The sequence below is a fragment of the Seohaeicola zhoushanensis genome, assembly GCF_014656415.1.
Taxonomy (GTDB): domain Bacteria; phylum Pseudomonadota; class Alphaproteobacteria; order Rhodobacterales; family Rhodobacteraceae; genus Seohaeicola_A; species Seohaeicola_A zhoushanensis.
Window position 1 is genome coordinate 102264 of record NZ_BNCJ01000003.1, and the last position, 56800, is coordinate 159063.

51 protein-coding genes (2 of these 51 only partly in view) are annotated in these 56800 nt (G+C 67.9%); 27 read left to right on the top strand and 24 right to left on the bottom strand.

The genetic code is table 11. The annotated features are described in order from the left end of the window. The 7 genes from IE266_RS08185 to IE266_RS08215 all read left to right on the top strand — a co-directional run. Positions 1-743, top strand: partial view of an amino acid ABC transporter ATP-binding protein gene (locus IE266_RS08185; protein ID WP_189679581.1) — the 3' portion only. It extends 28 nt beyond the left edge of the window; 743 of the gene's 771 nt are visible here — the last part of the coding sequence; its start codon lies off the left edge, out of view; the stop codon is at positions 741-743. 5 nt (positions 744-748) lie between these two features. Continuing rightward, positions 749-2086, top strand: coding sequence for an aminotransferase family protein (locus IE266_RS08190; RefSeq protein WP_189679582.1), 1338 nt, complete (start codon positions 749-751; stop codon positions 2084-2086). Beyond that, positions 2083-2778: a CoA transferase subunit A gene (locus IE266_RS08195; RefSeq protein ID WP_229863943.1), complete on the top strand. Its 696-nt coding sequence runs from the start codon at positions 2083-2085 to the stop codon at positions 2776-2778. Before IE266_RS08190 ends, IE266_RS08195 begins: the two co-directional genes overlap by 4 nt. Then, entirely contained in the window at positions 2762-3415 is a 654-nt protein-coding gene (locus tag IE266_RS08200) for a 3-oxoacid CoA-transferase subunit B (protein WP_229863944.1), read from the top strand. The genes IE266_RS08195 and IE266_RS08200 overlap by 17 nt, the downstream gene beginning before the upstream one ends. Positions 3416-3424: 9 nt before the next feature. Continuing rightward, entirely contained in the window at positions 3425-4717 is a 1293-nt protein-coding gene (locus IE266_RS08205) for an ArgE/DapE family deacylase (RefSeq protein WP_189679583.1), read from the top strand. 199 nt (positions 4718-4916) lie between these two features. Then, a complete protein-coding gene (locus IE266_RS08210; protein WP_189679584.1) occupies positions 4917-5864 on the top strand; it encodes a TAXI family TRAP transporter solute-binding subunit in 948 nt (315 codons plus the stop codon). A 49-nt stretch (positions 5865-5913) separates the two neighbouring features. Further along, positions 5914-7698: a TRAP transporter permease gene (locus IE266_RS08215; protein ID WP_189679585.1), complete on the top strand. Its 1785-nt coding sequence runs from the start codon at positions 5914-5916 to the stop codon at positions 7696-7698. 88 nt (positions 7699-7786) lie between these two features. Here IE266_RS08215 and IE266_RS08220 read toward each other — a convergent pair whose 3' ends face one another. Next, complete coding sequence (locus tag IE266_RS08220; RefSeq protein WP_189679586.1) at positions 7787-10111, bottom strand: thiamine pyrophosphate-binding protein; 2325 nt, start codon at positions 10109-10111, stop codon at positions 7787-7789. A 137-nt stretch (positions 10112-10248) separates the two neighbouring features. On the opposite strand from IE266_RS08220, the gene IE266_RS08225 reads away from it, so the two are divergent. After that, entirely contained in the window at positions 10249-10701 is a 453-nt protein-coding gene (locus IE266_RS08225; RefSeq protein ID WP_189679587.1) for an Lrp/AsnC family transcriptional regulator, read from the top strand. A gap of 55 nt (positions 10702-10756) precedes the next feature. Here the strand turns inward: IE266_RS08225 and IE266_RS08230 are convergent, their stop codons facing one another. Next, positions 10757-11353 carry a TetR/AcrR family transcriptional regulator gene (locus IE266_RS08230; protein ID WP_189679588.1) on the bottom strand — a complete coding sequence of 199 codons (597 nt, stop codon included), beginning with the start codon at positions 11351-11353 and terminating at the stop codon, positions 10757-10759. A gap of 135 nt (positions 11354-11488) precedes the next feature. On the opposite strand from IE266_RS08230, the gene IE266_RS08235 reads away from it, so the two are divergent. Further along, entirely contained in the window at positions 11489-12298 is an 810-nt protein-coding gene (locus IE266_RS08235) for an enoyl-CoA hydratase/isomerase family protein (protein WP_268249750.1), read from the top strand. A 7-nt stretch (positions 12299-12305) separates the two neighbouring features. Here the strand turns inward: IE266_RS08235 and IE266_RS08240 are convergent, their stop codons facing one another. The 5 genes from IE266_RS08240 to IE266_RS08260 are packed head-to-tail and all read right to left on the bottom strand — an operon-like array spanning position 12306 to position 18694. After that, positions 12306-13565: a thiolase family protein gene (locus IE266_RS08240; protein ID WP_189679590.1), complete on the bottom strand. Its 1260-nt coding sequence runs from the start codon at positions 13563-13565 to the stop codon at positions 12306-12308. Position 13566: 1 nt separating this feature from the next. After that, positions 13567-14553: a zinc-dependent alcohol dehydrogenase family protein gene (locus IE266_RS08245; RefSeq protein WP_189679591.1), complete on the bottom strand. Its 987-nt coding sequence runs from the start codon at positions 14551-14553 to the stop codon at positions 13567-13569. Next, entirely contained in the window at positions 14550-16247 is a 1698-nt protein-coding gene (locus tag IE266_RS08250) for an AMP-binding protein (RefSeq protein ID WP_189679592.1), read from the bottom strand. Before IE266_RS08250 ends, IE266_RS08245 begins: the two co-directional genes overlap by 4 nt. Then, positions 16244-17428 carry a thiolase family protein gene (locus IE266_RS08255; protein ID WP_189679593.1) on the bottom strand — a complete coding sequence of 395 codons (1185 nt, stop codon included), beginning with the start codon at positions 17426-17428 and terminating at the stop codon, positions 16244-16246. The genes IE266_RS08250 and IE266_RS08255 overlap by 4 nt, the downstream gene beginning before the upstream one ends. Before the next feature lie 27 nt (positions 17429-17455). Next, positions 17456-18694, bottom strand: coding sequence for a cytochrome P450 (locus IE266_RS08260; RefSeq protein ID WP_229863946.1), 1239 nt, complete (start codon positions 18692-18694; stop codon positions 17456-17458). Between the two features lie 157 nt (positions 18695-18851). Between IE266_RS08260 and IE266_RS08265 the strand changes: the two genes are divergently transcribed. Together IE266_RS08265 and IE266_RS08270 are read left to right on the top strand one after the other, a co-directional pair. Beyond that, positions 18852-20423 carry a class I adenylate-forming enzyme family protein gene (locus IE266_RS08265; protein ID WP_189679594.1) on the top strand — a complete coding sequence of 524 codons (1572 nt, stop codon included), beginning with the start codon at positions 18852-18854 and terminating at the stop codon, positions 20421-20423. Then, positions 20420-21358, top strand: coding sequence for a ketopantoate reductase family protein (locus IE266_RS08270; RefSeq protein ID WP_189679595.1), 939 nt, complete (start codon positions 20420-20422; stop codon positions 21356-21358). Before IE266_RS08265 ends, IE266_RS08270 begins: the two co-directional genes overlap by 4 nt. A gap of 21 nt (positions 21359-21379) precedes the next feature. Here the strand turns inward: IE266_RS08270 and IE266_RS08275 are convergent, their stop codons facing one another. Then, on the bottom strand, positions 21380-22153 hold the full coding sequence (locus IE266_RS08275) for a class II aldolase/adducin family protein (protein WP_189679596.1): 774 nt from the start codon (positions 22151-22153) through the stop codon (positions 21380-21382). A 214-nt stretch (positions 22154-22367) separates the two neighbouring features. On the opposite strand from IE266_RS08275, the gene IE266_RS08280 reads away from it, so the two are divergent. Genes IE266_RS08280 through IE266_RS08290 form a run of 3 tightly spaced genes read left to right on the top strand, consistent with a single transcriptional unit; the run spans position 22368 to position 25661 of the window. After that, the gene (locus tag IE266_RS08280) at positions 22368-23474 is read left to right on the top strand and encodes a TRAP transporter substrate-binding protein (RefSeq protein ID WP_189679597.1); all 1107 of its coding nucleotides are present in this window, start codon (positions 22368-22370) and stop codon (positions 23472-23474) included. A gap of 60 nt (positions 23475-23534) precedes the next feature. Next, positions 23535-24077, top strand: a complete 543-nt coding sequence (locus IE266_RS08285) for a TRAP transporter small permease subunit (RefSeq protein WP_189679598.1) — start codon at positions 23535-23537, stop codon at positions 24075-24077. Positions 24078-24080: 3 nt separating this feature from the next. Further along, positions 24081-25661, top strand: a complete 1581-nt coding sequence (locus IE266_RS08290; RefSeq protein WP_189679599.1) for a TRAP transporter large permease — start codon at positions 24081-24083, stop codon at positions 25659-25661. A gap of 80 nt (positions 25662-25741) precedes the next feature. Here IE266_RS08290 and IE266_RS08295 read toward each other — a convergent pair whose 3' ends face one another. The 6 genes from IE266_RS08295 to IE266_RS08320 form a co-directional block, all read right to left on the bottom strand. Continuing rightward, on the bottom strand, positions 25742-26512 hold the full coding sequence (locus IE266_RS08295; protein ID WP_373310547.1) for an amino acid ABC transporter ATP-binding protein: 771 nt from the start codon (positions 26510-26512) through the stop codon (positions 25742-25744). A 22-nt stretch (positions 26513-26534) separates the two neighbouring features. Continuing rightward, complete coding sequence (locus tag IE266_RS08300; protein ID WP_189679600.1) at positions 26535-27794, bottom strand: pyridoxal phosphate-dependent decarboxylase family protein; 1260 nt, start codon at positions 27792-27794, stop codon at positions 26535-26537. Between the two features lie 61 nt (positions 27795-27855). After that, the gene (locus IE266_RS08305; RefSeq protein ID WP_189679601.1) at positions 27856-28557 is read right to left on the bottom strand and encodes a GntR family transcriptional regulator; all 702 of its coding nucleotides are present in this window, start codon (positions 28555-28557) and stop codon (positions 27856-27858) included. Positions 28558-28583: 26 nt separating this feature from the next. Next, positions 28584-29669, bottom strand: coding sequence for an amino acid ABC transporter permease (locus tag IE266_RS08310; protein ID WP_189679602.1), 1086 nt, complete (start codon positions 29667-29669; stop codon positions 28584-28586). Further along, positions 29666-30847 carry an amino acid ABC transporter permease gene (locus IE266_RS08315; protein ID WP_189679603.1) on the bottom strand — a complete coding sequence of 394 codons (1182 nt, stop codon included), beginning with the start codon at positions 30845-30847 and terminating at the stop codon, positions 29666-29668. Before IE266_RS08315 ends, IE266_RS08310 begins: the two co-directional genes overlap by 4 nt. Further along, positions 30847-31863 (bottom strand): amino acid ABC transporter substrate-binding protein, encoded by a 1017-nt coding sequence (locus IE266_RS08320; protein WP_189679604.1) that lies wholly within the window; start codon positions 31861-31863, stop codon positions 30847-30849. Before IE266_RS08320 ends, IE266_RS08315 begins: the two co-directional genes overlap by 1 nt. A gap of 616 nt (positions 31864-32479) precedes the next feature. Between IE266_RS08320 and IE266_RS08325 the strand changes: the two genes are divergently transcribed. The 4 genes from IE266_RS08325 to IE266_RS08340 are packed head-to-tail and all read left to right on the top strand — an operon-like array spanning position 32480 to position 36102. Next, positions 32480-33628 carry a sulfate ABC transporter substrate-binding protein gene (locus IE266_RS08325; RefSeq protein WP_189679605.1) on the top strand — a complete coding sequence of 383 codons (1149 nt, stop codon included), beginning with the start codon at positions 32480-32482 and terminating at the stop codon, positions 33626-33628. Positions 33629-33631: 3 nt separating this feature from the next. Then, positions 33632-34471, top strand: coding sequence for a sulfate ABC transporter permease subunit CysT (gene cysT, locus IE266_RS08330; protein WP_189679606.1), 840 nt, complete (start codon positions 33632-33634; stop codon positions 34469-34471). A gap of 46 nt (positions 34472-34517) precedes the next feature. After that, a complete protein-coding gene (gene cysW, locus IE266_RS08335) occupies positions 34518-35381 on the top strand; it encodes a sulfate ABC transporter permease subunit CysW (protein WP_189679607.1) in 864 nt (287 codons plus the stop codon). 13 nt (positions 35382-35394) lie between these two features. Further along, entirely contained in the window at positions 35395-36102 is a 708-nt protein-coding gene (locus IE266_RS08340; RefSeq protein WP_189679608.1) for a sulfate/molybdate ABC transporter ATP-binding protein, read from the top strand. A 104-nt stretch (positions 36103-36206) separates the two neighbouring features. On the opposite strand, the gene IE266_RS08345 is transcribed toward IE266_RS08340, so the two are convergent. Beyond that, on the bottom strand, positions 36207-36956 hold the full coding sequence (locus IE266_RS08345; RefSeq protein WP_189679609.1) for a sulfite exporter TauE/SafE family protein: 750 nt from the start codon (positions 36954-36956) through the stop codon (positions 36207-36209). Between the two features lie 86 nt (positions 36957-37042). Between IE266_RS08345 and IE266_RS08350 the strand changes: the two genes are divergently transcribed. Beyond that, positions 37043-37738, top strand: a complete 696-nt coding sequence (locus IE266_RS08350; protein WP_189679610.1) for a FadR/GntR family transcriptional regulator — start codon at positions 37043-37045, stop codon at positions 37736-37738. Between the two features lie 392 nt (positions 37739-38130). Here the strand turns inward: IE266_RS08350 and rnk are convergent, their stop codons facing one another. Together rnk and IE266_RS08360 are read right to left on the bottom strand one after the other, a co-directional pair. Continuing rightward, complete coding sequence (gene rnk / locus IE266_RS08355) at positions 38131-38568, bottom strand: nucleoside diphosphate kinase regulator (protein ID WP_189679611.1); 438 nt, start codon at positions 38566-38568, stop codon at positions 38131-38133. Positions 38569-38626: 58 nt separating this feature from the next. Further along, a complete protein-coding gene (locus IE266_RS08360) occupies positions 38627-39091 on the bottom strand; it encodes a GreA/GreB family elongation factor (protein WP_189679612.1) in 465 nt (154 codons plus the stop codon). 359 nt (positions 39092-39450) lie between these two features. Here IE266_RS08360 and IE266_RS08365 point away from each other — a divergent pair, with 359 nt between their 5' ends. Continuing rightward, the gene (locus IE266_RS08365) at positions 39451-40500 is read left to right on the top strand and encodes a homocysteine S-methyltransferase family protein (protein ID WP_189679613.1); all 1050 of its coding nucleotides are present in this window, start codon (positions 39451-39453) and stop codon (positions 40498-40500) included. After that, complete coding sequence (gene metH, locus IE266_RS08370; protein WP_229863947.1) at positions 40451-43210, top strand: methionine synthase; 2760 nt, start codon at positions 40451-40453, stop codon at positions 43208-43210. The genes IE266_RS08365 and metH overlap by 50 nt, the downstream gene beginning before the upstream one ends. A gap of 34 nt (positions 43211-43244) precedes the next feature. Here the strand turns inward: metH and IE266_RS08375 are convergent, their stop codons facing one another. From IE266_RS08375 to IE266_RS08405, 7 genes are all read right to left on the bottom strand, one after another. Beyond that, positions 43245-45827 carry an AAA family ATPase gene (locus IE266_RS08375; RefSeq protein ID WP_189679615.1) on the bottom strand — a complete coding sequence of 861 codons (2583 nt, stop codon included), beginning with the start codon at positions 45825-45827 and terminating at the stop codon, positions 43245-43247. A 50-nt stretch (positions 45828-45877) separates the two neighbouring features. Further along, entirely contained in the window at positions 45878-46990 is a 1113-nt protein-coding gene (locus IE266_RS08380; RefSeq protein ID WP_189679616.1) for a metallophosphoesterase family protein, read from the bottom strand. A gap of 263 nt (positions 46991-47253) precedes the next feature. Continuing rightward, the gene (locus tag IE266_RS08385) at positions 47254-48156 is read right to left on the bottom strand and encodes a calcium-binding protein (RefSeq protein WP_189679617.1); all 903 of its coding nucleotides are present in this window, start codon (positions 48154-48156) and stop codon (positions 47254-47256) included. Positions 48157-48387: 231 nt separating this feature from the next. Next, positions 48388-49167 carry a heme ABC transporter ATP-binding protein gene (locus tag IE266_RS08390; RefSeq protein WP_189679618.1) on the bottom strand — a complete coding sequence of 260 codons (780 nt, stop codon included), beginning with the start codon at positions 49165-49167 and terminating at the stop codon, positions 48388-48390. Beyond that, on the bottom strand, positions 49167-50225 hold the full coding sequence (locus IE266_RS08395) for a FecCD family ABC transporter permease (protein WP_189679619.1): 1059 nt from the start codon (positions 50223-50225) through the stop codon (positions 49167-49169). The genes IE266_RS08390 and IE266_RS08395 overlap by 1 nt, the downstream gene beginning before the upstream one ends. Before the next feature lie 3 nt (positions 50226-50228). Beyond that, positions 50229-51074, bottom strand: a complete 846-nt coding sequence (locus tag IE266_RS08400; RefSeq protein ID WP_189679620.1) for a heme/hemin ABC transporter substrate-binding protein — start codon at positions 51072-51074, stop codon at positions 50229-50231. Continuing rightward, positions 51071-52126, bottom strand: coding sequence for a hemin-degrading factor (locus tag IE266_RS08405; RefSeq protein ID WP_229863948.1), 1056 nt, complete (start codon positions 52124-52126; stop codon positions 51071-51073). The genes IE266_RS08400 and IE266_RS08405 overlap by 4 nt, the downstream gene beginning before the upstream one ends. A gap of 222 nt (positions 52127-52348) precedes the next feature. Between IE266_RS08405 and IE266_RS08410 the strand changes: the two genes are divergently transcribed. The 6 genes in view from IE266_RS08410 to IE266_RS08435 are tightly spaced (at most 10 nt apart) and all read left to right on the top strand, a layout consistent with a single transcriptional unit that may run on beyond the window. After that, positions 52349-54373, top strand: a complete 2025-nt coding sequence (locus IE266_RS08410) for a TonB-dependent receptor domain-containing protein (protein WP_189679621.1) — start codon at positions 52349-52351, stop codon at positions 54371-54373. Between the two features lie 10 nt (positions 54374-54383). Beyond that, on the top strand, positions 54384-54800 hold the full coding sequence (locus IE266_RS08415) for a hypothetical protein (RefSeq protein ID WP_189679622.1): 417 nt from the start codon (positions 54384-54386) through the stop codon (positions 54798-54800). Then, positions 54797-55450, top strand: coding sequence for a MotA/TolQ/ExbB proton channel family protein (locus tag IE266_RS08420; protein ID WP_189679623.1), 654 nt, complete (start codon positions 54797-54799; stop codon positions 55448-55450). Before IE266_RS08415 ends, IE266_RS08420 begins: the two co-directional genes overlap by 4 nt. After that, positions 55440-55814 (top strand): ExbD/TolR family protein, encoded by a 375-nt coding sequence (locus tag IE266_RS08425; RefSeq protein ID WP_229863950.1) that lies wholly within the window; start codon positions 55440-55442, stop codon positions 55812-55814. The genes IE266_RS08420 and IE266_RS08425 overlap by 11 nt, the downstream gene beginning before the upstream one ends. After that, on the top strand, positions 55811-56197 hold the full coding sequence (locus IE266_RS08430; RefSeq protein ID WP_189679624.1) for an ExbD/TolR family protein: 387 nt from the start codon (positions 55811-55813) through the stop codon (positions 56195-56197). Before IE266_RS08425 ends, IE266_RS08430 begins: the two co-directional genes overlap by 4 nt. After that, positions 56194-56800 carry the 5' portion of a TonB family protein gene (locus tag IE266_RS08435; RefSeq protein ID WP_189679625.1) on the top strand. Its footprint extends 326 nt past the window's final position, so 607 of the gene's 933 nt are visible here — the first part of the coding sequence; its start codon is at positions 56194-56196; the stop codon falls past the right edge of the window. Before IE266_RS08430 ends, IE266_RS08435 begins: the two co-directional genes overlap by 4 nt.

Genomic DNA, 56800 nt, shown 5'->3' on the forward strand with positions numbered 1-56800 from the left:
GCCACGCCCAGAAGAGCTTCGGCTCGCTGGAAGTGCTGAAGGACATCAACCTGCAGGTGAGCCGCGGCCAGATCGTCGCCATCATCGGCCCCTCGGGGTCGGGCAAGAGCACCCTGCTGCGCGCCATCAACGACCTTGACCCGCTGACCGGCGGCGAGGTCTGGCTGGAGGACACGCAGGTCAACAAGAAGCTGCCGCACCGCCAGTACGAGAAGCACATCAACCAGGTGCGCCAGGACATCGGCATGGTGTTCCAGCACTTCAACCTGTTCCCGCACCTGACCGTGCGCGAGAACATCAAGCTGGCGCCGAAGATGCTCAAGGGCCTGTCTGATGCCGAGGCCGACAAGCTGGCCGAGGAGCAGCTCGACAAGGTGGGGATGCTGGAGCGCATCGACTATTACCCCTCGCAGCTGTCCGGCGGGCAGAAGCAGCGCGTGGCGATTGCCCGCGCGCTGGCGATGAAGCCCAAGGTGATGCTGTTCGACGAGGCGACCTCGGCGCTCGACCCCGAACTGGTCGAGGAGGTGAACCTGGTGATGAAGAAGCTCGCCGAGGAGCACATGACCATGATCATCGTCACCCACGAGATGGGCTTTGCCGAGAGCGTCTGCGACCGCGTCCTGTTCATGGACCAGGGCGTGGTCGTCGAGGAAGGCCCGCCCGATGTGATCTTCCGCAACCCGACCAACGAACGCACCCGCAACTTCCTGCGCAAGCATCTCGCCAACGCCAACAAGTGACCCCCATGTCGCATCTTTTCTACCAGACCAGTTCCTTCCGGCCCTTCCTCGAACGGGGAGAGGGCGTCTACATGTATGGCCAGGACGGCAAGCGCTATCTCGACGGCTCGTCCGGCGCGATGGTGTCCAACATCGGCCATTCCAACCCCGCCGTGCTGGCCGCGATGCGGGCGCAGATGGAGAAGTCGACCTTCGGCTATCGCTTGCATTTCCAGACCGAGGCCTCGGAAACGCTGGCCGCCCGCACCGCCGCGCTCTGCCCGCCGGGGCTGGACCGGGTGTTTTTCGTCTCGGGCGGGTCCGAGGCGACCGAGAGCACCATCAAGCTGGCGCGCCAGTACAAGATCGCCATCGGGCAAGGCAGCCGCTGGAAGGTGATCTCGCGGATGCCGTCCTATCACGGCTCGACCCTCGGGGCGCTCGCGATCACCGGGTATGACCCGCTGACCGGGCCCTTCCGCCCGATGATGCGCGAAATGCCCAAGATCCCGGCCCCGCGCGCCTATCTGGACGGGATGAACCCCGACGACCCGGCGACAGGGCTGCATTATGCCGACATGCTGGAGGCGAAGATCCTGGAGGAAGGCCCCGAGACGGTGCTGGCCTTTATCGTCGAGCCGATCGGCGGCGCCTCGACCGGGGCCCTGGTGCCGCCGGCGGGCTACATGCAGCGGATCCGCGAGATCTGCACCGCCTACGACATCTTGCTGATCCACGACGAGGTGATGACCGGCGGCGGCCGCACCGGCAAGTTCTGGGGCGCCGACCACTGGGGCACCGCGCCCGACATCATCGCCATCTCGAAGGGCTTCGGCGGCGGCTATGTCCCGCTGGGCGCGATGATCGCGCGCAGCGACATGGTCGATGCGGTGATGGCCGACGGCGGTTTCCAGCATGGCCATACCTATGCCGGCAACCCGCTGGCCTGCGCCGCCGGCCTCGCGGTGCTGGACGAGATCGACCGGCACGGGCTGATCGACAATGCCGCGCGCATGGGCGCTCTGCTGAAATCGCGTCTGACCGGGCTGATGAACCGCTATCCCTTCATCGGCGACGTGCGCGGCCAGGGCCTGCTGCTCGCCTTCGAACTGGTCGCCGACCGCGCCACGATGGAGCCGCTGCCGCCCGCGATGAAGGCGTTCCAGCGGCTGGTGGATATCGCCTATGACATGGGGCTCATCATCTACTCGCGGCGCACCCGGGGCGGGACGTCGGGCGATCACTTCCTGGTCTGCCCGCCGATGATCGTGACAGAAGACCAGATCGACGAGATCATGGTGAAGCTGACCGCCGCGCTTGACGCCTTTGCCGCCGAGACGCGCCTGGCGGAGCCGGCGGCGTGAAGCTGCCCGACAAGACCACGGCGATGGCCGAAGCCGTCGCCCGCATCCCTTCGGGGGCAACGGTGATGCTCTCGGGCTTCGGCGTGCCGGGCACGCCCTTCGCGCTGATCCAGGAGCTGCTCCGGCAGGGACAGGACAACCTGACCATCATCAAGAACGATGCCAACGAGACCGGCATGGGGGTCGATCACTTGCTGGCGCAGGGGCGCATCCGGCGGCTGATAACCACTCATATCGGGCTGAACCCGCGCGCCGTGGCGATGATGAACGCGGGCGAGATCGAGGTGGAATTCTGCGCGCAGGGCATCCTGGCCGAGCGCATCCGCGCCGGTGGGGCGGGCCTCAAGGCCATCGTCACCGACATCGGCCGCGACACCGAGTTGACGCGGGGCAAGCCGCGGCTGGAGATCGGCGGCGACAGCGCCGTGGTCGAACTGGCGCTGCGCTGCGACGTGGCGCTGATCCATGCTGCCCGCGCCGATACCTTCGGCAACCTCGCCTTTGCCGCCACGGCGCGCAACTTCGCGCCGCTTATAGCGATGGCCGCCGACATGGTGATCGCCGAGGCGGAAGAGATCGTGCCGCTGGGCGCCCTGCCCCCGGACCATGTCCACACCCCCGGCCCCTTCGTCGACCATGTCGTCGCGCTGGAGGCCCTGAGCGAGGAGTATGGCGTTGTCCGGCGCGCATGACCGCATGATCGCCCGCGCCGCGCGCGAGATCGCTCCCGGCATGGTGGTGAACCTCGGGATCGGCCTGCCGACCCGCGTGATCGGCCATATCCCGGCCGATTTCCCGGTCTGCCTGCACACCGAGAACGGCCTATCCGGGATCGGCCCCACGCTACCCTACGAGGCGGCGGACCGCAACCTGATCGACGCCGGCGGCGCCTATGTCTCGACCATTCCCGGCAGCGCCTTCTTCGACAGCGCCACCTCCTTCGCGCTGGTGCGCACCGGGCGGCTCGACCTGACCATGCTGGGCGCCTTCGAGGTGGCCGCGAATGGCGACCTGGCCAACTGGAAGATCCCCGGCCGGTTCACCCCCGGCGCGGGCGGCGGTATCGAGCTGGCCCAGAAGGCGCGCCGTGTCATCGTGCTGACCACCCATACCGACCGCGCCGGCAACCCCAAGCTGGTCTCGCGCTGCACGCTGCCCCTCACGGCGGCGGGCTGCGTCGCCCGCGTCCTCACCGAAATGGCGGTGATCGACGTGACACCGCAGGGCTTTGCCCTGCGCGAGATCGCCGAGGGGCTGGACCCGGCCACCGTCGCCGCCGCCACCGGCGCGCCCCTGTCCTTGCCCGAGGGCGAGATCCCGACTTTCTGAAGGCCCTACATGAACAGCGAAACACAGACCCGCCTCCGCCACGCCGTCGACGACCTGTTCGAGCGGCAGACCGAGTTCCTCTCGGAACTCGTCGCCTTTCCCTCGACACGGGGGCAGGAACAGGCCGCGCAGGACTTCATGGCGCGGGCCTTCGAGGAGCGCGGCCTCGCAACCGACCACTGGACCATCGACATCGACGACATCCGGGGGATGCCGGGCTTCTCGCCGGTAGTCGGCGACTACGAGGACGCGGTGAACGTGGTCGGCGCGCATCGGGCACGCAGCGGCAAGGGCCGCTCGCTGATCCTCAACGGCCACATGGACGTCGTACCCGAAGGCCCGCACGACATGTGGGACACGCCGCCCTATGAGCCGCGCCTCGACGATGGCTGGATGTACGGCCGCGGCGCGGGCGACATGAAGGCCGGGCTGGCCTCGAACCTCTTCGCGCTCGACGCGTTGCGGGCCTGCGGCCTTGCGCCAGCGGCAGATGTCTTCGTGCAGTCGGTGGTCGAGGAGGAATGCACCGGCAACGGCGCGCTGGCCTGCCTGCAGCGCGGCTACCGCGCCGATGCAGCGCTGATCCCCGAACCCTTCGCCGAGTCGCTGGTGATGGCGCAGGTCGGCGTGATGTGGTTCCAGGTGCACCTGCGCGGCCTGCCCACCCATGTCGCCTATGCCGGCTCGGGCTCGAACGCCATCGAGGCCGCCCTGCCGCTGATCGCCGCGCTGCACGAGATGGAGGCGCGCTGGAACGCCGACCAGGCCAAGCCCGCGCATTATGACCACGTGCACCACCCGCTGAACCTGAACGTCGGCAAGATCCAGGGCGGCGACTGGACCAGTTCGGTTCCGGCCTGGTGCGTCTTCGACGTGCGCATGGGCCTCTACCCCGGCCAGGACATGGCCGCCGCCCGCGCCGATATCGAGGCGACGCTGAACAATGCCGCGCGGCAAAGCGACTTCCTTCGCAACAACATGCCCGAGATCACCTACAACGGCTTCATGGCCGAAGGTTATGCGCTGGCCGACGACACCGGCGAGACCGCGCGGCAAGCGATTGCCACGCTGGAACAGGCGCATGGCGCGATCACCGGCCAGGCGCTCGACAAGGTGGCAATCACCGCCACCACCGACGCCCGCTTCTTCGGCCTCTACGCCGACACGCCGGCACTGGTCTACGGCCCGCGCGCCGAAGCCATCCACGGTTTCAACGAGCGCGTCGACCTGGAGAGCATGCGGCGCGTGACCCAGGCGACGGCACTGTTCATCGCGAACTGGTGCGGGGTCGAGCCGGTCTGACGCCGGCGATCGGACCGAAGATACACCGGGGCGGCCTGCGCCCTGCCCCGGCACCTCCCGAACGGAAGTCCGGGCATTCGCCAATAGGTGGAAAATTCGAGGCGATGCCGGTCGCGGGTCGACAATCCCGTCATGCGACCGCAGTATCCCCGCCAATGGGAAGGCGGCCCGAGTGCCGCCCAGGAGTGGAGGAAACCCAATGAAATTCGTTGCATTCAGCTGTGCGCTCGCCTTGGCGTTTGGCGCGACCTCGGCCGGGGCCGAGACGCGTGTCACTTACAAGTCGGCCAAGAGCGGGTCGTCCTATTACCAGATGGGCGTGGAACTGGCCGAGGCGATCAAGGCCGGCACCGATGGCAATGTCTCGGTTACCATCGAGGAGAGCCAGGGCTCGGTCCAGAACGTGATGGAGGTCCGCGCGCGGGGTGGTGACTATGTCTTTACCACGCCGCCCTCGCTGGTCAGCGCCGCGCAGGGCGCGACCGGGCCGTTCGACGGCAAGGGCGACCCGAAATTCGCCGAGATCCGCGCACTGTTCCCGATCCCCTCGCTGACCATGCATTTCGTCATGGCGAAGTCGGCGGACAACGGCTTTGCCAGCCTCGCCGACAAGACAATCCTGCTGGGCAAAGGCTCTTTCGGCGCGAAGGAAGGCGAGAAATACCTCACGCTCTTCGGGTTGGACGGCAAGGTCAAGATCGCCGACGCCGAGCTGTCGAACGCGGTCAACGCGCTCAAGAACGGCCAGATCGACGGGTTCGTGACCGCCGGTTCCTTCCCCGCACCGAACGTGGTCGAGGCGGCGGCCTCGACCCCTGTCACCATCCTGTCGATGACCGAGGATGAGGTCGCCCAGACCAAGAGCACCCGCGTGGTCATTCCGGCCGGCACCTATGCCGGGCAGGAGAGCGACGTCGTGACCACCTCACTGCCGGTGGCAGCCTATACCACTACCCAGATGGATGATGACACCGCCTATACGCTGACAAAGACCTTCTGGGAGCAGAAGGCCGAGATGGCCGGCATCTCGCCCTGGTGGAACGGCGTGACCCCGGACCTGATGCAGAGCGTCAAGGCCGAGTTCCACCCCGGCGCGCTGCGCTATTACGCCGAGGCCGGTATCGCCGTTCCGGCGGCCAGCAAGTAACCACCCGCGCGGCGCGGCGCCCCGGCGCCGCGCCCGAACGGACCCGACAATGCCCTCATCCCCCTTCGAACGCGTCCGAACCGGCGCCTGGATCGCCTTCGCGCTGCTGCTGGTCGCGTTTCACCTCGGCCTGGTCTTCTCCGGGCTGGTGGCGAACCTGGTCAGCCGGCCGCTGCACATGGCGCTGATCCTGCCCTTTGCGCTGGTCTACAGCGCCAAGCCTGGCTGGCAGCGATGGACCGGCGCCGTCATTGCGGCAGTCGGCATCGCGGCGGCGCTCTGGGTGGCGCTGAACAACCAGCGGCTTGGGGATCAATACGGCTTCCTCGAAGGACCGGCGCAGATCGCCATCGCCGTCGCCCTGCTGGGCGTGGTGCTCGAGACCGCGCGCCGGGCGATCGGCTGGCCGCTGCCGCTGGTGGCCTTCGCCGCACTGCTCTACGGGCTGTTCGGCCAGTATATTCCGGGCGAGTTCGGCCATTCCGGCACGCCGCTGGCAAGCTTCCTCGGCACGCTGACCATTGCCGAGGGCGGCATCTGGGGTAGCCTGACCGGCGTGTCGGTCAATGTCGTCGCCGTTTTCGTGATTTTCGGTGCGGTGCTGAACGCCGGCGAAGCCGGGCTCGGCTTCATGAACCTCGCCTCGGCGGCGGCGGGCCGGCTCAAGGGCGGCGCGGCGAAGGTCTCGGTGCTCTCCTCGGCGCTCTTCGGGTCGATCTCGGGCTCGGCCTCGGCCAATGTCGCCTCGACCGGGGCGGTGACGCTGCCGGCGATGACGCGGCTTGGCTATCCCAAGCGGCTGGCCGCGGCGGTCGAGGCGGTGGCCTCGTCGGGCGGGCAGATCATGCCGCCGCTGATGGGGGCCGGCGCCTTTGTCATGGTCGAGTTGACCGGCGTCCCCTATTCCGACATCGTCGCCGCCGCGCTGCTGCCGGCGCTGCTGTATTTCCTGGCCGTCTGGCTGGGGATCAACGCCTATGCCCGGCGGTTCGAGCTGAGGGGCATAGAGGCCGCCGACCGCCCCCGCAGCCGCGACGTGATCGTCACCTCGATGTTCTTCCTGGTGCCCTTCGCCATCCTGCTGGGCGCCATGTTCGGCATCGGGTTCACCCCGGAGTATGCCGCGGCGCTGGCGATCCTGGCGGCGGCGGTGCTGCTGCTGTTCAACGCCGAGTTCACCTTTGCCCCGGCGCAGATTGCCAGCCGGGTCGGTTCGGCGCTGCTGAACGCCGCCGCGCAGGTGGCGATGATCGCCTCGATCATCCTCTGCGCCTCGATCGTCGTGGGGGTGCTGTCGATCACCGGGCTGGGGGTGAAGATCACCTCGCTGATCCTCGAAGGCTCGGGCGGCTATCTCTGGCCCTCGCTGCTGCTGACCGCGCTGGCCTGCCTGGTGCTGGGCATGGAGGTGCCGACCACCGCCGCATACGTGATCTGCGTCTCGGTCGCGGGGCCTGCCCTGATGAAGCTGGGGCTGGAACCCTTGCAGGCGCATCTCTTCGTGTTCTGGTATGCGATCCTGTCGACGATCACCCCGCCGGTCTGCGGCGCGGTCTTCATCGCCGCCGGGATGATAGGCGAGAACTGGCTGAAGGTCGCGCTGACGGCGATGGCGCTGGGGGTCGGGCTCTACGTGATCCCGCTTGGTATGATCGCCAACCCGGCGCTGATCGAACTGTCGAGCGAGCCGCTCGCCGCACTCTGGGCCGCGCTCAGGATCGCCGTGGGACTGGGGTTCCTGTCCTGGGGGCTGATCGCGGTGCGGCGGCCGGTTCCGACCGCCCTGGCCTGCCTGGCCGGGCTGGCGGTGATCTTCGCCGGAGCCTGGTTCTGACCCGTCTCAGGGGGAGGCGCCGCGCGGTCCGGTGATCGACCTCCCGTCCCGCGCATGGCCCTGCGCGGGACGGCAACGGCCACCGGTTCTACGCCGACCGCAGGCGACGGCCCGGTGTCAGTTGCTCCACCGCCTGCCAGATCGCGTCACGGTCGATGCGGAAATGGCGGTAGAGATCCTGGATGGTGCCGGTCTGACCGAAGGCCGCCACGCCAAGCGGGATCACCCGGTGCCCCGAGACCGACCCCAGCCAGGACAGCGCCAGCGGATGTCCGTCGAGCGCGGTGACCAGAGCGCAGTCGCGTGGCACCCCGGCCAGCAGCCGCTCCACCGGCGAAAGCTGCTGCGCCCCGCCCCTGGCCCGCTCGACCAGCGCAGAGGACCATTGCGCGTGTAGCCGGTCGGCCGAGGTCACCGCCAGCACCCCGATATCCCGGCGGGCATCGGCGAGGAAGCCGGCGGCCGCGATGACCTCGGGCGCGACGGTGCCCTGGTAGACCAACACCACCTCGCAATTCGGCCCCGGCGGACGAAGCCAGTAGGCGCCATCCAGCACGCCCTGACGGAAGCCCTCGTCCGAGCGCGGCCCGATCTGCTCGATCGGGTTGGTCGAGAGCCGCAGATAGACGGACCCGCCCTCCTCGGCCTGGAGATGCTCAAAGGCCCATTCCATGATGACCGACAGCTCGTCGGCGAAGGCCGGTTCGAAGGAGGTCAGCCCCGGCTGTGAAATGCCCACCAGCGGCGTCCCGATCGACTGGTGCGCCCCGCCCTCGGGGGCCAGCGTCACCCCCGAGGGCGTGCCCACGATAAGGAAACGCGCGTCCTGGTAGCAGGCATAGTTCAAGGCGTCGTGCCCCCGTGCAACGAAGGGGTCGTAGACTGTCCCGATGGGCAGCAGGCGCTCCCCGAACAGCGAATGCGACAGCCCCGCCGCGGCGAGCGCGAGGAAGAGGTTCATCTCGGCGATGCCGAGTTCGAGGTGCTGCCCGTCCGGTGCAAAGTCCCATTTCGCGGTCGAGGGGATCTGCGCCTTGCGGAAGAGGTCTTCCTGCGGGCTGCGCGCGAAGAGCTTGCGCCGGTTCACCCAGGGTCCGAGGCTGGTGGTGCCGGTCACGTCGGGCGAAGTGGTGATGATGCGCTCGGCCAGCGGCCCGTCCGAGCGGGCGATGCCATCGAGGATCTTGCCGAAGGCCATCTGGGTGGAGATTTCACGATCCTTCGGGGCCGCAAGCGCCGGCACGGCGACCGGAGCGCTGGCGTGGCGGCGTGCGCCCTGGCGGAAGAAGGGCACCTGGTCGAGGAAGGCGCGGAAGGCCGGCACGTCAGGGACCGTTTCGAACAGATCCCACTCGGCCCCCTCCGCGACCCCCATATGGCGCTGCCATTCGGCCATTTGCGCCTTGGTCATCAGGCCACCGTGGTTGTCCTTGTGCCCGGCGATCGGCGTACCCCAGCCCTTGATCGTATAGGCCAGGAAGCAGGTGGGCCGGTCGTGGTCGATGGCGGCGAAGGCCTCGGCCATGGTGTCGACGCAGTTGCCGCCGAGGTTCTCCATCAGCGCCGCCAGTTCATCGTCGCTGCGCCGCTCGATCAGGGCGCTCACCTCGCCCTGGTCGCCGAGGTCGTCCATCAGCCGCTTGCGCCATACCTTGCCGCCCTGGAAGGTCAGCGCCGAGTAGAGCTGGTTCGGACAGGCATCGATCCAGTCGCGCAGGGCCGCGCCGCCGGGTTCGGCAAAGGCGGCGCGCTGCAGGCGACCGTATTTCAGGCGCACGACCTCCCAGCCGAAGGCGTCGAAGATCTTCTCGATCCGGCCCCAAAGCCCCTCACGCACCACCCCGTCCAGCGACTGGCGGTTATAGTCGATGATCCACCAGCAGTTGCGCAGGTCGTTCTTCCAGCCTTCCTGTAGGCATTCGTAGACATTGCCCTCGTCCATCTCGGCATCGCCGACCAGCGCGACCATGCGCCCCTCGGGCACCGCCGCACCCCAGGTCTTGGCGCGGACATAGTCCTGCATGATCGAGGCAAAGGCGGTCATCGCGACGCCGAGGCCGACCGAGCCGGTCGAGAAATCCACGTCGTCGACGTCCTTGGTGCGGCTCGGGTAGGACTGGGCGCCGCCATAGCCGCGAAAGGCCTCGAGCTTGTCGCGAGTCTGGTTGCCCATGAGATACTGCATCGCATGAAACACCGGCGAGGCATGGGGTTTGACCGCGACCCTGTCCTGCGGCCGCAGCGCCGAGAAGTAGAGCGCCGTCATGATCGACACCATCGAGGCCGAGGAGGCCTGGTGCCCGCCGACCTTGATGCCGTCGGGGTTGGGGCGGATGTGGTTGGCGTGGTGGATCATCCAGTGCGAAAGCCACAGCAGGCGGCGTTCGACGGTCTTGAGATGCGAAACGGACATGCGCTGCAGCCTCCTTGCAGTCGTTTCCGCGGTTTTCGCTCAGATCGGGGAGTGAAACCTTGCGTTTTGCGCCTGAATTGGGAGAGATATAGCCATATCAACTAGAGATTCCGTACTTCTTGGAGATATCAGACAGCATGGACGAACTCGATGGCCGAATCCTGCGGGCATTGCGGCAGGATGGGCGGATCTCGATCACCGACCTGGCCGCGAAGGTCGGGCTGAGTGCCACGCCCGTTGCCCGCCGCGTCCGGCAGTTGGAGGAGGACGGCGTCATCACCGGCTATTCGGCCGAGATCGACGAGGCGAAGGTCGGCAGCGGGTTCTCGGTCTTCGTCTCGGTCAAGCTGGACCGGCAGATCGACGAGGCCCTTGCCACCTTCGAGAAAGCGATCGGCGAGTTTCCCGAAGTGGTCGACTGCTGGCTGATGACGGGCAATCGCGATTACCTGATGCGCGTCGCCACCGCCGATCTGGTCGCATTCGAGCGGTTTCTCATCAACCGGCTGACGCGCGTGCCCTGCGTGGCCTCGATCGAATCCTCGATCCCGCTGCGCCGGGTCAAGTCGGGGCAGTCGCTCCCGGCCTGAACCGCAGATTGCGTGTTTGCTACGATCACGGCAGGCAGGACCCGCCGCTGCACCGTCATGCCAGCGGCGCGCAGCCCTGCCGCAGGTTGCGAACGAACTGCCGGGCGACATCGGTCGCCGTCAACCCGCCGCCTTCGCGGAACCAGAAGGGCGCGAAGTTGAGCGACCCGAGCACCTGCAGCCGCAGCACGTTCGGCTGGACGTCGGGCCGCAGGTCGAGGCCGGCGAAGAGGTCGCGGAAGACGTCCTCGTAGCGGCTGCGCTGTTCTTTGATCTGCTCGTTGATCGCGCCACGCTCTTCCGGGAAGTTCGGCGAGATGATGTTGACGAGGTTGCGGCTTTCGATCAGCCCCTCGAAATGCGCGACAGCAGCGTTTTCCAGCTTTTCCCACGGCGTCTTGCCGGCCTCGATGGCCTCGACCACGCGGTCATACATCCGGTCCACCACGCGCTGGTGGATCTCAATGAGCATGTCCTCCTTGGACTTGAAATGGTGGTAGAGCGAGCCGGGCAGGATGTTGACCGCCGCCGCGATATCCCGCATCGACGTGCCCTCGAAGCCCTTCTGGGCGATCAGGTCGGCTGCCTTGCGCAGCAGTTCCTCGCGGCGGCTCTCGCTTTTCGAGCCCTTGCCGTCCTGCCGGGGCTTCACGTTCGGGTTTCCCACTGGCTGTGACCTCGCTGCTGCTCGACCTGTCGGGTCGCTGGACTGCCAACTTATCAAATGTTTGTTTGTTATTCCATAGCGGATGTGCTGTGATTGTCCAAACAGTCAGGAAAGCGAACTTTGCCCCAAGGTAGCGTCAAATTAAGGTCGGATGGCGACATTTCTCACCTGTCCTTCAGCAACCCCGACGATGGGCTGATGGATGAGGCCATGGAGCGCGAATTTCTCGCCGCCATCGAGACGGTCATCGCCAGTCAGACCCCCGCCTGCGTCCTCTCCGGCGAGACGCCCGGTTACTTCGTCCGCCACTACGATCTCAAGGTCCTCGAGCGGCGCGCCGAGTGGATGGCGCGGAAAGGCCTTCAGTTCAGCGCCGACAGGCCGGTGCCCGAGGCCCCCATCCACACCGCCACGCGCCTGATGGAAACTTCCGGCACGGTCTTCTTCGCGGCGTTGAACGGCACGGCAATGGGCGGCGGCTTCGAGATCGCGCTGGCCTGCGATTTCCGCCTTGTGCAACAGGGGCCATTTGTCTTCGGGCTGCCCGAGATCAACCTCGGGCTGCTGCCGGGGGCCGGCGGAACCCAGCGTTTGCCAGAATTGGTCGGGCCGGCGCGCGCGCTGGAGATCGCCCTGCTGGGCGAAACGCTCGACCCCGCCGCGCTGGTCGCCGCCGGGCTGGCCACGGGCCCGCTGCGCGAGGATGCGGTAGCGGCGGCGACGGAGCTGGCGCGTCGGATCGCCAAGCAACCCACCCCCGCCCCCGCGCATATCAAGTCGCTGGTGCGCGCGGCGGCGGCAATCGGGCCGCAGGAGGCGCGGTTCGGTGCCGAGCGCGCCCTGTTCTGCGACCTGATGCTGCGCGAGCGCAGCCGCGAGCTGGTGCGCGAGGGGGCGGCCGGCCGCCGGAGCATCACCGACCTGCCCTGAGGCGCGCTCAGGCGCCGGGGGCCTCGAGCAGGATGACCGAACAGGCGGCCTCGTCGAAGCCGATGACGCCGCCGCCGTTCTCGGCCAGGGCGATGTCGGCCTTCTGCGCCTGACGCTCGCCCGCCTCGCTGCGCAGTTGCAGCGCCAGTTCGTGGATCATTGACAGGCCCGTTGCGCCCACCGGGTGGCCCTTGGACACCAGCCCGCCGGAGAGGTTCACCGGCAACCGGCCACCCAGCCGGGTATGCCCCTCGGCCACGAAGGCGCCGCCCTTGCCGTCCTCAGCGAAGCCCAGCATTTCCAGCTGGAATATCTCGCAGAAGGAGGTGGCGTCATGTACCTCTACCAGGTCGACGTCGGCGGCGCTCAGGCCCGCCTTGGCATAGGCCTTCTGCGCGGCGACCCGGCTGAGGCCCGGCTCGCTCGCGGCGCGATACTTGCCGCCGGTCAGCACCGAGCCGCGCACCTTGATCGCGCGCTCGCGCACCGCTCGGTCCATGCCGGCCAGCCTGTCGCCAGAGACCAGCAGCGCCGCCGCCGCGCCGTCGCCGATGGGGGCGCACATGGCGCGCGTCAGCGGCCAGGAGACCTCGCGGTCGGCCAGGGCCTCGTCGACCGAGACCTCGAAGCGATATTGCGCCTTGGGGTTCATCGAGCCGTGCCAATGGTTCTTCGAGGCGGCGATGGCGATCTGTTCCTGGGTCGTGCCGTGGTGCTTCATGTGCCAGGCCGCCTGCATGGCGTAGGTGTTCATGAAGACCGTGCCGCCGCCGCCGTTCGGCTCGAACGGCTTGCCGGCCTCGTGCCCCATCTCGGCGTAGTAGCTGTGCCATTCCTCGGGATCGAGTTGGTCGATGCCGCCTTCGAAGATTTCCAGCGTGCGCCCGCCGTCGCCGGCGAAGAAGGTCTTTTCCACGCCGATGGCCATGGACATCTCCATGTCGCCCGAGGCCACGTCCTTCCACGCGCCGTGGAAGGCCATGGAGGCGGTGGCGCAGCCGCCCTCGACGTTGATCATCGGGACGCGTTCGGGAAACAGCCCCTCGCGCACGAGCGGGGTGAAACAGACCTGTCCGCGGATGTTGCGCTGGCCGAAGGTGCCCATGCCGCAATTGCCGAACCAGGCCTGTTCGATGTCGCTGCCGCTGTCCAGCCCGGCGTCGCGGAGCATGTCGAGATAGGCCTCGCGCGCGAGGGCCTTGAAGCTGTCCTGCGGGCGTTTGCCGAAGGCGGTGCAGGAGGTGCCGATTACATAGACGTCGCGCATGTCATTCTCCGACGAAGAGGATCTTGCCGTCGCGCCCGGCTGCTGCCGCGTGGGCCATGGCCTCGCGGTGCTGGCTCAGCGGGTAGCGGGCGGCGACTTCGGTGTGCAGGCGGCCCTGGGCCATCTGCTCGGCCAGGAAGCCGTTGAGCCGGCGGATCGCATCGCGGTCGGCCTTTGCGAACCAGTCGGACAGCCAGAAGCCGGTCACGGTGATGTCGCGGAACACAAGGTCGCGGGCGTCGAGCGCGCAGGGCTCGCCCGAGAGCAGCCCGTAGACGACAACCGCGCCGCCCTTTTCGAGGCTGGCCGCCAGCGCCGCCGTCGATGCGCCGCCGACGGCGTCGAGCGCGAGCTTCGGACGGATGCCGCCGGTCGCCGCGAGGATGCGGTCGGCCAGATCGTTGTCGCCCTTGTCGACCAGCACCACGTCGGCGCCTTCGGCCTTCAGATCGTCGGCGAGACCGTCGCGCCGCACGATATTGACGGTGCGGATGCCGCGATCGCGGGCGAAGCGGGCGACCAGCCGGCCCACGGCCGAGTTCGCGGCGTTCTGCACCACCCAGTCGCCCGGCGCGAGGTCGCGGTAGTCGCGCAGCATGATGTCGGCGGTCGAGGGGTTGGCGCGCATCATCGCGGCCTGTTCGGGGTCGATGCCCGCCGGCGCGGGCACGGCCATGCGCGCGTCGAGGATTAGCGTATCGGTCCACAGACCGCGCCCCACCGGCAGCACCGCGTCGCCGGGCGCCAGCCGGTCGACCCCCTCGCCCACCGCGTCGACGATGCCATAGGCGCCATGGCCCGGCGTGTCCGGCAGCGGTTCGGGTTCGGCGCCGTAGCTGCCTTCGATGGTCAGCAGGTCGGCGGGGTTGATCGTCATGACCCGCAGCCGCAGCCGCACCTCGCCCGGCCCCGGCAGCGGGTCGGGCGCTTCGACCAGGCGCAGCACCTCGGTCGGGTCGCCGTGGCGGTCGTACACCAGCGTCTTCATGGCTTGCTCCGTTTCTTGAGGTCGCGCAGGTCGATGATGCCCGGCGCGTGGCGCGGGTCGTCGAGGCCGGGGAAGATCAGCCCCTTGCGCACCTTCTGGGTGCCGGTGCGGGGCAGATCGTCGACGAAGGCGACCCAGCCCGGCAGCTTGTAATAGGCCACCAGACGGCGACCGTGTTCAAAGACCGAGCGGGCGGTTTCCGCGTCCCGCGCCGCGCCGTCCACCGGGATGATGCATGCCATCACCTCCTCGTCGCGCATCTCGTCGGTGACGCTGATGACTGCGACCGCGGCCACCGCCGGGTGGCCGATCAGCGCGTTCTCGACCTCGGCGGCCGAGATGTTCTCGCCCGAACGGCGGATGATGTTCTTGCGCCGCTCGACGAAGTGCACCATGCCGTCCGGCTCCTGGGTGACCACGTCGCCGGTGTGGAACCAGCCGCCCTGCCAGGCCTCGGCGGTGGCCTCGGAGTTCTTGAGGTATTCGCGGAAGAAGCCCCGGCGCGGGTCGGGTCCCGGCGCGCGCACCACCAGTTCGCCCTGCGCGCCATGGGGCACCTCGCGGCCCGCCTCGTCCCAGACCTGGGCTTCGAGGTCGTCGTAGGGCTTGCCGAAGGCGCGGGTGCGGATGCGGCGCGGTTCGTGGCAATCGGCCAGGAAGCGGCCGGTTTCGCTCATCCCCCAGACCTCGACCATGGCGACGCCGAAGCGTTCCTCGAAGGCGGCGTGCAGGTCGGGGTCGAGCCCCGCGCCAAGACCGAAGCGCAGCCCGTGGCCGCGATCCTGCGGCGCGGGCGGGCGCTTCATCAGTATGGGCGGGATGATCCCGAGGTAGTGCATCGCCGTGGCGCGGGTGGCGGCGATGTCCTGCCACCAGCTGTCCGGGTGGAAGCGGTCGGGCAGGATCAGGCAGTTGCCGGTGAGGATCAGCGCCGTCAGCGTGTTGATGCCAGCATTGACGTGGAAGACCGGCAGCGGCACGAACAGCCGGTCGCCGCCGTGGCGCAGGGCCAGCCGCCCGCCGTGGCGTGCATAGCCGAGGCCGACGGCGAAGTGATATTCGTGGTCGATCACGCAGCCCTTGGGCCGCCCCGTGGTGCCCGAGGTATATATCAGCGCCGCCTCGCTGGCCCGGCCCGGACGCTCGGGCCGCGCGCCGGTGACTGGCGCCAGCGTCGCCAGCGCGGCCTCGTCCAGCGCCGGTGTGCCGAGCTTGCCGGCCACGCGCGAGAGCTGGTCCATGTGCCCCGCGTGGCCGAGCGCGAGGACCGCCTCGGAGTGCGACAGCAGGTATTCCAGCTCGTGGTCGAGGTAGTCGGGATTGACCGGGATCTGCGTGGCCCCGACGGCATAGAGCGCGAGCTGGTTGAACAGATGCTCGGGCCGGTTGTCGAGCATCAGCGCGACCCGGTGCCCCGGCCCGTAGCCCGCCGCGCGATAGATCGCGGCGCGCCGTTCGACCTCGGCGCGGGCCTGCGCGAAGGTGATCTCGGCGCCTTCGGGGAGATAGGCGCGTCCGGGCCGGGCGGGAATGCACAGGAAGGCATTGTCCGGATGGGCCTCGGAGGCCAGGACGAAGGCATCGTAGACGGTGGCCGAACGGGCGGCCATCGCCTCGGCCGCGCGGGCGGCGGGTGCGCCGTCGATCTCGGGCGGCAGCCCGGCCGGCGCGGTTGCGGTTGCGGCGCCGGTCATGCCACCCGCTCGATCAGCATGGCAAGCCCCTGCCCCGCGCCGAGGCACATCGACAGGATCGCGCGCCGGCCGCCGGTCTGCCTGAGGTGTTCCACCGCGGTCATCGTCATGCGCACGCCGGTCAGCCCCGGCGGATGCCCGACCGAGATGCCGCCGCCATAGAGGTTGTGCAGATCGCGCGGAATGCCCAGGTGGCGCTCGGCGTGGAGGTTGACCACGGCGAAGGCCTCGTTGATCTCGAAATAGTCGATGTCCGAGATCTTGAGCCCGGTCTTGTCGAGCAGCCCCCGGATGGCCGGCACCGGGCCATGCCCCATGATCCGCGCCGGGACGCCGACGCAGTGCCAGTCGACCAACCGTGCCTCGGGCGCGCAGCCCTCGGCCTCCATCGCCGCGCGGTCGCCGACGATCACGAAGCCGGCCCCGTCGGTCACCCCCGAGGAGTTCCCCGCGGTGACCTTGCCGCCGGGCCGGAAGGCCGGCTTGAGGCTGGCGAGCTTGTCCAGCGTCGCGTCTGCGCGCGGGCTTTCGTCGGTGTCGAAGACGCGGGTGGACTTGCCGTCGGGCACCTCGATCGGCACGATCTGGCGCGCGAGGAAGCCGTTCTGGATGGCGGCGATCGCCCGCGCCTGGCTCATCGCGCCCCATTCGTCCATCGCGTCGCGGTCGTATTGGAACTCTTCCGCCAGGTTCTCGGCGGTTTCGCCCATGTATTCCTGGCTGAACGGGCAGCGATAGGCCCAGTCGAGCATGTCCTCCATCTCGATCGGTCCGCGCGGAGCGCCCCAGCGCACCCCCGCCACGGCATGGGGCGCGCGGGAATAGCACTCGGCCCCGCCGGCCAGCGACAGGCGCGAGTGGCCGCTTTCGACCTGCTGCCCGGCCGAGATGATGGCCTGCAGGCCCGAGGCGCAGGCGCGCACCACCTGCAGGGCGCCCGCGTCCTCGGGGATGCCGGATTTCACCCCCACGACCCGCGCCGCGAAGAGCGTGTCGCGGTCGGTGGGAACCGTGGTGGTGAAGACCATGTGATCGATCTTGTCGGCGGCGATGCCCGACCTGGCCACGCAGGCCCGGGCGGCATGGCCCGCCATGTCGGTCAGTTCGACGCCCTTGAGCGAGCCGCCGAAATTGCCCAGTGCCGTCCTCGTGCCGGCGGCAATCCCTATCTCCTGCGCCATTCGCGCCTCCTCCCTCGTAATCCGTTGTTATCCGCGCAGCCGCACCGGCAGCCGCCGGGTGCCGCGCGGCACCATCGCGTCGAGCCACTCCGGCGGCTCGTCATCCAGCGCCAGGTCCGGGAACCGCTTGATCAGCTCCAGCACCGCGACGCGCCCCTCCTCGCGCGCAAGGCGCGCGCCGAGGCAGACGTGAATGCCCTGCCCGAAGGTCAGGTGGCGGTTCGGGTTGCGCCGGATGTCAAAGCGGTCGGGGTCCTCGAAGATGCGCGGGTCGCGGTTGGCCGAGTTGATCATCACGAAGACACGTTCGCCCTCGCGCAGTTTGCGCCCCTCGATCTCGTGATCCTGCGCCACCACGCGAACCAGCGCATTGGTCGGCCCGTCGTGGCGCAGCACCTCTTCGATGGCGCCGTCGATCAGCGCCGGGTCGGCGCGCAGGGCGGCCAGCTGATCGGGGTGGCGCAGCAGCAGGAGCGAGGCGTTGCCGATCAGGTTCGTCGTCGTCTCGTGCCCGGCAAAGAGGATCAGGATGCAGGTGGCGACAAGTTCGTCCTCGGTCAGCTGGTCGCCCTCGTCGCGGGCGTTGATGAGGTCCATCAGGAAGCCGGGGCGCGGGTTGGCGCTGCGCTCGTTGATGATCTCGCGGAAGTAGGAGGACATCTTCTGGCAGCCGCGCGCCGCGCGGTGGTACTTGTCGTCGGCATTGCGCGCGCCGCCGATGAAGACGGCCATGTCGTCGGACCAGCTCTTGAATTCGGCCAGCATCTCGCGCGGCACTTCCAGCATGTCCATGATGACATAGGCCGGAACCAACAGGGCGAATTCGCGGATCAGGTCGATGCGGTCGGCTTGGCGCTCTTCCAGCTGGTCGAGCAGGTGGTGCACGATCTCTTCGATTCCGGGCCGCATCGCATCAACCGCCTTCGGCGTGAAGGCATGGCGCAGGATCCGGCGGACCCGCGTGTGGTCAGGCGGATCGCGGAAGGCGAGCCAGAGGTCGAGATACTTGACGATATCCGACAGCAGCGCGGCGTCCTGCGGCGGCAGCGAGCTGTAGAACTGCATCAGCCGCCGCACCGAGAGGTGATCGGACAGCAGCAGGTCGCGGACATCGGTGTACCGGCTGATGATCCAGGACTTCAGCGAGGGGCTCCAGTGGACCGGATCCTCCTCGCGCAGCCGCGCGTAGATCGGAAAGGGGTCGGCCATGGTGGCCGAATCGCTCGGGTCGTAGACGATCGGCTTGTCGGTCATTGCGGTATTCATCGCACCTCGTTTCCTGACGGGGTTGCCAGTGGTTGCAACCAAACAGATGTTTGTTTACTTTTATCGCATGTGCATCTTTGGCACAAGCGGTGGAATCGCGGCGGCCGAGAAGGTGCGCGCCACCCGTCCGGAGAGCAAGCAATGCAGGGAGGAAAGCATGACCGATCTCGTCGACGATCCGCAGGTATATCTGCCGGATCTTTTCGCCACCCACGCCCGGTTCCAGCCGGAACGGGAGGCCGTCATCTGCGGCAGCGTTCGCCGCACATGGCGCGACTTCGACGCCGCCATCAGCCGGGTCGCGCATGGTCTTCTGGCCAGCGGGCTGCAGAAGGGCGACAAGGTCGCGCTGCTGATGGGCAATTCGGTCGAGATGCTGGAATGCCTGTTCGGCATCGTGCGGGCGGGCGGCGTGGCGGTTCCGCTGTCGGGGATGCTGACGGCCGAACAGCTGACCGGGCTGCTGGTCGACTGTGACGCCATCCAGGTCTTCGTCTCCTCGGAGTTCCGCGACAAGGTCGAGGGCAACCGGGCGGCGGTGCGCAATGTCGCCGCCGGGCGCTGGATCGCGCAGGGGTTCGACGGCGAGGGCTGGGTTCCGCTGGCCGCGCTGACCGAGGGCCAGCCCGCGACCCCGCCTAACGTGCGCTATTCCCTGCAGGACGAGTTCAACATCATCTATTCCTCGGGCACCACGGGCCTGCCCAAGGGCATCGTGCAGACCCATGGCGCAAGGCTGCACTGGGCGTTTTCCAACGCGGTCGAGATGGGCTTCACCTCGACCAGCCGGGCGCTGACCACCACGGCGCTTTATTCCAACGGGACCTGGCTGATGATGCTGCCGGTGCTCTTCGCCGGCGGCACGCTGGTGGCGATGCGGGCCTTCGACGTGGGCGAATTCCTCAGCCTCGTGCCGCAGGAGCGCATCACCCATACCTTCATGGTGCCGGCGCAATACGGCATGGTGCTGGATCACCCGGACCTGGACGGCGCCGACCTTTCCTCGCTGCGGACCCTGCTTTCGGCCGGCTCGGCACTGCGCCAGGACGTGAAGGCACGGATCATCGAACGCATCTCGCCCGGCCTCTACGAGCTTTACGGCTATTCCGAGGGCTTTGCCTCGATGCTCAAGCCGCATCAGCACGCCGAGAAATTCGCCACCGTGGGCACGCCCGTACTGGGGTTCGAGGTGCGCATCCTTGACGAGGAGGGCAACGAATGCCCGCGCGGAACGCCCGGAGAGATCGCCGGCTATGGCGCGGGGCTGATGAAGGGCTATCACAAGCGCCCCGAGGCCACCGCCGAGCTGATCTGGCGCGACGAGCGCGGGCGAACCTTCCTGCGCTCGGGCGATATCGGGATGATCGACGAGGACGGCTTCCTCTGCATCGTCGACCGCAAGAAGGACATGATCATCTCGGGCGGGTTCAACGTCTTCCCGACGGATGTGGAGGCGGTAGTGGCCAAGCACCCCGACGTCTTCGATGTCGCCGTGATCGGCGTGCCGCATGACAAATGGGGCGAAACCAGCCTGGCGCTGGTCATTGCCCGCGATGCGGCGGCCATCGACTGCCGGGCGCTGCGCGACTGGGCCAACGAGAGGCTGGCCAAGACGCAGCGCCTGATCGACGTGGAGCTGCGGGACGAGTTCCCGCGCAATGCGCTTGGCAAGGTGATGAAACGGCTGCTGCGCGATCCCTACTGGTCGGCCGAGAAGGCGGCACAATGACGGCGCCGTTTTCGGTCGCCATCGTCGGCGCAGGGGCCATCGGCGGCGTGCTGGCGGCCCATCTCGGCAAGGCCGGGGTCTCGGTGCGCGTTTTGGCGCGCAACCGGACCCTGGAAGCCTGGCAGCGCGACGGGATCACCGTGACCACCGATGAGGGCACCCTGCACCACCGCCCCGACGCGGTGAGCGATGACCCCGCGGCGCTCCGCCCCGTCGATCTCGTGCTGGTCACGGTCAAGGGTCAGGACACCGACGCCGTGGTTCCCGCGATTCGCGCATTGCTCGGCCCCGAGAGCCGGGTGCTGAGCTTCCAGAACGGCCTCGACGGGCTGGAGCGGCTGATCGCCGCCTTCGGGCCCGACCGCGTGCTGGCGGGCGTGACCTATGTGCCGGCCAGTGTCACCGCGCCGGGACAGGTGCGCCTCACCGGGCCGGTGCGCCGGTTTGTCTTCGGTCCGGCGGCATCCTCGGCCGCCTCGCCGCATATCGGGCAGCTGGCGCGCCTCGGCAACGCACATGGCCTTGTCATGGAGCCGATGGACGACCCGATGCCGGCGATCTGGGCCAAGTTCACCATGCTGACGGCCTTCCACATGGTCAGCGCCCTTACTCGCCTGCCGCTGGGCGGGTGGATCCGCCAGCCCGAGACCGCCGACCTCTACGAACGCGCGATGGCCGAGACCGCCGCCGTTGGCCAGGCCCGAGGCATCGCCCTGCCCCCGGATCTCGTCGAGGCGAACATGCGGTTCAGCCGTGAAAACGCCGATCCCCGGACCCGCGCCTCGATGCTGGAAGATCTGGAGAACGGCCGCCCGCTGGAACTCGACAGCACCGTGGGCTGGCTGATAAGGGCCGCCGCCAAGGCGGGCATCCCGGTTCCGGTGCACGACATCTGCCATGCCCTGCTGAAGCCCCACCTCGATGGGGCTTCATGACTCGGGCCGTGTTGGCCGGGCCTAGCGGGCGTAATCGGCGCCCATCCGGTCGAGCCTGCGCTTGAGCGCCGCGAACTCGCGGGTGCCGAGATCGGCCCCCAGGCCGGTCATCGCCTGCTTGTGGGTCAGATCCTGAACCGCCTTGCTCGGGAAATTCAGCGCGCCGCCCGCCTGGGCGGCGATCTGGATGCGGCAGGCCTGTTCGAGATAGAACATCATGATGAAGGCCTCGGGGATCGACCGCCCGCAGGCCAGCAGCCCGTGATTGCGCAGAATCAGCATCTGCTTGTCCGACCCCAGATCGGCCAGCAGACGCTTCTGCTCTTCCATGTTGAGCGCGAGACCCTCGAACTCGTGGTAACCGATCAGGTCCTTGTAGAGCAGCCCGGTCTGGCTGATCGGCAGCAATCCCTCGGCCTGTGCCGAAATGCCGACACCGGCGGTCGTGTGGGTATGGATGATGCAGGTCAGGTCGTGCCGTTCGCGGTGCACGCAGGAGTGAATCACGAACCCGGCCGGGTTGATCGGCGAGCCATCGCTCGAGATCACGTTGCCGTCCAGATCGACCTTCACCAGGTTCGACGCCGTCACCTCCTCGTAGAGCAGCCCGAAGGGGTTGAGCAGGAAATGCTCTTCCGGGCCGGGCACGCGCGCCGAGATGTGGTTGTAGATCAGATCATCCATTCCGAAATGCGCGATGAGCCGATATGCGGCGGCAAGGTCGATCCGGGTCTGCCATTCCTCCTGTGTCATGCCCGGTCGGGGGGTGGATTCGGCGCTGTCGAGCGGTGCCATTCGATGAACTCCTCCATTTGTTCGGCCCAAAGTGAACCCTCCCGCGGCAAGCCGGGCTTCGAACTGCCGCCAATCGGTATTTTCCGGGCGGAACGGTTTTTTGGGTGTTGCTAGAATACATGTTTAACGGCAATTTGAACAGGTGTTTGTTTGGCTGACTTCGCAAGCCGGTGCAAACAGCGATCCACAGCATCGCGCATCAGGGAGGAAACAGATGACGATCAACCGCAGGACATTCTTTCGCAATTCGGCAGCCGCAGGATTCGGCGCCACGGCCGCGACCCTGGCCACCCCTGCCCTTGCCCAGGGCAAGCGGCAGCTGACCATGGTCATGGCCTGGCCGCACAACTTCCCGGGCCTCGCCTCGATCGCCTACAACTGGGCCAAGGCCGTCGAGGAGCTGAGCGACGGAAATATCACCGTGAAGGTCAACGCCGCCGGCGAACTGGTCGGCGCCTTCGAGGTCTTCGACGCCGTGGGCCAGGGCACCGCCGACGCCTATCACGCCTCGCCCATGTTCCTGGCCGGCAAGTGGCAGGCGGCCACCTTCTTCGGACTCGTTCCCTTCGGGCTGAACGCCATGGAGCACTGCGCCTGGATGTATTTCGGCGGCGGCCAGGACCTGCAGGACAAGGCCTATCGTGAACTGCTGAACCTCAAGGCCTTCCCCTGCGGCCATACCGGCACCCAGATGGCGGGCTGGTTCACCAAGGAGATCAACAACCTGGAGGACTTCCAGGGGATCAAGATGCGCTCGTCGGGCATCGCCGGCGAGGTGATGCGCCGCGTCGGCGCCAGCGCGGTGATGATTCCCCCTCAGGAGATCTTCACCTCGCTGCAATCGGGCGCCATCGACGCGACCGAGCTGTGCTGCGCCTGGCTCGACAGCGCCAATGGGTTCCACCAATACGCCAAGTATTACTACACCCCCGGCTGGCAGGAGGTGAACAGCGCTGGCGAGATCGGCCTGAATGCCGACCTGTGGGACGATCTGAGCGCCCATGAGAAGCTGATCATGGACCACGCGGCCCGCTCGGCCAACTCGATCAACATCGGCGAATGGCCCTATTACAACGCCAAGGCGATGAACACGCTGCGCACCGAACACAAGGTCGACGTCCGCGGATATCCCGACGACGTGGTGCTGGCCCTTGCCAAGACCTCGCAGGAGGTCGTTGCCGAACTGGCCAATTCCGACGCCCACGCGGCCGAGATCTATGCCAGCTGGAAAGCCTACCGCGATGAGGCCATCCAGTATTCGGCCCTGGTCGACTACCCGATGTATCGCGCGCGCAAGCTGGCCTTCGAAGCCGGCGCCTGAGCGCGAAAAGGTCCGGCGCGCCATTCGCGCCGGACATCCAGCCTTTCTTGGAGTCACCCCATGCAGGCAATCGACAAGGTCATAGCCATGATCGATCGGATCACCGAAGTCTTCGGCCGTCTGATCTCGTGGCTGGTCCTTTACATGGTTCTGATGACCTTTGCGAACGTGGTGATGCGCTATGTCTTCGGCGTATCGATCATCTCGCTCTACGAATCCGTCCTCTACGCCTTCGCCATCGCGATGTCCTCGCTGGGCGGATGGGCGCTGTTGCGGGATCAGCATGTCCGGGTCGACATCTTCTACAGCGTGCTCGGCGCCCGCGGCAAAGCCATCGTCAACCTGGCGGGCACCGTGGTCTTCCTGGCGCCTATGCTCTGGGTGCTCTGGACCAGTTCGATTCCCTACATCGAACGCTCGTGGAAGCTGAAGGAAGCCTCGAACGAAGTGGCGGGGATTCCCTATCTCTACGTTCTCAAGACCTTCATCCTCGTCTTCGTGGCGCTGCTCGCCTTCCAGACGGTCTCCTTCTTCCTGCGGAACCTGCGGATCGCCCTGATCGGGCATGATCCGGCGACCGCCCCCAAAGCGGACGAGTGCTGATCCATGTTCGTCGAATACCTAGAACTATGGCTGTTTGTCGCCGTCTGCATCGCCATCCTGGCGGGCTTTCCGGTGGCCTTCACCCTTGCCGGCGTCGCGCTGGTCTTTGCCCTGATCGGCGACCTGCTGGGCGAGTTCCAGTTCCGGCAGCTGAACTTCCTGCCCCAGCGCATCTTCGGCATCATGTCGAACGAGGTGCTGATAGCTGCGCCGCTCTTCATCTTCATGGGCCTGGTCCTGGAGAAATCCAAGGTGGCCGAGGACCTGCTGAACTCGATGGCGGGGCTGTTCCGCGGGATGCGCGGCGGCCTGGCCCTGTCGGTGGTGATGGTTGGCATGATGATGGCCGCCTCGACCGGGATCGTCGGCGCCACCGTCGTGACCATGGGCCTGATCGCCTTGCCGGTCATGCTGAGGAACGGCTATGACCCAAGACTCGCCACCGGCACGATCTGCGCCTCGGGCACGCTGGGCCAGGTGATCCCGCCCTCGATCGTGCTGGTCTTCCTCGGCGATGTGCTGACCTATGCCAACCAGCAGGCCAACCTGAAGATGGGCAAGTTCGCCGGCAAGTCGGTGGGCGTCGGAGACCTCTTCGCCGGCTCGCTGATCCCCGGACTCATGCTTGTGATCCTCTACGCGGTCTACATCATCGCACTTGCGGCCATGCGCCCGGAACGGGCGCCGGTGCGCGTGTCGGACAACGAAGGCGCCGAACTCGACCGGCGCGAGAAGCTGCAGCTGCTGGTCAACGGCCTGCTTGCCCCCTCGGCGCTGATCATCGCGGTGCTCGGCTCGATCCTGGGTGGCATCGCGACACCGACCGAAGCCGCCGGCGTCGGAGCGGTCGGGGCGATCCTGCTCGCCGCCCTGCGCGCCCGGCCCGACCTCTCGACCTGGCTGCTCGGCGGGCTGGTCGCCGCCATCGCGCTGATGGTGCTGAACCAGTTCTTCCACCTGCTGCTGATGCGCGAGACCTTCACGCCCGGCGAAACCGCCGCCATGTGGGCCTCCTTCGCACTGCTGGGCGTCGTGGTCCTGGCCGTTCTGCTGTCCTGCTACATCCTGCTGCAGAGCGGGACGATGCGCTACGCGATGGAGGAAGCCGGCCGCGTGACGGCGATGATCTTCGCCATCCTCGTCGGGGCCAGCCTGTTCTCGCTGACCTTCCGCGGCCTCGGCGGCGAAGAGACCGTGCACCACATGCTCGACAGCCTGCCCGGCGGTCTGACCGGCGCGATGATCTTCGTCATGGCGCTGATGTTCGTGATGGGGTTCTTCCTCGATTTCCTCGAGATCATCTTCATCCTGGTGCCCATCGTCGGCCCTGCCCTGATCGTGATGGGGGCCGATCCGGTCTGGCTCGGCGTGATGATCGCGGTGAACTTGCAGACCTCGTTCCTGACCCCACCCTTCGGCTTCGCGCTGTTCTTCCTGCGCGGGGTGGCGCCACCCGAGGTCAAGACGCGGCACATCTACCAGGGGGTCATTCCCTTCATTCTTCTGCAGTTGCTCGGGCTCGTGCTGATCGCCTGCTTCCCCGCGCTGGCCACCTGGCTGCCGGAATATCTCTTCTCGCAGTGATCCACCCGCTGAACGACCACGGGCCCCGGCAGCTGCCGGGGCCCGATCCATTTTCACTCCTGCTATCTGTTGGACGAAAGTCAGTTCACCGTCGCGGCGCCATGGCCCAGGATCTGGCTCAGGAACAGCCGGGTCCGCTCGTTCTGCGGGTTGCCGAAGAAGGCTTCCGGCGTGTTCTCCTCGACGATGCGCCCGGCGTCCATGAAGATCACACGGTCGGCCACCTTGCGGGCAAAGCCCATCTCGTGGGTGACGCAGAGCATGGTCATGCCCTCTTCGGCGAGGCCCACCATCGTGTCCAGCACCTCGGAGATCATCTCGGGATCGAGCGCCGAGGTCGGTTCGTCGAACAGCATGATGCGCGGGCGCATGCAGAGGCTGCGCGCGATGGCGACCCGCTGCTGTTGCCCGCCCGAGAGCTGACCGGGGTATTTGTGCGCCTGGTCCGGGATCCGCACCTTTTCAAGGAAATGCATCGCCAGCGCCTCGGCTTCCTTGCGGGGCGTTCGACGCACGTTAATCGGGGCCAGCGTGCAGTTCTCCAGGATCGTCAGGTGCGGAAACAGGTTGAAGTGCTGAAAGCACATGCCGACCTCCGAGCGCACCGCGTCGATGTTCTTGAGGTCCGAGGTCAGCTCGATCCCGTCGACGATGATCCGACCGCGCTGGTGCTCTTCCAACCGGTTCACGCAGCGGATCAGCGTCGACTTGCCCGACCCGGACGGGCCGCAGATCACGATCCGCTCGCCCTTGGCCACCGTCAGGTTCACGTCGGTCAGCACCTGGAACTGCCCGTACCACTTGCTGACGTTCATCATCTCAAGCGCGGCGCCGTTGCCCATGTCTCCCATGTCGGATCCTCCGCCCCGGCGCCTAGTAGACCGCCTTGAGTTGCGACGCCGCCTGCCCGCCGGCCCGCACCGCCTCCACGCTGTCATGCAGGTCGGACAGGAACTGCGGGCGCGAGGGATCGTGCAGCATCGACATCATCGCATGCATCCCCTTGGGGCGGCTCGTCAGGCCCGCCAGCCAGCCGCGGGCGGTCATCTGCTCGGCCACGAGGTAGATGTCGAAAACGTCCGAGCCGAAGTTGATCAGCGTCAGGTCCGGGATGGAATGCATTTTCAGCCCGTCGATGGCGCAGATGCCCTCGACATAGGCGTCGGTCATCGTCGAGAGGCGCCGGGCCGCTTCGAAGTAGCCCGCTTCGCCCAGGTGGTTCAGCACTGCCCAGGCGCTGGCGACCGAACCGCCGGTGCGCGTGCCGGTCAGCGTGGCCGTATCGATCACCCCGCTCGGCCACGCGTCATGGCGGAAGCGCGAGCGTTCCAGGTCTGCCCCGTCTCGGAAGAAGACGGTCGAGGCCGATTTCGGGCAGAAACCGAACTTGTGCAGATCAGCCGAGAGCGAGCGCACCCCGGGAAAGCGGAAGTCGAAATCGGGCGTATCGCGGCCAATGCGGGTGAAGAACGGCGCGAGCCAACCACCGACGCAGGCGTCGACATGCAGCCAGACGCCAGCCTCCAGCGCGATCTTGCTCAGCTCCTCGATGGGATCGACCACGCCATGCGGGAAACAGGGGGCCGAGCCGACGATGGCGATGGTGCGCTCGTTGATGAGGCCCTTGAGTGCCGCCGTGTCGACCCGCAGGTCCGCCCGCAGCGGCGCGCGCAGGATATCGAGGTCCATCGCCGCCGCTGCCTTGTCGAAGGCCGGGTGCGCCGAGTCCGGCATCACGATGTTGAGGATCTCGCCACGCGGCGTGCCGGTCCTTGCACGATAGGCATCACGGGCGGATTTCATCGCGACGAAGATGCTCTCGCTGCCGCCGGTGGTAAAGGCGCCGGCCCCGCTGTCGGGGGCGTTGAACAGGTCCATGCCATAGTCCAGCACCTCGCGCTCCATCGACTGGATGCTCTTGAAGGCGCGTTTCTGTCCAAGGGCGTTTTCGCTGAAGAACTCGAAATAGGCCTTGCGGCCGATCTCGTAGGTGTCCTGATCGTAAAAGAAGACATAGAGCGGCGTGCGCCCTCCGCGCCAGTCGATGTCCTCTGCGGTACGCGCGATCATGTCCTGCTTCAGATCGTCCCAACCGCGCCCGCCGGCCGGGTAGGAAATGCGGTTCTGTGCCATTCGACTGTCCTTTGTCACTTGCTATGCGTTATATCAGTTTGGATCCAACCGGCCGCGCCGGTCAGTCCTTGAGCGCCAGGCAGAGGTTCTGCGCCCCCGCCGAGATGTCATGCACCACCGCCGCGCGCGAGGCCTGCACGTCTCCGCTGCGCAGGGCGGCGATGATGGTCTTGTGGTTCATGTAGCCGACCAGCCGCCGGCGATAGGTGTGCGACAGCAGGGTCCGGGTCGGCCCCACCCGCAGCCAGAGCGCGTCGATGATGTTCTTCAGAACATCCTGATCGGCCAGCTCATAGATGGTGTGGTGGAACTCGGAGTCGATCTGCAGCGCCTCGTTGAACTTCTCCGCCTCGATCAGCGCCTTCATCCGCTCGTTCAGCGCCTCGAGGTGATCCAGCACCTTCGCCGTGATGAAGGGCATCGCGGCCTCGGTCGCCAGCGGCTCCAGTGCCATGCGGATCCCGACCACCTCCTGGTATTTCGAGCGGCTGAGCAGCGGCACCAGGAAGGTGCGGGTTCCCGAAACCTCTAGCGCCGCCTCGTTGGCAAGCCGCATCATGGCCTCGCGCACCGGCGTCAGGCTGACCTCCATGTCGCGGCTGAGGCTGCGGGCGGTGATCTTCTGGCCCGGCTCCCACACGCCGCGCAGCAGTGCGAGGCGCAGCCTGTCATAGACCTTGTCGGTGAGCGTCGAGCCGCGGCTGACAGTGCCGATCACGGTTGCCGGATCCTTACTGTCTTCCTCCGCCGTCAGAGCCGCCATCAAAGCTTTCCTCTGTTCGATGCCCATCACCCGTTCCCCCTGGTGCTGCGCAACTTGGTTTCCACCCTGCGCCCGTACCACGAGATGCTGGCACACATTGCGACGTATATTGCACCGGCAAAGGCGAAGGCTTCAACGTAGAAACCGACCCAGTTGGGATCTGCCAGCGAGGCCTTGGCCGCCCCCAGGAGGTCCATCATTGCCACGATGACCACCAGCGACGTACCCTTCAGCGTGATGATAATCAGGCTGACAAAGGCCGGCAACACCAGTTCCACTGCCTGCGGCAGCACCACCTTGAACTGGGTTTTCCAATACCCGAGCCCCAGCGAGCTGGCCGCCTCGTGCTGGCCCTTGGGCACCGCCTGAAGCCCGCCGCGCAGCACCTCGGCCATGTAAGCCGCGGTGAAGATGACGATGCCGATGATCACCCGCACCAGCCCGCTAGGCGAGAACCCCTCCGGCAGCAGCAGCGGCATGGCCACCGAGGCCATGAACAGGATCGAGATCAGGGGCACACCGCGGATCAGCTCGACATAGATCACCGCTGCAATGCGGAAGACCGGCAGCCGGGACACACGGGCCAGCGCCACGGGCACCGCCACCAGCGCGCCGAAGAAGACGCCGAAGACGGTCAGGATGACGGTCAGCGGCAGCCCTCCCCAGGCGCTGCTATCGACGAACCGCAGCCCGAAGACGCCACCCCACATCAGCACGCTGTAGACGGCAAGCCCGATCACCCACCCCATGGCCAGCCTGCGGGTCCAGTAGAGCGGGTTCAGCGAGGCCAGCACCAGCGCCACGACGATCAGGGTCGCGATCACCGCGCGCCAGTGTTCGTCATAGGGATAGGTACCGAACAGGATCAGCCGCATCTTCGCGCCGATGAAGGCCCAGCAGGCACCACCCTCGGGCGGACAGGCGTTCATGTCGCTGCCGGTCCAGGTGGCCCGGATGACGGCCCAGTCCAGCAGCGGCGGAAGTGCCGTCACGATCAACGCCAGCATGGCGATATTGAGCACCAGCCCCAGCGGCGAGCGCATCTGCGCTCTGATCCAGGGCTTGATGCCCCTGCCCTCACCGGGAGGAAGCGTCACGCTGTGGTCCGTCATCGCGTCACCAGGGCCGCACGGGCGTTGAACCAGTTCAGGAACAGCGAGGTGCTGAGACTGATGGTCAGGAAGACCAGCATGATGATCGAGATGCACTCGATCGACTGGCTGGTCTCGGCCAGCGTCACGTTGGCCACCCGCACCAGCTCGGGATAACCGATCGCGACGGCGAGCGAACTTTCCTTGGTCAGATTCAGGAAGTTGTTGGAAATCGGCGGGATGATGATCCGCAGTGCCTGCGGGATCACCACCAGCCGCATCACCTGCCCGCGCTTGAGGCCCAGCGCCGTTGCCGCCTCGGTCTGGCCCTTCGGCACGCCCAGGATGCCGCCCCGGATAACCTCGGCGTTGAATGCCGCCGTGTAGAACGTCAGCCCGAGCAGCAGCGCCAGGAACTCGGGCGACACCGCCAGTCCGCCGCGAAAGTTGAAGCCCTTCAGCTCGGGCAGATCGAGAGACACCGTGGCCCCGCTCAGCAGGAAGGTCGCAATGGCCGGCAGCAGCAGCAGGCCCCAGAAGGCCCAGGCGATGTTACCGCGCGCCTGCGTGCGCAGCTTCCAGACCATCAGGGCAACGGCCATCACCAGCCCGGCCAGCAGCGCCAGGCCGATCTGCCCACCCGCACCGCCAAAATCGAGAGCGGGCAGGAACAGCCCGCGGTTGGACAGGTAGACCCCTTCCACCGGCGACAGCGCCTGCTTCACCCGAGGCAGGCTGGCGGTCAGGAAGGCGTACCAGAAAATGAGTTGCATCAGCAGCGGCACGTTGCGCGCGGTCTCGATGTAGAGCCGGCAGACCCGCGCCACCACGCTGCTGGGCGACAGTTGCCCGAGTGCGATGACCAGCCCGAGAGCGGTCGACAGGATGATGCCGAGCGCCGCGACCTTCAGCGTGTTGAGAATCCCGACGGCGAAAGCGCGCATGTATGTGTCGCCGGCCTTGTAGGCGATCAGGCTCTCGCCCAGCTCGAACGGTGCCTTCTCCCAAAGGAAACCATAGCCGGACTTGACCGAAAGCCGTTCCAGGTTGCTCTGCGCAACCAGGGTCAGCGCCACCAGCAGCGCGGCGACGCCAAGAACGAACAGCACCTGCGCCAGCGTGGTCGGGCGCGAGAGGGCCGCGGTGAGGCGCGCGAACGGGCGCGCGCCTCCTTGAGCATTTGCGGCCAGGTCGGCCATTACTGCCAGCCCGGCGCGAACAGCACACCGCCATCGCGGTGCAGCGCGTTCATCCCGCGCTCGACGCCCAGAGCCGAGTTCTTGCCCAGGTTCCGGTCGAAGAACTCGCCGAAGTTGCCGACGGCCTTGATCACGTTGACCATCCAGTCGTTGGAGACGCCCATGTCCTGCCCGACGTTGCCATCGGTGCCCAGGAAGTTGCGCACGTTCGGGTCCTGCGAGGTGGCGGCCATCTCTTCGACGTTGGCCTGGGTGATGCCCATCTCCTCGGCGGTGATCATGCCCCAGTGCATCCATTGCAGCACTTCACGCAGACGCGGAGAGCCCTCGCGGATCACCGGCGCCTCGTAGGATTTCGAAATGATGTCGCTCAGGATCACATGCTCGTCCGCCTGCCCCGACCGCAGGCGCCGGATCGCCATGTAGGGCGGCTCCTGGGTGACGGCGTCGCAGCGGCCGTCGAAATACATCGGGTACATCTGGTCGCCGCCCTCCGCGGCGACGGGGGTGAAGGTCATGCCCTTGTAGGCGAAGTATTCGGCCAGGTAGCGTTCCTGCGCCGAACCGCCCAGCACGCAGATGGTCGCTCCGTCGAGGTCGTCGACCGAGGTCACGCCGCTGTCCTTGCGGACCATGAAGCCCTGCCCGGTCATCAGGTTCGGCCCGATGAAGTCATAGCCCAGCGTGGTCTCGCGCGAGATGGTCTGGGTGACCGAGCGCGACAGGATGTCGATTTCGCCGGAATCCAGCGCCGGGAACTTCTGCGGACCGGTGAGCGCCACCAGCTTCAGCTTGCTCGGGTCGCCCAGGATTGCGGCGGCCGCGGCCTTGCAGAAATCGACGTCATAGCCGCTCCATTCGCCCTTGTCGTCGAGGAAGCCCACGCCGGGCAGGTAGTTCAGCGTACCGCAGGACAACTCGCCGCGCGCCTTGATGTCGTCGAGCAGGTCCGCATGAGCGGCGGTTGCACCGGTGACGGCCAGAATGGCGGCAGCGGCGATGGTTCTTAAGGACATGGTTCCCTCCGAGTGGTGATGCTGTTGGTAGCTTGTTCGGAACCGAATGGAAGTCCGGTTAAGCTTTGGCGATTCCGTCATATGATATATCAAAAATCAGTTTCCGATTCCGGTCAAGATGCTGCTGGCCGACCTCGGGAACACATTCCGCCGTCTCTCCGAAATAACAATTCGTTTCCATAGACTTGCGCCCCAAAGCTGCGTTCCATCGCAACGGGAAAGACACTCATTTCGTATGTCCGATAGCTCAGAACTTAGCCGACACACCTCGAAAATGCCCCTGACGCCGGTGGAAATTGAGGGGATTGGCGCGGCTCGAAGGCCGCGCCCACCGCCCGATAGCCCAGCAATCGGGGCGCCGATTCTGGCAATTGGATCGCAGGTTCGCCCTGCCGCACACGTCCCACCCTGCCCGGCAATTGGTCCGGAGAATAATCTTCCAAAATCACGACCAAGAAAGACGTGTTTCTTCCTTTGAAAAACACGATCAACTCTGTCGTTATTGTGGTGTCAGGCGGCGCTGGCGGCGTGACCGGGCGGGAACATCACCCGTGACCGAACTGCCGCGCCGCCGGCCTGGCACGAAATTTCGACTGGTTTCAGCAAAGGACAGACCATGCTACGCACCATCCAGATCGGCGCGCATACGCTCGCTCAGGGCCTTTTTGTCCGAAGTCTCGGCAATGGCCGGATCGAAATCGACGCGGGGGCCGAACGCATCTCCGGCTATCCGGTCGCGGCCAGCGCCGCCCTGCCGGCACGCAATCTGCGCGGCGCTCTCGTCGCCGCCGTTGCTGCCATCGCGCTTGCATTCGGCGGCAACGGACCGGCGCAGGCGCAGGACAGCGTCGAGCTCCTGAACGTCTCCTACGACCCGACCCGCGAGTTCTATCGGGACTATAACGAACTGTTCAAGGCCTGGTGGATCGCGCAGGGCAATGCGCCGGTCAGCATCCAGCAATCGCACGGCGGCGCCGGCGCGCAGGCACGGGCGGTGATCGACGGGCTGCAGGCCAGCGTCGTCACGCTCGCCCTGTCGGCGGACATCGACGCCATCGCCGAGCGCACCGGCAAGATCCCCGCCGACTGGCAATCGCGCCGGCCGCACAACTCCTCGCCCTATACATCGACCATCGTGTTCCTCGTCCGCGAGGGCAACCCCAAGGGCATCGCGGACTGGGACGACCTCGTGACCGGCGATGTGCAGGTCATCACGCCGAACCCCAAGACTTCGGGCGGCGCGCGCTGGAACTTCCTTGCCGCCTGGGGCTATGCCCAGCAGAACGGCCTCGATCCGCGCACCTTCGTGAGCACGCTCTACCAGAACGTGCCCGTCCTCGATACCGGCGCACGCGGTGCGACCACGACCTTCGCCCAACGTGGCGTGGGCGACGTGCTGCTGGCCTGGGAGAACGAGGCCTTCCTGGCCCTTAAGGAACTGGGCGAAGACAGTTTCGACATCGTGGTGCCGTCGGTCTCGATCCTCGCCGAACCTCCGGTGGCCCTGGTCGAGGGCAACATCACCTCGGATGCCCAGCGCGTGGTGGCCGAAGCCTATCTGGAGCATCTCTACAGCCCCGAGGCCCAGGCGCTGGCGCTCAAGCACTTCTACCGCGCCTGGGACCACTCGGCCGCCGCGCCCGAGGATTCCGCCCGCTTCCCCCAGGTGAAACTGGTGAACATCGCCGATTTCGGCGGCTGGCCGGTGGTGCAGAAGGAATATTTCGGCGACGGCGGCATCTTCGACCAGATCTACAAGGAGTAAATGATGAGGGCTGGCATTCTCCGCTCGCCCTCACCCCTTCCGGGGTTCGGGCTGAGCTTCGGAATCATTATGGCAATCCTGTCCATCGTGGTCCTGCTCCCCATCGGCGCGCTGCTGGGGCGCGGGTTGATGATCGGTCCCGCAGACCTATGGAGCATGGTGAATTCGCGCCGGATCTGGTCGGCGCTGGCGCTTTCCTTCCGCGCGGCGCTGGTCGCCTCACTGTTCAACCTCGTCTTCGGGTTGCTTCTGGCCTGGGTGCTGGTGCGCTACCGGTTCTGGGGACGCCGGTTCATCGATGCGGCGGTGGACCTGCCTTTCGCCCTTCCGACGGCAGTCGCGGGCATCGCCCTGACCGCGCTCTATGCCCCGAACGGCCCTTTCGGCCAGGCGCTGGCGCCGCTCGGCATCCGAGTCGCCTACACCGAGGCGGGGATCTGGGTCGCGCTGGTCTTCATCGGGCTGCCCTTCGTGGTGCGCACCGTTCAGCCGGTGATCGAGCAGCTCGAACCGGACCTCGAGGAAGCCAGCGCCACGCTCGGAGCGCGCCGCCCCTACACGCTGCGCCGGGTGGTCCTGCCGACGCTGACGCCGGCGCTGCTCACCGGCTTCGCGCTCTGCCTGGCGCGCTCGGTCGGAGAATACGGTTCGGTCATCTTCATCGCCGGCAACATCCCGAACGTGACCGAGATCGCGCCACTGCTGATCGTGATCCGCCTCGAGGAATACAACTACGACGCCGCGGCCGCGATCGGGATCGCCATGCTGCTGATCTCCTTCGCCATGCTGCTCGCCATCAACGCGATCCAGGTCTGGAGCCGGCGGAGGATCGGTCTTGTCTGACCTGTCCGCCGCGCGCCGCGACAACGCCCTTTCCACGGAGCCATGAATGTCCGTCGTCCCCCTCTCGCGCCCTGTGCCGGTCACGACCGAACCGCGCCCGACCCGCCACCTGCTGATCGGCCTGGCCGTCGGCTTTGTCGCCCTGTTCCTCTTTGCCCCGCTCGTCACCGTCTTCGCCGAGGCGCTGCGGCAGGGCTGGGTCGCCTCGGTGCAGGCACTGGCCTCGCCCGATGCGCGCTCGGCGATCAGGCTCACGCTGATCGTCGCTGCGATCACCGTGCCGCTGAACGCGGTCTTCGGCATCGCTGCGGCCTGGGCCATCACCAAGTTCGACTTCCGCGGCAAGGCCTTCCTCATCACCCTCATCGACCTGCCCTTCTCGGTCTCGCCAGTTGTCGCGGGCCTCGCGCTCATCCTGCTGGTCGGCGCCAACTCTTCCTTCGGAGCCTGGCTGGCGGCAAACGATCTCAAGATCGTCTTTGCCTTCCCCGGCATCGTGCTCGCCACGATGTTCGTGACCTTCCCCTTCGTCGCCCGCGAGCTGATCCCCGTGATGGTCGAACAGGGCCGCGCCGAGGAAGAGGCCGCGCTGACCCTTGGCGCGTCCGGCTGGCGCAGCTTCTTCACCGTAACGCTGCCCAATATCCGCTGGGCGCTGCTCTACGGCGTGCTGCTCTGCAACGCCCGCGCCATGGGCGAGTTCGGCGCAGTTGCCGTCGTCTCGGGCAAGATCCGCGGCGAGACCACGACCATGCCGATCATGATCGAGATGCTCTACAACGAATATCTCTCCGTTGCGGCCTTCTCACTCGCCGCCGTGCTGGCGTTGCTCGCCCTGCTGACCCTGCTTCTGAAATCCCTGCTCGAATGGCGCCATGCAGACCTGCTGGCGGCCACCCGGCGTCACTGAGAAAGGATCGACCATGAACATCGAGATCGAGGAACTGGCCAAGGAATTCGGCACCGAGCGGGCGCTCTACCCGGTGTCGATCTCCATCCCCTCCGGCGCGCTGATCGCGCTTCTGGGGCCGTCCGGATCGGGCAAGACGACGCTGCTGCGGATCCTCGCCGGGCTGGAATTTCCAACCTCGGGGCGCGTGCTCTTCGGCGGGCAGGATGCCACCGGGCTTTCGGTGCAGGAGCGGCGCGCGGGCTTCGTATTCCAGCACTATGCCCTGTTCAAGCACATGACGGTCTTCGAGAATGTCGCCTACGGGCTGCGCGCGCGTCCCCGCAAGGAGCGGCCGACCGAGGCCGAGATTGCCCGCCGCGTGAACCGGCTGCTCGACCTGATCCAGCTGCCCGACATCGGCGGCCGCTATCCCAATCAGCTCTCGGGGGGGCAGCGTCAGCGGGTGGCCCTGGCCCGCGCGCTGGCCATCGAACCGCGCATGTTGCTGCTCGACGAACCCTTCGGCGCGCTCGACGCCAAGGTCCGCAAGGAACTCCGCCAGGGCCTGCGCGAGATCCACGACCGGACCGGCCTCACCACCGTCTTCGTCACCCACGACCAGGACGAGGCGATGGAGATCGCCGATCTCGTCGTCTTCATGTCGAAGGGCCACATCGAGCAGATGAGCGTCATGCCCCCCGCCGGAAAGGCCCGCGCCGTGCCGGTTGCGCCGCGATAGCGCGGGTTGCCGCCCGGCGGATTTGGCAGCGCGTTGGGGGCACATCCTGACGCGCCCCCACGCGGCTGCCATTGACGCCTGCCTGGCCAGGGACCATGCGCGCTTCACCTGAGGAAGAAAACCACCGTCATCGCCGCGCCCACCGCCGTGATGAACAGCCTCAGCAACGCCGGGTTGGTGATATGGCGGGACAGCGCCGCCCCCAGGTAGCCCCCGACCGCACAGGCTGCCCCGAGCACCAGCGCATGTTCCCAGGCGATCAGCCCCGCACCGATGTAGAGCACCACCGAGACCAGCGAGAGCACCGCCGAGACCAGGTTCTTCAGCCCGTTCATTTCCCTGAGATCGGTCAGGCCCAGAAAGCCGAGCGCGGCGAGCAGCAGGATCCCGACACCGCCGTTGAAATATCCGCCATAGGTGGTGACGGCAGTCAGCACACCGGCGGCCACGGCCCGCCCCGGCGCACCGAACCCTCTGCGCGCCAGCACCGCGGTGATCCTGGGGCCAGAGGCGAAGATCACCGTCGCGAAGGCAAGAAGCCAGGGCACGACGCCCTCGAAGACCTCGCCGGGCGTCACCAGCAGCAGCAGCGCGCCAAGAACGCCCCCGGCCGTCGCGGTACCGAGCACCAGCGCCAGCGGCAGGCTCCGACTGGCCCGGATGTCATGGCGAAACGCCCAGGCGCTGCCGATATAGCCGGGCAAGGCGGCAAGCGTCGCCGTCGCATTGGCGGTGATCGGCGGAACGCCGGCCCAGACCAGCGCCGGAAACGACAGGAAGGTGCCGCCCCCCGCCACCGCGTTAAGGGCTCCGGCCGCCAGACCGGCGAGAATAAGCGTGAGAATCGTGAGCATCTTGCACCTGCACCGAGAATCGATGCCGGGGTGTTGTCTATTGCTCGATTGGTCTGCAAATTGGTCTGCATGACGGGATGTTCGACATGAGCCGGATCACGGCCAGCACGGCGCTCGCGCAATTGCGCGATGTGCTCGACCGGCTGGCGCCGCACCCCGGCGACCGGCTGCCGACCGAACGCGAGCTGAGTCTTCAGATGGGATGCAGCCGCCAGACCCTGCGGCTGGCGCTAGCCCGGCTCGAGGAAGAGGGCGAGATCTGGCGGATGGTGGGCAAGGGCACCTTCCGGGGCCGCCCCCCGCTTGGCCATTCGATCCGCGAGACGGTTCTGCTCCAGGCCGCCTCGGCCGAGCAGCTCATGCAGGCAAGGTTGATGATCGAACCCGCCATCGCCGGCGAAGCGGCGAAGCGCGCCAGCTCGGCCGAAGTGGACTATTTGACGCGCCGGGTCGAGGCCGGGCGGCGGGCGTCCAGCCGCTCGGAAGCCGAGGCCGCCGACGCGCAGTTTCACCGGGGCGTGGCCGAGGTGGCCGCGAACCCGGTGCTGGCCGGGCTGCTGGCCTACCTCGCCGAGGCGAGGCGCCGCGCGGCCTGGCAGCACGAATGGGACCGGACCTATCGCCGGATCGGAGTCGAGGAATTCACCGGCCTGCACAGCGACCAGCACGCCGCCGTGGTGGCCGCGATCGCCGAGGGCGATGCAGGCGCCGCCGAGCAGGAGATGCGCCGCCACCTGGAAACCATCGCAACGGCCATGCGCCGCGACCGGCCTTCGGGCTGACCTGCCCGGCTCTGCGGCAAACCAGTCAATGCCGCGCTGGCAGGCGCGACGGCCGGCGGCGACGGCAATCCACGCAGGCGGTCACGCCGCCCGCCGACGCGGGCAGAGAAGACCCACAGCGCCGGCATGACAGGCGGATCACCGGAACCGCCGGAAACAGGCTGCGCCGGCAGCCGGGACATCGATGCGCGGCCGCCCGCGGAATGGCTTCCGCGCAGGACGGGCAATGGGTGGGAAGTCGATCTTGCATGTCGCTCTCGCATCTCGGGGATTAGGGGCGCCGGCGCACCGGCAGACGCAACCCGGAAGGAGAGCCCCGGTCTCAGGACCGCGCCACTCTCCCTCCGGGCGGGACATGGGCCTCGTCGAGACCTCGCGCTCCGGTCGTCATGTCACGCCGCGCCCGCGCCGGTACCGGACCCGGCCACCCTCAGGACCCTCAGCACACGGGTCTCTCCGCCCCGCGTCTGCCACGGCAGCGAGGCCCCTTCGGCCAGCCCGATCAGGGCCACGCCGATCGGTGTCAGTACCGAGATCAATCCGCGCGAAATGTCGGCCTCCTCCGGGAAGACCGGCGTCACCGTCTTCTCCTCCCCGGAGACTTCGTCCAGGTAGGTGACCGCGCGGCCCATGCTCACGACATTCACCGGCAGCCGCGCCGCGGACACGATCCTGGCGCGGCCAAGCTCCTCCAGCAACTGGTCAGCCAGCTCGGGCGTGCGGTTGTATGCGCCCTCGGCCAGGGCTTCGAGACGTTCCAGCGTCTCCTCGGCGATCACGATCTTCGCCCGCCGCGCGGTGCGGCCGGATATTCTCTGTGACTTGTTCATTGCCATCTCCTTTTCGCCTTTCGGCATGTTCGATTGTCTTGCGGACCCTGCCGCCCGGTCAGGCGGCGTCATCCCCCTGTGGCGGAGTCACATCCAGCACGACGACGGTGTCGATCTCGCCGTCGTCCCGCAGCAGCGGGGTCTTCTGCAGCACGCGCATCCCGATCAGGGTCGCCCCCAGCAGCGAGGCCACCAGGATACGCCCCGGCAACGGCATCGCCTGCATCGAAAGCTCGCCCGAACGCGCGCCTTCGCCGCTGATCATGTACGTGACGATACTCCCGGCCACGACCAGACCGGCCGGCGCCGGCTCGGGCGCACCGCGCGCCGAGCGCAGCTTGTGGCGCAGCAGACCGTCGAGGATCGACGGGTTCGGCGCGTGGCGCGTTGCCTTGTTGTCAAGCAGCCGCTCGATGCCCAGCCGGTCGGCTACGGTCAGGTGATAGGCCCCTGGCTCGAAGTGGTCATGGGCCGTACGAGGGGACCCGCCGAAGGACGGGTAGTGGATCTTGTTGATGGACATGGTCGTCTCCCGGGGGCCGAAGCGCCCGCTATCTCAGGTGAAGGATGTGAGATGGCCCCGGGTGGTCGAAGGCGCGACTAAGCGCAGACCGCCCGGGGTGCCGGGCGGTTGAGAAGCAGAAACCGGTAATGATTCTCGTGCTTGACCATGCTCTGAAGGTAGTCACTGGATTCTGTCTGTCAACTTGGGGGCCTTTGCCGGCGTTGCGGGAAAAAGCGGAACACCGCCATCGCAAGCGAACCACCCCTGCCCACCTGCACCGCCACTATATGAGCCAGCCTCATGATCCTGCTGCAAATGTTGAATTTGCTGCCAGTGCCAGGATTGACTATGTGCAGGGCGCAAACGATGGAAAGACAATGCCCAGCTTCAACTTGCCGCCGACCGACACCTACCAAGCCATTGCCCGCGCCGCGCGCGACCGGATCCTGATCCTCGACGGCGCGATGGGCACCCAGATCCAGACGCTTGGGCTGGACGAAGAGGCCTACCGCGGCCACGGCGGGCACAGCTGCGCGATCCATTCCGACCACCCGCAGAAGGGCAACAACGACCTGCTGATCCTGACCCAGCCGCAGGCGGTCGAGGATATCCACTATGCCTTCGCCAAGGCCGGGGCGGATATCGTCGAGACCAATACCTTCTCGTCCACCACCATCGCCCAGGCCGATTACGCGATGGAACAGGCGGTCTTCGACCTCAACGCCGAGGGCGTGCGCGTCGCGCGGCGCGCGATCGACCGCGCCACCGCCGAGGACGGCAAGCCGCGCTGGGTCGCCGGGGCGGTCGGGCCGACCAACCGCACCGCCTCGATCAGCCCGGACGTGAACGACCCCGGCTATCGCGCCGTCACCTTCGACGACCTGCGCCGCGCCTATGGCCAGCAGATCCGCGGGCTGATCGCCGGCGGCGCCGACCTGATCCTGATCGAGACGATCTTCGACACGCTGAATGCCAAGGCGGCGATCTTCGCGGCCTTCGAGGCCTTCTCCGAGCACGGCAAGCGCCTGCCGATCATGATCTCGGGCACCATCACCGATGCATCGGGCCGCACCCTCTCGGGGCAGACGCCGACCGCCTTCTGGCACTCGGTCCGCCACGCCCGCCCCTTCACCGTCGGGCTGAACTGCGCGCTTGGCGCCGATGCCATGCGACCTCACCTCGCCGAACTGGCCAGCGTGGCCGACACGCTGATCTGCGCCTATCCCAACGCCGGCCTGCCCAATGCCTTCGGCCAGTATGACGAACAGCCCGAGGACACTGCCCGCAAGGTCGAGGTCTTCGCCCGCGAAGGTCTGGTCAACGTCGTCGGCGGCTGCTGCGGCACCACCCCCGACCACATCCGCGCGATTGCAGAACATGTCGCCGCCCATTCACCGCGCAAGATCGGGGAGATGGCCGATGCGTGAACCCCTGCTCAGGCTCTCGGGCCTCGAACCCTTCGTGCTGACCCGCGACATCCCCTTCGTCAACGTCGGCGAACGCACCAATGTCACCGGCTCGGCCCGCTTCCGCAAGCTCATCACCAACCGCGACTATGCCGCGGCGCTGGACGTGGCCCGCGACCAGGTCGAGAACGGCGCGCAGATCATCGACATCAACATGGACGAGGGGCTGATCGACTCGAAACAGGCGATGGTCGATTTCCTCAACCTCGTCGCCGCCGAGCCCGACATCGCCCGCGTGCCGGTGATGATCGATAGCTCCAAGTGGGAGGTGATCGAGGCCGGCCTGCAATGCGTGCAGGGCAAGCCGGTGGTGAACTCGATCTCGCTCAAGGAAGGCGAAGAGGCCTTCCGCCATCACGCCGGCCTCTGCCTGGCCTATGGCGCCGCCGTGGTGGTCATGGCCTTCGACGAGACCGGCCAGGCCGACAGCTTCCAGCGCAAGACCGAGATCTGCGCCCGCGCCTACCGGATCCTGACCGAAGAGGTCGGCTTCCCGCCCGAGGACATCATCTTCGACCCGAACATCTTCGCGGTGGCCACCGGCATCGAGGAGCATGACAACTACGGCGTCGACTTCATCGAGGCGACCCGCTGGATCAGGCAGAACCTGCCGCATTGCCACGTCTCGGGCGGCGTCTCGAACCTCTCGTTCAGCTTCCGCGGCAACGAGCCGGTGCGCGAGGCAATGCACGCGGTCTTCCTCTACCACGCCATCAAGGCGGGGATGGACATGGGCATCGTCAACGCCGGCCAGCTGGCGGTCTACGACCAGATCGACCCCGACCTGCGCGAGGCCTGCGAGGACGTGGTGCTGAACCGCGCGCCGGCCAATGGCGGCAACCCGACCGAGAACCTTCTCGAGATCGCCGAACGGTTCAAGGGCGACAAGAAGGAAGAGAAGAAGCGTGACCTGAAATGGCGCGAATGGCCGGTCGAGAAGCGGCTGGAACACGCACTGGTCAACGGCATCACCGAATTCGTCGAGGAAGACACCGAGGCCGCCCGCCAGGCCGCCGAAAAGCCGCTCGACGTGATCGAGGGGCCGCTGATGGCCGGCATGAACGTGGTCGGCGACCTCTTCGGCGCCGGCAAGATGTTCCTGCCGCAGGTGGTCAAGTCGGCCCGCGTTATGAAACAGGCGGTCGGCGTACTGCTGCCCTACATGGAAGCCGAAAAGGACGGCCGCCGCGAAACCGCCGGCCGCGTGCTGATGGCCACCGTCAAGGGCGACGTCCACGACATCGGAAAGAACATCGTCGGCGTCGTTCTGGCCTGCAATAACTACGAGATCATCGACCTCGGCGTCATGGTGCCGCCGCAGAAGATCCTTGCCGAGGCGAAGGAGCGCAAGGTCGACATCATCGGCCTCTCGGGTCTCATCACCCCCTCGCTCGACGAGATGGTGCATATGGCGGCCGAGCTGGAACGCGAAGGCTTCGACGTGCCGCTGCTGATCGGCGGGGCGACCACCTCGAAGGTGCATACCGCGGTGAAGATCTCGCCGCGCTACCAGCGCAGCCAGGCGGTCTATGTCACCGACGCCAGCCGCGCGGTGGGCGTGGTCTCGGCGCTGCTCAGCAAGACGCAGAAGCAGCCCTATGTCGATGGCATCCGCGCCGAATACGCCGAGGTGGCCGAACGCCACGAACGCGCCGAGCGGGCCAAGCAGCGCCTGCCGCTGGCGGCGGCGCGGGCCAATGCGATGCAGATCGACTGGACCGGCTACAGCGTCCCCGAACCCCGGTTCACCGGCGCCCGCGTGGTCAACGACTGGGACCTGGCCGAGATCGCCCGCTTCATCGACTGGACGCCCTTCTTCCAAACCTGGGAGCTCAAGGGCGTCTATCCGCGAATCCTCGAGGACGCGACTTATGGCGAGGCGGCGCGCAATCTCTTCGCCGACGCCCAGGCCATGCTGAAGCAGATCATCGAGGGCAATTGGTTCGGCCCCCGTGCGGTTGTCGGCTTCTGGCCCGCGAACCGGCAAGGCGACGACATCCGCCTGTTCCGCGACCCCGGGCGCAGCGAGACGCTGGCCACGCTGCACACGCTGCGCCAGCAATCCTCCAAGCGCCGCGACAGCCCGAACCTCGCGCTGGCCGATTTCGTCGCCCCCGCAGGCGTCGACGACTGGGTCGGCGGCTTCGTGGTGACGGCAGGCGCGGAAGAGGTCGCCATCTCGGAACGCTTCGAGAAGGCGGGCGACGACTATTCCTCGATCATGGTCAAGGCGCTGGCCGACCGCTTTGCCGAGGCCATGGCCGAGATGCTGCACCAGCGCGTCCGGCGCGAGTTCTGGGGCTATGCCAAGGACGAGACCTTCGCACCGCAAGAGCTGATCGGCGAACCTTATCGCGGCATCCGCCCGGCTCCCGGCTATCCGGCGCAGCCCGACCATACCGAAAAGCGGACGCTGTTCTCGCTGCTCGACGCCGCCGCCAATGCCGGGGTCGAGCTGACCGAGAGCATGGCGATGATGCCCGGTTCCTCGGTTTCGGGCCTCTACATCGGCCATCCCGACGCCTATTACTTCGGCGTCGCCAAGGTGGAACGCGACCAGGTCGCGGATTACGCCGCGCGCAAGGGCATGACGTTCGAAGAGGCCGAACGCTGGCTTGCGCCGATCCTCAACTATCGCCCCGGCGACAGCGCGGCCATCGCCGCGGAATGAGCGTGGCCCCGGCCGGACAGGATCCGGCCGGGGCTCAGCCGACCTCTTCCATGCGGATGTCCGGCCGCTCGCCGCCCAGCCCGGCAAAGGCCAGCTGGCGGCAGGAAAACACGATGATCTGCTGCTCCATCGCCACCCGGTTCAGCGCGGTGAACATCTTCACGATGCGCTCGTCGTCGGAATAGACCAGCGCATCGTCCAGGATGATCGGCAGGTGCTGCCCGCGCCGCGCGAAGAGCCGCGCAAAGGCCAGCCGGGTCAGAATGGCGATCTGCTCCTGCGTCCCGCCCGAGAGCGTGTCGAAGGCCTCGGTCTCGCCCCCCCGGCGCAGCGCGCCCGGCATGATGCTGTCGGTCTCCCAGTCGATCCCGGCATCCTCGTGCAGGATGCGCAGCAGCGGGCGCAGCTCGTCCTGCACCGGCTCGAAATAGGCCTCGCGCGCCCCCGCACGGGCGGTTTCCAGCGCATCGCGCAGCCGCACCAGCGCATCCACCTCGGCCTGAAAGCGCGCCGCCCGCTCGGTCGCGGCGGCCAGCCGCCCGGCCACCTCGTCGCGGCGTTCCTCGACGCCCTCCTCGGCGCGGGTGTCGATCCGGGCCGAGAGGTCGGCGCGGCGCTCGACCAATTGCTCGCGGCGGCGGCGGGCGTTGTCGAAGGCGGTCTCGGCGCGCTTGAGGTTGGCCGCCGCCGTGGCCGCATCGGGCGCATCGGCGGCCAGGCGATCAAAGGCCGCCTGCCGGGTCGCGGTCTCGGCGCGGGCCCTGTCCGCCGCCTCGGCCAGCGCGGCCAGGCGCGCCGTCCTGTCCTCGGCCGGCCCGGCGGCGGCCTCGGCCGAGGCGTGCGCATCCCGCGCCGCGGCGAGCGCGCTGGCCGAGGCGGCCGCCGCCTCGCGCGCATCACCGATCTGCGCCGCCAGCGAGGCGAGCCGCCCGCGCGCCTCGGCCTCCTGCGTCTCGGCTGCCTCCAGCGCGGCGGCGATCTCCTCGACCGGGCGCACCGGCGCATGGGTCGCCCCCTTCACCGTCTCGCGGAAGCTGGCCAGCTCGCGTTCCAAGGCATCGACCCCCACGGGCGCCAGCGAACGCTGCATCTGCTCGGCAAGCTTGGCCGCCGCCTCGTCGGCCTGCCGCGCCTGCGCCCGCTGGCGCGCCGCGGAAAGCGTGTCCGCGCCACAGGCCGCCAGCGCCTCGGCCTCGGCGGCCAGCGCCATCGCCAGACGGCGCTGCGCCTCCTCCGTATCCGTGCCCTGCGGCAGGTCGACATGCAACCGGCCGATGCCCGGCATCTCGATCTCGGCGCCATGCTCCAGCGCGATCGCCTCGCCCCCCGGCAGCGGCTGGCCCGCCTGCATGAGCCGCGTCTCGCCGCTGTAGGTGACGGTCAGGCGCGGCAGACTGGCGGCGATGGCGCCGCGCAGGGCGGCAACCTCGGCCACCGCCGCCTCGGCCAAGGCGAGCGCGCGCGGCGTCGCCGGGTTGTCGGCGATGCGTTCGCGCATTTCGGCGGCGGCGGCGATATGGGCGCGCACTTCCTCAAGCAGCTTGGACAGCCGTTCCGCCTCGTCACGGGCACGCTTTACCCGCTCGGCCCGCTCGGCCTGCGTCAGCTCGGCCCGCAGGGCCCGCGCCGCCGCTACGGCCTGCTCCAATGCTCTGGCCAGCCCCGCCTCGCCCGCGCGCAGGTCATCCAGCGCCGCTCCCGCTTTGGCCTGAAGCGCCTCGGCCTTCGCCAGCCCCTCGGCCGCCGTCCCGGCCGCGACGATGGCATCGGCAAGGCCCCTGCGCTGCCGCTCGGCCTCGCCCTGCCGCATCGCTGCCAGGTCCAGCTCGCCCTTGGCGGCGGCAATCTTCTGGGCATGGCTTTCGGCCGCCTGGGCGGCAACGCGCGCCTCCCTCAGGTCACTCTCGCGCCGCGCCTTCTCGGCCGGGTCGTCCAGGCGCTGCAACTCGCCCTCGATCCGCCGCCGCTCGGCCAGCGCTTCGGCCAGGTCGCTGCATTGCTGCTCCAGCACCGCAAGCTCCGCCTCCAGCGCCTTTCGCGCCTCCTCGGTCTCCTTGAACGCGCCCTTGGGCGACAGCCGGGCGCCGGTCGCCAGCGCATCGAGGTCCTCCTGGCAGCGCCGCAGGATGCGGTCCATCGTGCGCCCGCCGGTCACCTGCTCGATCTCGCCTGCAACCGAGCTCAGCAGGTCGCGCCGCGCCTCGGTCAGCCGGTCCTTCTCTGATTTCTTGCCGTCCAGCGGTTCCAGCCCCAGCACCCCCTGCCGCACCCAGAGCAGCCCCGCGGGCCCCTGTTCGGCGGCGGCGACATGCTGCGCCATCCAGTCCTCGGCCTCACCGTCGCGGGCGATGACCGTGCCCCGGTCGAGGTCGGTGACCGTGGCCCCCTTCTGCGCCAGGAACCGCTTCTCAACCCGGTAGCGCCCACTCTCCAGCTCAAAGTCGAGTGTGATGCGCACGCCCCCCCCGGCGCGCGGGCGCAACTTCTGGATTTCGCCCGAGGTGCCGGTGTGCTTTTCAAAGACCACCGCGTGGATCGCGTCGAAGAAGGTCGACTTGCCGAACTCATTGGCCTCCGAGATCACCGTGATCCCATCGCCGATGCCGGCAATCGACACCCGCCTGCCACCGAATTTCCGAACATTCTCAAGGGTAAGCGCGCGGATCTTCATTTGACGTCCATGGCATAGGTGTACAGCCGGCTCAGCGCGGCGGCGGCAGTGGCGTCGCCCGCATCGGCCGCGGCGGCCAGCGCCTCTGCGGCATCGCGCACCGCGCCCCGCTCGTCGATCCCGGCGAGGTCGGTGGTGTCATGGCTGACAGCAAGCGCCGAGAGATCGCTGTCGGCCCAGAGGAAATCGGGCGCGACATCGGCAATGGCATGGGCCAGCGCCGCCTGCGCGGCCAGCCGCACGCGGCCCGCGGCGCGGATATCCAGCAGCGTGCGCTCGCGCTGGCCCAGCGGCGGCAGCGCCCCGGCCAGCCGCGACGGCGCATCCTCGGCCTCCAGCAGGTCAAGGACCAGCCGCGTCCAGGCGATCTGCCCGGTCTCGACCTCGCGCACCTCGGGCGTCGCCCCCGGCGCGGCGATTGTCACCAGCAGCGCCCCGGCGGGGCGGTGCGGCTTGAAGCTGTCAGGCTCGGGCGCGCCGGAATACCAGGTGTTCGCCGTCACCTCGATCCGGCCATGCCAGTCCCCGAACCCGAGATAGTCGAGCCCCGCCCGCCGCGCCCGGTCCGGCGCGATCACCGCGCCACCCTCGCCGCCCATCTCCTCGACCGAGCGGAAATCGCGAATCGACCCATGCGCCAGGCCGATGCGGATGGCCTCGCCGGTCGGCGCCGCATCCATCCACTCGGTCAGGTCGCGCCCCGGCGTCTTGGTCGTGCAGGGCGCCGGCAGCAGCACCGCGCCGGGCGCCAGTTCCACCGGCGCAGGCTCCAGCGCCAGCGCCACGTTGGCTGGGCGCTCGCGCGCCAGCGTGCCCCAGATCTCGACCGCGCCGAGGTGGTCATGGTTGCCCGGCATCAGCACCCAGGTCAGGTCGTCCTGCCCGGCTATGGCGTTCATCGCCTGGCGCAGGGTGGCGCGCTGCGGCGTCATGGTGTCGAAGATATCGCCGGCCAGCAGCACATGGCTCGCCCCGCCCGCGCGAGCCGCCTCGCCCAGCCGGGCGATGCTGTCCTGCCGGGCCTGGCGCAGGCGGTGGCGCACCTCTTCGGGGAAGCCGCCGAAGGGCTTGCCCAGATGCAGGTCAGAGCTGTGCAGCACACGGATCATCGCCGGGTCAATCCCGGCATCCGAAGGGTCTGTTGCATCGGTTCGGCCTTCCATTCCAATTCACGGCGATTCGCACACCGCGGCCAGTCTGCACGGCAAGGGTGACGAAATCGGTCACGCCAATCTGCATCGGATGGCAACCGGATGCCACCGCGAGGATGCGCGGATCGGCATTTCGGAACAGGCCGGAGGCAAGGCAGGGACACATCGCCCCTGCCCGCCCGGATTTGAGGGCCGGCGAGTCCCCCGCCGCCCCCCGAGGGTCAGAACAGGAAGTCGTTGGCCGTCAGATCGCCAAGGCCGACGCCGACGAGCACGATCACGTTCTGGCCGTCCCCGTCCATGTCATAGACCAGGCGGCCGTTGGCCTCGGTGCTGGCGTCCAGGAACTCCTGAAGGCTGGTCGCCTCGCCGCTGGTCTGCGAGAAGTCGAGCAAGTCGGTGCCGGGCTTGAAATCGCGGATGATGTCGCGGCCGAACTTCTCGACAAAGCGGAAGGTATCCTCGCCCTTGCCGCCGTGCAGCACGTCACGCCCCATGCCGCCGACCAGCACGTCGTCACCCGCGCCACCGCGCAGCACGTCGCGACCGGTAGCGCCAATCAGCAGGTCATCTCCCGCACCACCGAACAACACGTCGTTGCCGGCCCGCCCGTTCAGCACGTCGTCCCCGGCGTATCCCAGGAACACATCGTTCCCGCCCGCGCCGACGAACTTGATCGAGTCCATCCGGAGCAGTTCGGCCAGCGGGTCGGTCTTGCCCGCGCCCGCTTCGCCCGAGCCGAACAGCCCGTAGATCACATCATGCGCCTCGGGGTCCGCCAGCGCCGGCGAGAAGCGCACCGAGTAGTCCAGCGCCTCGAAGGCATAGACGTCCGCGCCGCCCTCGGTCCCGGTGGCGGTCACGCCATGGCCGAACTCGACCCCGGCAACGGGGCCGCTGATGACATGGGTCGCCATGTTGTAGGAAATCGGACCACGGATGACATAGGCCTGCGCGTCCAGATCGGCGGTCTCGGACAGCGCGACTTCCGAGGCGGCATAGTCGCCCGAAAGGCCGTTCGAGAAACCACCGCGCCCGGAGGACACGAAATCGGCGTCGAAGGTGTCGAGATAGGCAAGGAAATCGGTGGCGCCGGCGTTGCCGGTACGGATGGTGATGGTCATGACGTCTCCTTTGCGTGGCCGCTCCGGGACCCTTTCAGGGCGGCGGGCGGCACCGGACCAAATATCTTTGATGCCCTGGCGGGCTGCGTGCTGCTGAAATGCTGGGGTCCGGTCGCGCGGTCTGTCCGGCGCGACTGCGGCGAAGTGGCCTTCGCCCGCTGCCTTGCCCCCGCTGTCTAGAAAAGATGATTAAAACTGTCAAGTAATACGGCGGTCGTGGCACGCGAATTTTCAGGGTGCCACGGCCATGTGCGGCAGCAGGAAGCTCTGCCCCGCTGGGGCGGCATTCACCCGCAGCTCGCAGCCATAGGTGGCCGAAAGAACGGCGTCGGTCATCACCTCGCCCGGCGCGCCAGAGGCGGTGACCCGCCCGCGCGCCATGACCGTCATGCGGTCGGCGAACATGGCCGAGAGGTTGAGGTCATGCATCACTGCCACCACCCCGCCGCCGCCTTCGGCGTAACGGCGCAGCAGCTGCATCACCACCAGCTGGTGGCCGATGTCGAGGCTGGCGACCGGCTCGTCCAGCAGCAGCCAGCGCGGCTGGCCGTCCACCAACGGCTCCCAGACCTGGCAGAGCACGCGGGCAAGTTGCGCCCGCTGCTGCTCGCCGCCCGACAGCTCCTGATAGAGCCGCCCGGCATAGCCCTCGAGGCCCACGGCCGCCAGCGCCATCTCCGGCAGCCGGCTGCGGCTGGCAGAGATCCCCGCACGCAGCCCCATGCGCACCACCTCGCCGACCTGGAAGGGGAAGGACAGCACCGCCGCCTGCGGCAGCACGCCCCGGATCGCGGCCAGTTCCCAGGGCTTGCGGCGGCGGATGTCGGCGCCGTTGATCTCCAGCCCCCCGGTGCTGTCGACCTCGCCGGTGATCGCCTTGAGCAGCGTCGACTTGCCCGAGCCGTTGGGCCCGACGATGGCGGTGACCTGCCCCGACTCGGCGCGGAAATCGACACCCTGCAGGATCGGCTTGCCGCCGATGCGGACGCGGATGTCGGTTGCGCGCAGCATCACAGGTCCACCAGCCCGCGCCGGCGCAGCAGGATCCACAGGAACACCGGCGCGCCGAGGATCGCGGTGACGATGCCGATGGGCAACTCGGCGGGCGCGACGATCACCCGGCTTATCACATCGGCCACCAGCAGCAGGCTCGCCCCCAGCAGCGCGGCATTAGGCAGAAGAGGTTCGTGGTCCGGCCCGGTGGCCAGCCGCAGCAGGTGCGGCACCACGATACCGACAAAGGCGATGCCACCGGAAACGGCAACCGCCGCCCCCGTCGCCGCGGCAGCGGCCAGGATGGCCAGCGCCTTGATCCGCTGCACCGGCAGGCCCATGTGGCCCGCCGCCGCCTCGCCCAGCGCCAGCCCATTCAGCCCGCGCCCCAGCGTGACGGCCAGCAGCAGCGCGGCCAGGGTCACCGGCGCGGCCACGGCCAACTTGGCCCAGGTCGCCCCAGCCAACGAACCGAGTTGCCAGAAGGTCACGTCGCGCAGCTGCGCATCATCGGCCATGTAGATCAACCCGCCCGACATCGCCCCGGCCATCGCGGTCAGCGCTATGCCCGCCAGCAGCATGGTGGCGACCGAGGTGCGCCCGCGCCGTGTGGCCACGGCATAGAGCAGCCCCGTCGCGCCCCAGGCCCCCAGGAAGGCCGCGAGCGGCAGCAGCCAGGGCCCCGACAGGACCGCCGGCAGCGCCGCGCCCAGCACGATGGCGCTGATCGCGCCAAGTCCCGCACCCGCGCTTACGCCGACGATGCCGGGATCGGCCAGCGGGTTGCGGAACAGCCCCTGCAGCACCGCACCCGAGACCGCCAGCCCGGCGCCGACGCAGATCGCCAGCAGCATCCGCGGCATCCGTATGGTCCAGAGCACGGTCTGCTCGGCCGCCGTCAGCGGCACGCCGGTCGCCAGCTTCTCCAGCGCGCCCCAGAGCGAGGTGCCCGAGGCCCCCACCGCAAGGCTCAGCAGGCAGGCCAGCGCCAGCCCCCCGCCCAGCACCAGATGCGCCCGCCGGGCTCGGCTGCGCCGGTCCGGCAGGGCCAGCGCGATCTGCTCGGTCGCCGCCATGGCTCAGTTCCCGTAGAGCGCCGCGCTCAGCTCGCCCACTGCATCGCCCGTGCGCGGGCCGAAGCCGAGAAGATACAGCCCCTCCATCCGCACCACCGCGCGGGCCTGACCGGCGGGGGTGGCGGCAATGGCCGGCAGGGCAACAAGCTCGTCGACCGGGCTGTCATGCTCGCCGCCGCGCTCCATCATCAGGATCGCGTCCGGCGCGGCGGCCAGGATCGCCTCGTCGGTCAGGGGCTTGTAGCCCTCGAACCCGCTCACCGCGTTCTCGGCCCCCGCCAGCGCGATCATCGCATCGGCAGCGGTGCCGCTGCCCGAGGCCATGATGCGCCCGCCCGCCGCGCTCAGGATGAAGAGCACGCGCTTGGGAGTATCGCCCGCCCGCGCCTTCGCCTGCGCAGTGGCTTCCGTAATCCTGCCCGTCACCTCGGCCGCCAGCGCCGCCGCCTTCTCCGCCTCGCCAATGGCCGCGCCCACGGCGGTGACCTTCGCGGCGACGCCCTCGGCCGAATAGACGTCCGGGATCAGGACCAGCGGGATCGAGGCCGCCTTGAGCACCTCCATCGTCTCGGGCGGCCCCGCCCCCTGGTCGGCCAGGATCAGCGAAGGCCCGACCGAGAGCACCCCCTCGGGTGAGAGCGCGCGCAGATAGCCGACATCGGGCAGCGCCTGCGCCGCCTCGGGGTAAAGCGAGGTGGCATCGCGTGCCGCCAGCCGGTCGCCCGCGCCAAGCGCGAAGACGATCTCGGTGATCGCTCCGCCAACCGAGACGATACCGCCCGCCTTGTCCGCCGCCTGCGCCGGCGCGGCCAGCGCCAGCGCCAGCAGCGCCGCCTTCAGCCCCCTCATGCCTCGACCTCGGCCGTCAGCCCTTCGAGGCCTGCCACCAGTTCGCCCCAGGCCGGGCGGCAGTCGCGGCCTTCCTTGCCGACGCCGAAGACCTGCAGGATCAGCCCGCCATCCTTGTTGAACGCCTCGACCGAGACCGCCGGACCCCGCTGGGTCGGCTTGTCGACCGCCCAGACCTCGGCAATCCGGTCCAGCCGCAGGTGCAGGTTGAACCCCGGGTCCAGCACGTTCTGCCAGGGCCCCATCGGCTTCAGCGTGTGGATCGGCCCCGAGTGGATCTCGATACAGCCGCGGTTGCCGACAAAGACCATGATCTCCAGCCCCTGCGCCTGCACCTTCTCCAGCATGTCATTGAAGGCGCTCACCGCCAGCGGCCGCACGAAGGGCGCACCGGCGATGCGATAGGCGCCAAGGCGGTTCATCTTGAGCTTGGCCGTCAGCCGCAGGAACTGGTGGGTATCCGTCATCCGCGCCCATTCCTTGCGCAGGATATCCAGCTTGTCGGGCGCCGAGCGCGGCGGCTCGTCAGGCTGGCGCGCCTCGACGGTCAGCGTCTGCGCCTGTTCCGCCAGCCGCAGATCGGCCTTGGCCTTGTCCCAGGCCGCCAGGTCGGCCCCGTCGCGCAGAAAGATCTTGTGCACCGCATCGCCCGCCTCGTCGAAGGCCTGCAGGCTGCGCCGGATTCCGATCTCGGTTTCCTTCTCGACCATATAGGCATACCGCCAATGCGCCGGGAACATCCGCAGGTCGATGTCGTCGTTCAGCACCATCGAGGCATGAGGGCCGTAGCGGTAGTTGGCATAGGCCCCCACCTTCTCGATCACGCAGTCCTCGTTGCGGGTCAGCGCCATGACCTCGCCAAAGGAGGCGGCCGCGCCCATGAAGCCATCCATATGCGGGTCGATCGCGGTGACACCGTGACCGCAATGCGCGGCGACAAGCTGCGCCTCGCTGATGCCGAGCTTGTCGGCCAGGTCGCGGTCGCGCATTTTCGGGTTTTCGACGCGCGCGGCGCGGATCGCCTCGGCGGTAAGCGGGTTGGGTTGGGTCACGGGACACCTTTGCCTTGCAGTTTTCGGGGAGAGGGCTGGCGGGCACGCTTCCGGCACCGGCTGGCAAAAGCTTGAGTGAAAATCTCAACCTTTATTCTTGACGCTTTTAGTAATCTTTTTTAGAAGGCGCAAGCGGTCGATAAGCTTCGGCCGCGAAATTCTCATTGTGCCCCGCCAGCGATTGCAAGCATCCGGCCAACTGGTTCGCCTGCGAGGGGGCTGATGAAAGCAATTCCTGACATACGTGCATTCCTGCTCGGCACCACCGCGATGCTCGCGGCGGCGGGCAGCGCAACCGCCCAGGAGGCCGGCGACGGCTTCCTCGGCACCCTGGTCCTCGGCCTGAGCAAGCGCGAGGTGCAGACCGGCACCGCAACGCCCGTCACCTCGGTCAACCAGGAAGAGATGGACGACCGCCAGGCCGGCACGATTGCCGAACTCGTCGATTCCGTGCCCGGCGTCACCCTGGTGAACGGGTCGACCCCCGGCGGCTCCGGCATCAACATCCGCGGCTTCGGGGCCAACGGCACCTTCGGCACCGACCAGAAGGTCGCCGTGCAGGTCGACGGCGCCAGCGTCGGCGCGGAAGAACTCTACCGCATCGGCACCCAGCTCTACACCGACCCGTTCCTCTACCGGCAGGTCAGCGTGATCCGCGGCACGGTCGGCAGCTTCGAGTTCGGCTCGGGCATCGTCGGCGGCGTGGTCAAGCTCGAGACCAAGGACGCCTCCGACTTCACCGGCGGCGAAATCGGCGTGGTCTTCGGCCAGACCGTCGAGTTCACCAGCAACGGCAACGGCATCACCAGCTCGTCTATCCTGGCCTGGCAGCCGACCGAGAATTTCGAGATGCTGCTGAACTACACCTGGCGCGACCAGGACATCCAGAAGGACGGCAAGGGCGCGGCCATCGGCAACAGCGCCTTCACCCTGCCCTCGGGCCTCGTCAAGGCGCGCTATACCTTCGGCCAGAACCGCGAGCATTCGCTGACCCTGGCGCTCAGCCAGACGCAAACGAGCGACCGCGACGTGCCCTATGACAGCTTCGTCATGGTCGCCGACGTCTTCGGCAACGTCGACCGCGACACGCTCTCGCGCACCGCGGTGCTGACCTACAACTTCAACCCCGCCGGCAACGACCTCGTCGACCTCGACGTAATCCTGTCGCGGGCCGACCAGCAGATCGACCAGACCTACGTCCCCGGCTCCTCGCCGCTCGACGGCACGCCGGACTTCGCCCAGATCTCGCCCCTGGTGAACGCCGACCACCGCTACCAGACCACCAAGCTGACGGTGAAGAACACCGCCCATGCAGTGACCGGCGCCATCCGGCACGACCTGCGAACCGGGGTCGAACTGGTCCACAAAAAGCGCCGCGACGCCGATTCCGCGCCCGGCGGCACCGACCGCCGGCTGGCGTTCTTCGTGGTGGACGACATGCAGATCGGCGACGGCTGGACCATCAGCCCGGCGCTGCGCTACGAGCGCTCCAGGATCGAGGGCGTCACCGCTGCCACCGCCGGCCCCTACGAGAGCGACGCGCTTATGGGCGGCCTCTCGATCCGCCGCGCCTTCGCCAATGGTTTCGCGGTCTTCGGCAGCGCCGCCTATACCGAATCCCTGCCGATCATCGACGACCTCGGCAATGCCGCCCTCATCGCCATGTCCGAGAAGTCGCGTACCTTCGAGATTGGCGCCTCCTTCGACCGCGCCGACCTGTTCCGCCCCGGCGACCGACTGGCGGTCAAGGCCAACCTCTACAGCACCGACCTCTACGACGTGACCTCCTACACCGCCTCGGTCAGCGGCCCGAGCGTGCCGCTCGCCCGCGTCGAGACCAGGGGGCTGGAACTGGAGGCCTCCTATTCCACCGAGAGCGGCCACTACCTCGACTTCAACGCCAATATCGTCGAGGGCGAGGAGTTCAACGCCGCCGGCACCGCCGCGCGCTGGCGCAATTCGCCGGCCGACTCCGGGCGTCTGACGCTGGGCCGCCGGTTCGGCGAGGCGCTGGATCTCAGCTGGGAGGTCGCCGCCGCCCGCCCCGTCACCACCGCCACGACCCGCGTGCCGGGCTTCGGCGTGCACAACCTGCGCCTGACCTGGAACCCGCAATCCGGGCCACTTGAAGGCACCATCATCCGCGCCGGTATCGAGAACCTCTTCGACCGCGCCTATACCCCGCACCTTTCCACGCGTCCCGCACCGGGGCGCAATTTCAAGGTGACCCTGTCACGACTGTTCTGAGGACCAAGACATGCGATTTACGCTCACCCTGCTTGCCAGCATCGCGCTCGCCAGCCCGGCGGCGCGGGCGGAGGAGACCGGCGGCCTGACCATCGAGCTGAACCGGCAGGAGCCCGCCGACGCCGACTGCCGACTGACCTTCGTGGTAACCAACCGCCACGCCACGGCCATCGACGGCGCGGTCTTCGAGACCGTGCTCTTCGATGCCCAGGGCAGCGTCGACCGCCTGACCCTGTTCGATTTCGGCGCCCTGCCGCAGGGCCGCGAAAGGGTGCGCCAGTTCCAGGTCGACGGCCTGGCCTGCGACAATCTCGGCCGCGTGCTGTTCAACGGCGCCAGCAGCTGCACCGCCGGCGGCCAGCCGAGCGACCTCTGCGCCAGCACGCTCGAGGTATCGAGCCGCACCGCGACGGAGCTGCTGCGATGACCGGCCTTGTCGACGCGGTGAAGGGCGCCGTCGCACTTGGCGGGCCGGTGGTGGCCGTTCTGGCGCTGGTCTCGGTGCTGACGGTGGCGGTGATCCTCTACAAGCTCTGGCAGTTCCGCGCAGCCGGCGTCGGCCGGCACCGCGCCCTGCGCCGCGCCGTGGCCCATTGGGATGCCGGCGCCCGCGCCGAGGCCCGCCGCGATGTGGCCGAGGGCCGCAGCTACCTGCAGCCGCTGTTCGACATGGCGATGTCGCACCACGGCGCCGAGGGCATCCGCGCCCGGCTCGAAGCCGAGGCCGAGACCCGTTTCGCCCGGCTCGAACGCGGTTTCCGCTATCTTGACTCGGTGGCCCAGCTGGCCCCGCTCATGGGGCTCTTCGGCACCGTGCTCGGCATGATCGAGGCCTTCCAGTCGCTGCAGGCGGCGGGCGCGCAGGTCGACCCCTCGCTGCTGGCCGGCGGCATCTGGGTCGCGCTGCTGACCACGGCCGTGGGCCTTGGCGTGGCAATGCCGACCTCGGTAGTGCTGTCCTGGCTCGAAAGCCGCATGGCCGCCGAACGCGTGATCGCCGAACAGGGCTTTTCCGCCATCCTGACCCCGGCCGGGGAACGGACGCGCGCAGCTGGGCCGGCGGCCCATGTCGCTTAGGGCCCGCTACCGGCGCCGCGCCCTGTCGATGACCTCGCTGATCGACGTGATCTTCCTGCTGCTGCTGTTCTTCATGCTCTCCTCGACCTTCTCGAAGTTCTCCGAAGTGGACCTGGTCGCCTCCAGCGCGCCCGGCTCCGCAGCCGAAGGCAAGGTGCTCTTCCTTCAGGTCGCCGAAGAGGGGCTGCGCCTGAACGCGCAGCCGCTAACGCTCGAAGACCTGCCCGCACGACTGGAGCCCGAGACCCAGGCGCAGCTGGTTCTCAGCCTCGCACCCGAAGTGACGTCGCAGCGCCTGGCCGACGTGCTGGTGATCTTGCGCGCCCGTCCCGGCCTGCGCTTCAGCATCCTGGCCCCGTCATGAAGCGCCCCGCCCCCCGCCGCCCGCGCGAGCCGACGATCGCGCTCATCAATGTCGTCTTCCTGATGCTGGTCTTCTTCATGGTCGCAGGCACCCTCGCCCCCTCACAGGAACGCGGAATCGACCTGGTCGAGACCGCCGACCTCGAAGGCCGCGCCCCGCCCGATGCGCTGGTCATCATGGCCGACGGCGAGTTGCGTTATCGCGGCAGCGTGCTGACCTCGGCCAGTGCCTATCTCGACCGCCCCGATAGCCGGCCGCGCGACGTGGTGCGGCTGATGCCCGACCGCGCCCTGCCCGCCGCCGACCTGCTGCGGATCGGCGCGGAACTGCGCGCTGCCGGGGTCGAGCGCGTCGTGATCTCAACCATGCGGGGGCAGGAATGATCCCGAGTTCCCGCAAGCTGGCGCTGCTGGTGCTGACGGTCTCGGCCGGCGGCCACCTCGCCGCGATGGGGCTGACGCTGCGCCCCGCCGATGTTGCCATGCAGGGCGGCGCCGAAGTGGCCGCCTCGGCCATCGGGTCGAGCTTTGCCGACCTCAGCGCCGGGGTGCAGACCCCGCAGCCAGTCGCGCTCAGCGAGACGGTGCAGCCGGTGGAACCGGTCACCGCCCGCACCCCGCCGCCCGCCGTGACACCGACGGTGACGGCCCAGGCGACGCCCAGCGCGGCGCCGCAACCGCTGACCGCGACACCGGCCCAGGCCGCCACGCCGCCGGTCCCGACGCTGGCCCCGACGGTGCCGGCCCCGACCGAGACCGCGAAGGTCGAGCCGCAACAGACCGAGGCACTTCCGCCACCCGAGACGGTGCGACCCGAACCCGAGCGGACCGCCGAGGTGCCGCCCGAGGAGACGGTGACGCCCGAACCCGAACCGACGCAGGTGGTCGAGAATTCGCCCCGGCCCAAGGCCCGGCCGAAACCACCCGCCCCGGCCCCCGCCCCCGGCAATGCCGACCGCAATGCACGCTCAGGCAGCGAGACCGGCG

Bases quoted from the DNA above. Each gene is read 5' to 3' on its own strand.
- IE266_RS08190 (WP_189679582.1), top strand. From the start codon at position 749: ATGTCGCATCTTTTCTACCAGACCAGTTCCTTCCGGCCCTTCCTCGAA.
- IE266_RS08205 (WP_189679583.1), top strand. From the start codon at position 3,425: ATGAACAGCGAAACACAGACCCGCCTCCGCCACGCCGTCGACGACCTG.
- IE266_RS08210 (WP_189679584.1), top strand. From the start codon at position 4,917: ATGAAATTCGTTGCATTCAGCTGTGCGCTCGCCTTGGCGTTTGGCGCG.
- IE266_RS08215 (WP_189679585.1), top strand. From the start codon at position 5,914: ATGCCCTCATCCCCCTTCGAACGCGTCCGAACCGGCGCCTGGATCGCC.
- IE266_RS08220 (WP_189679586.1), bottom strand. From the start codon at position 10,111: ATGTCCGTTTCGCATCTCAAGACCGTCGAACGCCGCCTGCTGTGGCTT.
- IE266_RS08225 (WP_189679587.1), top strand. From the start codon at position 10,249: ATGGACGAACTCGATGGCCGAATCCTGCGGGCATTGCGGCAGGATGGG.
- IE266_RS08240 (WP_189679590.1), bottom strand. From the start codon at position 13,565: ATGCGCGACGTCTATGTAATCGGCACCTCCTGCACCGCCTTCGGCAAA.
- IE266_RS08245 (WP_189679591.1), bottom strand. From the start codon at position 14,553: ATGAAGACGCTGGTGTACGACCGCCACGGCGACCCGACCGAGGTGCTG.
- IE266_RS08250 (WP_189679592.1), bottom strand. From the start codon at position 16,247: ATGACCGGCGCCGCAACCGCAACCGCGCCGGCCGGGCTGCCGCCCGAG.
- IE266_RS08255 (WP_189679593.1), bottom strand. From the start codon at position 17,428: ATGGCGCAGGAGATAGGGATTGCCGCCGGCACGAGGACGGCACTGGGC.
- IE266_RS08260 (WP_229863946.1), bottom strand. From the start codon at position 18,694: ATGAATACCGCAATGACCGACAAGCCGATCGTCTACGACCCGAGCGAT.
- IE266_RS08265 (WP_189679594.1), top strand. From the start codon at position 18,852: ATGACCGATCTCGTCGACGATCCGCAGGTATATCTGCCGGATCTTTTC.
- IE266_RS08270 (WP_189679595.1), top strand. From the start codon at position 20,420: ATGACGGCGCCGTTTTCGGTCGCCATCGTCGGCGCAGGGGCCATCGGC.
- IE266_RS08275 (WP_189679596.1), bottom strand. From the start codon at position 22,153: ATGGCACCGCTCGACAGCGCCGAATCCACCCCCCGACCGGGCATGACA.
- IE266_RS08280 (WP_189679597.1), top strand. From the start codon at position 22,368: ATGACGATCAACCGCAGGACATTCTTTCGCAATTCGGCAGCCGCAGGA.
- IE266_RS08285 (WP_189679598.1), top strand. From the start codon at position 23,535: ATGCAGGCAATCGACAAGGTCATAGCCATGATCGATCGGATCACCGAA.
- IE266_RS08290 (WP_189679599.1), top strand. From the start codon at position 24,081: ATGTTCGTCGAATACCTAGAACTATGGCTGTTTGTCGCCGTCTGCATC.
- IE266_RS08295 (WP_373310547.1), bottom strand. From the start codon at position 26,512: ATGGGAGACATGGGCAACGGCGCCGCGCTTGAGATGATGAACGTCAGC.
- IE266_RS08300 (WP_189679600.1), bottom strand. From the start codon at position 27,794: ATGGCACAGAACCGCATTTCCTACCCGGCCGGCGGGCGCGGTTGGGAC.
- IE266_RS08305 (WP_189679601.1), bottom strand. From the start codon at position 28,557: ATGGCGGCTCTGACGGCGGAGGAAGACAGTAAGGATCCGGCAACCGTG.
- IE266_RS08310 (WP_189679602.1), bottom strand. From the start codon at position 29,669: ATGACGGACCACAGCGTGACGCTTCCTCCCGGTGAGGGCAGGGGCATC.
- IE266_RS08315 (WP_189679603.1), bottom strand. From the start codon at position 30,847: ATGGCCGACCTGGCCGCAAATGCTCAAGGAGGCGCGCGCCCGTTCGCG.
- IE266_RS08320 (WP_189679604.1), bottom strand. From the start codon at position 31,863: ATGTCCTTAAGAACCATCGCCGCTGCCGCCATTCTGGCCGTCACCGGT.
- IE266_RS08325 (WP_189679605.1), top strand. From the start codon at position 32,480: ATGCTACGCACCATCCAGATCGGCGCGCATACGCTCGCTCAGGGCCTT.
- cysT (WP_189679606.1), top strand. From the start codon at position 33,632: ATGAGGGCTGGCATTCTCCGCTCGCCCTCACCCCTTCCGGGGTTCGGG.
- cysW (WP_189679607.1), top strand. From the start codon at position 34,518: ATGTCCGTCGTCCCCCTCTCGCGCCCTGTGCCGGTCACGACCGAACCG.
- IE266_RS08340 (WP_189679608.1), top strand. From the start codon at position 35,395: ATGAACATCGAGATCGAGGAACTGGCCAAGGAATTCGGCACCGAGCGG.
- IE266_RS08345 (WP_189679609.1), bottom strand. From the start codon at position 36,956: ATGCTCACGATTCTCACGCTTATTCTCGCCGGTCTGGCGGCCGGAGCC.
- IE266_RS08350 (WP_189679610.1), top strand. From the start codon at position 37,043: ATGAGCCGGATCACGGCCAGCACGGCGCTCGCGCAATTGCGCGATGTG.
- rnk (WP_189679611.1), bottom strand. From the start codon at position 38,568: ATGAACAAGTCACAGAGAATATCCGGCCGCACCGCGCGGCGGGCGAAG.
- IE266_RS08360 (WP_189679612.1), bottom strand. From the start codon at position 39,091: ATGTCCATCAACAAGATCCACTACCCGTCCTTCGGCGGGTCCCCTCGT.
- IE266_RS08365 (WP_189679613.1), top strand. From the start codon at position 39,451: ATGCCCAGCTTCAACTTGCCGCCGACCGACACCTACCAAGCCATTGCC.
- metH (WP_229863947.1), top strand. From the start codon at position 40,451: ATGTCGCCGCCCATTCACCGCGCAAGATCGGGGAGATGGCCGATGCGT.
- IE266_RS08380 (WP_189679616.1), bottom strand. From the start codon at position 46,990: ATGATCCGTGTGCTGCACAGCTCTGACCTGCATCTGGGCAAGCCCTTC.
- IE266_RS08385 (WP_189679617.1), bottom strand. From the start codon at position 48,156: ATGACCATCACCATCCGTACCGGCAACGCCGGCGCCACCGATTTCCTT.
- IE266_RS08390 (WP_189679618.1), bottom strand. From the start codon at position 49,167: ATGCTGCGCGCAACCGACATCCGCGTCCGCATCGGCGGCAAGCCGATC.
- IE266_RS08395 (WP_189679619.1), bottom strand. From the start codon at position 50,225: ATGGCGGCGACCGAGCAGATCGCGCTGGCCCTGCCGGACCGGCGCAGC.
- IE266_RS08400 (WP_189679620.1), bottom strand. From the start codon at position 51,074: ATGAGGGGGCTGAAGGCGGCGCTGCTGGCGCTGGCGCTGGCCGCGCCG.
- IE266_RS08410 (WP_189679621.1), top strand. From the start codon at position 52,349: ATGAAAGCAATTCCTGACATACGTGCATTCCTGCTCGGCACCACCGCG.
- IE266_RS08415 (WP_189679622.1), top strand. From the start codon at position 54,384: ATGCGATTTACGCTCACCCTGCTTGCCAGCATCGCGCTCGCCAGCCCG.
- IE266_RS08420 (WP_189679623.1), top strand. From the start codon at position 54,797: ATGACCGGCCTTGTCGACGCGGTGAAGGGCGCCGTCGCACTTGGCGGG.
- IE266_RS08425 (WP_229863950.1), top strand. From the start codon at position 55,440: ATGTCGCTTAGGGCCCGCTACCGGCGCCGCGCCCTGTCGATGACCTCG.
- IE266_RS08430 (WP_189679624.1), top strand. From the start codon at position 55,811: ATGAAGCGCCCCGCCCCCCGCCGCCCGCGCGAGCCGACGATCGCGCTC.